Raw genomic sequence first — 57,671 nt, 5'->3', positions numbered from 1 at the left:
CTCTTCAACAAGCGTTCCGGCATGATGGGTATGACTGGCCACGGCGATTTGCGCGATATTCACAAGCTCATTGCAGAAGGCGACGAAAACGCTAAGCTTGCTCTCGGCGTATACGTACACCGTATTGTTGGCTACATTGGTAACTACACCGCTCAAATGGGTGGCGTTGACGTCATTACATTCACAGCAGGCGTTGGTGAAAACGACGAAATCGTGCGTGCTCGCGTATGCGAAAAGCTTGAGCCATTCGGCGTTAAGCTCGACAAGGAAAAGAACTTGGTTCGCTCTAAGGAGCCACGCGTTATTTCCACTCCAGACAGCTCTGTGATTATTGCTGTAATTCCAACGAACGAAGAGTTGGCTATTGCACGCAAGGCTGCAGCTATTGCTGAAGCTGGTGAAGATACCTACGGCAACAAGTTTAAGAACTAAATATTTTATTTGTGCTGCTAAAATATGCAGCCATAAATAAGAATTCCCGAGCAGATTATCTGTTCGGGAATTTTTATAATTATTGAAAAATTATTGGGAAATCATACTATTCCACATTCCTGGGAAATCTGGGATTGTTTTTCTAGTTGTGGCAATATTTTTGACCCTTACATTTTCTATGCGCAGTCCAAGCATTGCAGCAAACGTTGCCATACGATGATCTGCATAAGTTTCCATAACTTCCCCATGCACATAATCACTTGGCTCAATACTGATGCCATCTTCAAGCTCTTTAGCACCAATACCGACTCTATTTAATTCTTTAACTAAAGCTTCTAAACGATTAGTTTCATGGCCACGTAAATGAGCAATACCGTGCAACTGACTTACTCCATCCGCAAAAGCAAGAATAGCTGCAATGCTTGGAGCAATCTCCCCCGCTTTACTTAAATCTAAAGAAGGAATTGCATGAATACGGCCATTTCCTTTTACACAAAGAACTCCAGACCCAGTGTTTGTATCGTTCTCTTCAAAATTAACAACAGCACCCATACGTTCAAGTATGGCCGGCAACAATCCGCCAGGTTGAGTCGTGCGCTTAGGCCAGTTTGGAACTCTAACTATGCCCCCTGAGATTAAAGCAGCCCCTAAAAATGGCGCAGCATTAGACAAATCTGGTTCAATAACTACAGTATTTGGTAAAACTAATTTTGATTCCAAAACAGCCCAACTAATAGGCTCTATCATTTGGACTGTGCCACCAGCCTTTTTCACATCATCTATTGTCATTAAAATATGCGGCATGCTCGGCAAATTTTTACCAATATGTTCAATATACAAACCGTTAGGTATGCGAGAACCAATTAGCAATAATGCTGAAATGAATTGTGACGATGCAGAGGAATCAATGCAAACAATATTTTCCACATTGCGAGTTTTAAGTTCTAATGATTTAGGAGGAGTAATCGTGTACGGCAAAAAACCAGTTTCGCCGTGATACTCCACGTGAGCACCAAGCTGTTCTAAAGCGTCAAGAACTGGCTTCATAGGGCGAGCATAGGCTTGCTTATCTCCATCAAAGCGCACAGGTTTATTCGCAAACAATGCTAGAGCAGACACAAAACGCATTACAGTTCCAGCTAGTCCGCAATATACTTCAGCATTATCTTCAACTCTAAAAATTCCGTCTTCTGGAGGAATTACGCGCAGTTTCGTGCCCTCTTCATTTAGAGATTCACATTTAACTCCGAATGTAGATAACGCGTTAATCATGAGCTCAGTGTCTCTAGAGCGCAACAATCCTTGTAAAACTACAGGTTTTGTACCTATTGCTGCCAATATTAAATAACGATTTGACAGGGACTTACTACCAGGAACCTCAACACAAGCTTTTAATTGATGATTAGAATACGGTGCTTCCCAACAAGTAGCACAATCCACAGTATCGTTAATATCACTCATAATATGAATACTATCTATTAATATGTACGGATACGTGCACAGATAATTGTTGCAAGCTGAATAAAATATTTCACTAGATATAAAAAAGTCGGGGTGACAGGATTCGAACCTGCGACATCCTGCTCCCAAAGCAGGCGCGCTACCAAACTGCGCTACACCCCGAGGCTTTTGAACTGTTAACCAGCTCCAAGCACAATCAAATACAATAGCGCACTTTGTCGACAAATGCAAATTTTCGACACACGTGGCGTGTATAAAATTTTATGCGTGCTTGACTTTAGTGCAAACTGTACAATGTAATTAGTTAACAAGATAAAGGGGCTAAAGTATGGGACGTTTCCAGCGAACTGAAGCAATGGGATTAATAGCGTTTCTTGTATGCGCATCATTCGCAATGGTTACTATGTCTATGTACATGTTGGTTATGCCAGCATTTTGGCAAATTAGCCAAAGACTTTTCCTTACAGCCTCAGGAATTGTGGCTTTGTGCAGCATTGGCGCTTTTATTATTGGCTATTTGCGTACTAATAAAAAATTTACCGGACACCATCTGATTCGCATAGTAAAACATACTTTTGAAATTACAGCGCTTTCTACAATTTATGGCGCAACAATGTTTCTTATGTCTTTTGCTTTGCTTTCCATCATAAACAGTATTATTGGCAAATCTGCAATGAACAATTACTTGCCGGTATTATGTTCAGCATTATCTGGAATTGTTGGTTACGCAACACTTATTCAAGCTGAGCTTCTTGAAGCTAAAACTGTAGCTTCCCTGCTTCCGCTATTCGTTATTTCGGGCGCTGCAACTGCAGGTCTTACCACGGATGACCCTTACTGGTATAACAATAATTTTTCTCAGCTTGGCGACAGAACCACTTTTGCAGCCAGCATGTTTAACGCAACGCTTGTACTATCTGGAATTTGTATTATCATAACAAGCTACTTTGCTATTACAGAATTTGTTGCAACCCAACGCGAAATATTGCAGCACAATAATGAAGATCGCACGCGTCATTTTAGAACTCGCACAACCATTATGGCTACTTTGCTTATTTTAGGCGGTATTGCTTTTATTGGCATAGGAACTTTCCGTTATACACCTCATCCTTTTCTTCATGACTTGTGCGCTAGAGGCGTAACTGGATTAATTTGCACAATGCTTGTATGCTTGCCTTGGTTAGCTCCTCGCCTTTCTCGCACATTTTATGTAGCTTCTGATTTAGCTGTTGTTCTTACAGCTTGGGCTGGAAATCAGTGGATGCACGGTCACAATACTCTTACTAATGTTGAAGCATTATCTTGCCTGCTATTTCTAGGATGGATTATTGTTTTTTCAAGGCAGGTTGCAGCTATGCAAACTGACCGTCTTCAATCAAAAATTAATCAGGCTATTATAGCAAATAGCAGCGCAGGAAACTAAATTCCCTACGCTGCTTCAATCTTATGAAATTATAAAATTATTTGCGATTAAATTATTTTTATTCGAATCTTATTTAATGTTCTGGCTTATGCTCGCTCATAAGTAGCAAGAAGCTGCGAGATTGAGCCACAATATTAAATCCTGCCTCATATAAAAGCTCAGGGCCTTTTGGATTGTAAGTGTCTACAATAAGCTTCCACTTTTCACCATAACGCTTGTCTGGCAATGTAAAAGTAATAGGTTCATAATGAGCATTAAATATAAGAATAAAGTCGTTATCGACCATTCTTGTTCCATACCAGTCTGTTTCTGGAATGTCGGATCCATTCAAATAAATCATCACGGAAAGCGCGTGAGTATTTGACCAATCTTCCATGTCCATAACAGTTCCGTTATGATCAAGCCATTCAACCTGTGGAATATCGCAAACGTCATCATCGCTTGAACGCCCAGTAAAGAAGCGACGACGATGCAAAACAGGGTGATGAAGACGCAAATGAATAAGCTTGGAAACGAAATCAAACATATCACGTTGAGTTTCGTTATAATCCCAGCTCATCCAAGAAATAGCGTTATCTTGACAGTAAGCATTATTATTGCCGTGCTGTGTACGCATCACTTCGTCGCCTGCGCAAATCATAGGAATACCCTGACTCATAAGCAATGTTGAGAACAGGTTACGTATTTGTCTCTCGCGCAGCTCATTAACATCGTGAATACTAGTAGGACCTTCTACACCGCAATTCCAAGAACGATTGTCGTTTGCGCCGTCGTTATTCCCTTCTTTATTCGCCTCATTATGCTTTTCGTTATAGCTTACTAAATCGTTCATAGTAAAGCCGTCATGAGCTGTAATGAAGTTCACAGAAGCAACAGGCTTACGTCCATTTTGCTCATACAAATCAGAACTTCCCATAAGCCTACTTGCAAACTCAGGCAAAGTAGAAGGCTGCGAGCGCCAAAAATCTCGCACACAATCACGGTAGCGACCATTCCATTCGGACCAGCTTGGAGGGAATCCACCAACCTGGTAGCCACCAACACCAATATCCCAAGGCTCTGCAATAAGCTTTACGCTAGAGATAATAGGGTCTTGCTCAATAATGTCAAAGAATGCAGAAAGTTTATCTACTTCTTGGAACTGGCGAGCAAGCGTTGCAGCTAAGTCGAAGCGGAAGCCATCAACGTGCATTTCAGTCACCCAATAACGCAAGCTGTCCGTAATCAAGCGCAATGCTTTCGGCGATCGCATAAGCAAAGAATTACCAGTACCAGTAGTATCAAAATAATGACGCTGATCGTTGTCTACAAGACGATAGTATGCACGATTATCAATTCCACGGAAGCTTAAAGTTGGGCCTCTATCGTTTCCTTCAGCAGTGTGGTTATAAACTACGTCAAGAATAACTTCCATGCCAGCAGCATGATAAGCCTTAACCATTGACTTAAACTCATTAACCTGCTCACCGCGCTGACCAGAACTTGAGTAAGAATTTTGCGGAGCGAAGAAACCAATGGTATTGTAACCCCAATAGTTGCTCAATCCCTTATTTTGTAAGAATGAATCATTTACAAACTGATGAATTGGCATAAGCTCAATCGCCGTAACACCAAGCTTCTTCAAATAAGAAATAACGCTTGGATGCGCAAGACCTGCATAAGTTCCGCGAATATCTGCAGGAACACGGCTATCAAGATTAGTCATACCACGAACATGAGCTTCATAAATAACAGAATCATGGTATGGAATCATAGGATGCTGATCATTACCCCAATCAAAATATGGGTTAATAACAGCAGCTTTCATTGTGTGAGATGCAGAATCCAAAGTATTCATTGCAGAAATATCATCCGGATTATCAAACCAGTAAGAAAACAGGCTCTCATCACCGTCAATATTGCCTTCAATTGCTTTTGCATATGGGTCTAAAAGAAGCTTATGCGGATTGCACCACAATCCGTGCGAAGGATCGTAAGGACCATGAACACGATACCCATAACGTTGGCCAGGCTGAATACCTGATACATAGTTATGCCAAACGTATGAGTTCTGTTCGGTCATATCAATACGTGTTTCATTATCATTCTCGTCAAACAAGCATAATTCAACGCGCTTTGCGACTTCGGAAAACAGCGCAAAATTAACGCCGGCGCCATCATAATTGGCACCAAGCGGATACATGGAACCTGGTCTTATATGCATAATATAAGTATCTCATATATTTGCGCACTTTTCACGCTATGTTGCTTTTATTTGAAAAAAGATGAAAATTTATACAAATTTATTCAAATGTATGCAAAATTTAATGAGCTGCTAATTGCCAATCAACACCAACGCCAGTTGATACGTTAAGCGGAACATCTAAATTAACTGCATGTTCCATAGCTTCTCGCACAATATTTTCTACGCTATCTTTTTCTCCGTGCGCAATTTCCAAAATTAATTCATCGTGAATTTGTAAAATTACGCGACTTGCCAATTTAGAATTTCGCAAACCTTTATCAACACGTATCATTGCAAGCTTCATAATATCGGCTGCAGTTCCTTGAATTGGAGCATTTAAAGCCCCACGCTCGGCAGCTTCGCGAGCTGCACGATTATTTGATGACAACTGTGGGAAATACCTACGCCTACCAAACATTGTTTCTGTATACCCAAGTTCTTTAGCTTTTAAAACCAAAGACTCCAAGTAATCATGAACTTTTCCAAAAGTATCAAAATACTTATTTTTCAATACTTCGGCAGCAGACGGCGTAATAGAAAGTTGTTTTGCCAAACCATAAGTGCTCAATCCGTACGCCAAACCGTAGCTCATAGCTTTTACGTGAGAACGCTGATCACCACTAACTTGATCTACAGGTATTTGATAAACCAGGCTTGCTACATATTTATGAAAATCCGCACCAGAGCAGAACGCTTTAATAAGAGTTTCATCATGAGAAGCATGAGCCATAATACGCAACTCAACTTGAGAATAATCACAGCTCATTAAATATTCAAAATCTTCACCTGGAACAAACGCTGCACGGATTTCACGACCAGCAGCATTACGATTAGGAATATTTTGCAAATTCGGATCTGCAGAACTTAATCTTCCTGTTGCAGCAATAGTCTGCTCAAATCTTGTATGAATACGTTTATCGTCATAATGAGCAGCATCAATTAAGCTTTGCACTATTTGCTTTAACTTATTTTTCTCACGATGACTAAGCAGAGCCCCCAAAAATTGGCTTGCAGGTTCTTCAGGATCAAGTTTCGCATACATTGCTTGCAAAGCTTCAGCATTAGTAGTGTAAGAACCGTTTTTTGTGCGCCTAGTTGGTTTAAGAGCAAAATGATCAAACAGTATTTGCTGCAATTGCTTAGGACTTTGCAAATTCACACGATTTCCCGCAGCCTGCCAAGCCATATTCTGAGCAAATTCAGCATCGGAAGAAAATTGCTGGAACATGCTACTTAAACGCTGCATATCTACAGCAGCACCAACATCTTCTAATCCTCGCAAAACTCTTGAAATAGGCATTTCCAAGTTCGACATCAAACCTGTTTGTTTTCTAGAATCCAATTTTGGCGCAAATTGAATAGCTAAAAGACGCGTAAGAACAGCAGTTCTTAAAATTTTACCTTCAAATTTTTGCGTTTCTTCTTCGCTTGTTTTAGCTTCATCTAAAGCTGACGAATCATCAAGTAAAAGATCAAGCTCACCCTGCTTAGCTTCCTGATTATCCAAATCTTCATCATCGCTTGAAATATCTAAATAATGTTCTGCCATATTTTCAAGCGTTTCAGCGCGAAAATCAGGCTCAAGCAAATATGAAGCCAATCTTGTGTCAAGAAGAGGCGTAATACTAGGATCTTCGCAATCGACTAATTTCAAAGATGACAACAATCCTAAATGCTTTTTATAATCGTGCAAAACTATTGAAGAAGCATATTTTTGCAAAAATTCTCTTAAAGCTTCGAGTAAGGAATTTGTCTCTACATGCAAGTCTGAAGCATAAATTAGCGCTGCACTACCCTTAACAAGCAGCAATAAACAGTCTGCTTTTAAACCAAAACGATGCTTTGACTGGGTGCTACTTTCATGAGCATATACGACTAATTCGCGATTATTTAATATTAAATCTGCACATTTTTGCTCATTATCAATAAGTTTTTCTGCATCTAAAGAAGAATCATCTCGCGAAGAATCTTTCGTATTGTCTTCTTCTAGGAAGGTAGATACGCTAGTTTCCCACTCGCGTAAATCTTCTAAAGATTTAATATGACTTACTTTAGTATTTTCTAGTACATCTTGAAGATCTTCAGAATCAGAAGTTGATTGCTCGCCGCTGTTTAAATGCTCTATTTCGACATTTCCTTCATATGTTGAAGAAAGCATAATTCGCATATTGTTATCAAGCAATTGCTGATTTGTGCGGCTAAAAGCTTTAAGAATCTTACGCTTTTTTAATTCACCAAACTCAAGTTGAGATAACAACTCTCCCAATTTCTTAGCATTAATATCTTCACCAAAACGCAAATTATCAACACTAATACCAAGATCTAAGTCACGAACCAAAGCATTAACTCGACGGTTCAAACGAACCTGATCAATATTTTCTCGTAAAGCTTCACCCTTTTTACCTGTAATCTCACCTGCATGAGAAATAATATCTTCCAAGCTGCCGAACTGGTTAATCCATTTGGCGGCATAGCCATCTCCAACACCAGGAACACCAGGAATATTATCTGCAGTTTCGCCTCTTAAAGCAGCTAAATCAGGATATTGCTTAGGAGTAACATTATATTTTTCTAAAACGGCAGCAGAATCCATTTGTTTCAAATCTTTGAAATGCTGCCCCGGATAAAGAACTGTAATATTGTCGTCAATAAGCTGGAAGGCGTCTCGATCTCCAGAAAGAACTAAAGTTCTATACCCTGAATCAGCGCCCATTGTTGCAAGTGTTCCAATAACGTCATCACCTTCATAACCGGGTTTTTCAATATAAGTAATATCTAGAAAACGGAGCATCTGCTGAATAAGAGGCAACTGAGAAAGAAGCTCTTGAGGAGCAGCTTCACGCGTACCCTTATACTGAGGAAGCATCTTATTTCTAAAAGTGCCACCTTTAACGTCAAAAGCAATAGCTAAACGGTCAGGATTTTCTTTTCTTACCACTTGCGAAAGCATAGTGATAAAGCCCCAAACAGAATTGGTTGCCTGACCATAGCGAGTAGAAAAATTATCCGCAGAAACTGCAAAAAAAGCACGGAACGCAAGAGAATGGCCATCAACGACCAACAACGTTCCTTTCTCATTCTTAAAATCAGAAGAATGTTCTTCGACGATGCTGGTATCCACTGTTGACTACTCACCCACGTTCCGTAATTATTACAAATTATGCTAATAGTATTCAGCACAACAAGCGTTATGATTTAATAAATTTAAGATTTTTAAGATTAATACTATTAATCCTCAGAATCTGAGTCTATTTTATCATCGCTATACTTTGAAATAATAGCCAAAGCAAGACGCTTCTTAGGAATACGCTGATCCATAGAAGTTTTTTGAATCCAACGGAATGCACCCTGCTCTGAGAATCCGGCCTTATCCATAAGAAGACCCTTAGCTCGATCTACCAGCTTGCGTTCTTCTAATGTATCTTCAGCTTTCTTAAGCTTTTCTTCCGCCTTTTTTAGCTGATCTTCCGTATCGTGCAATCTATTTTCTGTGCGCTCAACGCTATCTAATAAATCGTTGATCTCGCTAAAACGACCCATAGCAACTTCCAAAGCTGGAAGAAGCTTAGATTCTTCATACGGCTTAGTTACGTATGCCATTGCACCGGCGCCTGTTGCTTGTTTTACTAAATCTGCCTGCGAAAAAGCAGTGAGCATAACAACTGGCGCAATGTTTTCATCACAAATAGTTGCTGCAGCAGTAATACCATCCATAACAGGCATCTTAACGTCCATGCACACAACATCCGGATGATGCTCGCGAGTCAACTCAATAGCTTCCTGACCATTAGCTGCCTGACCTACAACCTGATAACCGTTATCTTCAAGCATAGCTACTAAATCCATGCGATTAACAGATTCATCTTCTGCAACAACAACAGTGCGAATATTGTTAGATTTCTTATCTTCAGACTCGTTCTTCACAGCTTCTGCATCAGCAGCCTTACGAAGCTCATCATCAGTAAGTATTTCAGGCATTGTTTGCTCTGTCCCTTCATTCCTTTTCGTAACTGGCATATTCACAACCTCATTTCATTGCCGCATAAACAGGGCAACACCGCCATGCATCTTTAACATGGCGACTACGCAACAGCACGTTCACAAACACCAGTAGAATCACGCATCATAACGCAATTTGCATGTCACTAAAACCGCACGCACCCAATGTTTGTGTCAATCAATGATACCATAAGATTCACGAGACTCGCGAAAGAATGCACAAATTCGCGCTATTTTGCTTATTTATATAATCGCAGACAACAGTACTACTGCAGCTGCAAAAATGGCTTGCGCAACGCAAAGCGCAAAAGAATTCTTATAGTCACCTTTAAGTATACATTTGGCAAATTTATACGCTTTTATTACAAGAGCTACCAATATAAACCACTGAAAAATAGCAAAAAATAGGTGCCATGAAATATTGCGTATAAACTCACTAAAACTGAAGAAAACCTCAGAACTATAAAAGCTCCATATTGAAGGAACTTCAAAAGGAAAAACAATAATTGAAACCGAATACGCTAACAACAAAAGAGCCGCAACAATACTCGCTGCAGCACATAAACGTCTACCGCTTTGCTCTCCAAGCCTTATCATCGCAGTTATTTTTCCATGCTCTTTATCACTTGCAATATCTCGAAGATTGTTCACCATCATTAAGCATGCAGAATAAGCTCCAGGAATAAATGACATTAAAACACAAGCCAAAATCATTAATGGACTATTAATAAAAATATTGTTGGCTTGAACACCTATGCCATGCGTTATTGCACATAAAGATCCAATAAAAGGAACAGGGCCAAAAAACACAAAAGCGCTTACTTCTCCAAAACCTTTATAACCATAAGGATGCTTTCCTCCTGCATAAAACCATGCTGCAGCAATGCAGGCAATTCCAAGTGGAATAAACCACAATATTCCCGTGCTAAAAACAATAAGCAAGCCCGCAATGCAAGAAATCAAAGCAGAAACTATTACCGCTTTAAGCACAGATTCTGACTTAATACCAGCATCCGCAAGACGCCACGATACATCACATAATGGCTTAGAATTTTTACTTTTACTCACAGGGCGAAACTTACGATTCTCGTCTAAGCCATTCAAGCCGTCACAATAATCGTTCGCATAATTAACAGCAATCTGCATAAATACTGCAACCGCACAGCATAGAAAAAATTGTATAAAACATTGCACAAAACTAATAATTGGTTTCTCAAAATGCGAAAAACGCATCATTCTAAGAGAAATCGCGAATGCCATAACAACAGGAACTAAGCCTATTGGCAGAGTGTAAATTCTTGCACCTTTAATCCAAACTTTTACACTTTTCATTATTAGCCTCTTAAACTATTTGCTAATTACATAAATGCTTCATACAAGATTAGGCAAAAAGATTGAAGTAACTATTGGCAAAGCAATAATAAGTGCGGAAATAACTATAAAAACAAATCCTCTCCACCCAAAAGGATAACTATAGTAAGAAGATTTGCGGGTGCGTAAATAAAAACCACGTTCTTCAGCAGCGAGCGCACAACTGTCCGCCTTACGAACTGAAGTTACTAGAAGTGGCACAATAAGTGGCATCATCAACTGTAATTTCTTAAAAGGATTTTTAGTATCGTACTCAACACCACGCGCCATTTGCGCTTCTGTAATTTGTGTCATTTCGTAAGAAAAAATAGGCACAAAACGGACTGCAGTAGTAATAGTAAAAGCGTAGCAGTATGGCACATGCAAATATTGAACTACTGCGTTTGCAAGATCGTTTAATTTAGTAACCATTAGCACGCTTACTAGCGGAAGAGCAAAACAGAAGAGTCGCAAAGCTGCTTTTGCACCAATATCCATACCGTTTTGAGTAAACCACAGGAAAATATAATGACCTTTTTGAGCAATAACTGTTTGCATAACAAACATAACACAAGCAATTATTATCATTGCTTTAATAAGGTTTAATAAAGCTTTTACAACATGAGCACAAGCCATTGCAATAAGAATAAGTACAGCAAGAGCAATAAGCACAGTGTACTGTTTTGCAATAAAAACGCTTATTACAACACTGGCAGCAAGAATAAGCTTTGCAATAGGATTAGCTTTATGAAATATGGTATTGCCATGTTGATAAGTTAAAAGTTTTGTTTGCATGCCAACCTACCTTTACCTTTGTTTCTGCTCATTTTGCGTACTATTTTTACCACTCAACGCTTGCACTAATAGAGATCTAATGTACAATCCCCTACAATTTTCAAAACCATTCGCAACTAAGCCTTGAGAAACAGAACACAATAATGGCGGATACAATGCAGCGGCATCGCAAACTTCTGGTTTTTCAAACACATCTTTTGCCAATCCGTCAATAATAAGCTTTCCGTCATTAATAACTATCAATCGTGTTGCATAGTCAAGAACAACTTCCATATCGTGACAAACCATAATCACGCAGCAACCGTGATCTCTCAAATCTTCAACTACTTGCATAATTTTCATGCACTCATTGTAGTCAAGTCCGCATGTAGGCTCATCAAGAACAAGAATTTTAGGACGCGTTACAACAGTTGCAGCCAAAGCAACCATTTGACGCTGACCTCTAGAAAGCATAAATGGAATATCTTTCGGGTTAAGATTAAGCTTTTCAATAATCTGCATTGCATGCTCTTGAGCTTGGCTAGAATCTTCACCGATTAATTCACAGCTAAAAGCTACTTCTTCAAGAACAGTTCTTTTACAAAGTTGACGATCAGGATTTTGGAATAAGGTAGATACATATTTTGCTATTTGACTAATGCGAAGCGACTTAGTATCGATACCATCTATTTCCACACTACCTTCTGTAGGTCTTAATAAGCCATTAATAATCTTTGTAATTGTTGTTTTTCCAGCACCGTTTCTTCCAATTAAAGCAATTAATTCACCGCTATTTGCATTAAATGAAACATCTTTTAGAGCTTTAACGCCATTCGCATAAGCAAAACTCACATTATTTATTGAAAGGCATGGCTTGTTAGAATTATCTAAATTATTAGCTTTTATAAAAGTTTCTTTACTGGACTCTAAAGAAGATTCTGCATTATTCGAGTTATTTGAATTAGAAAGTTTAGAATAATCCGTACGTAATGTTTTAACAATAGTATTTACAGTTTCTTCCACGCCAACAGTAAGTTCAGAAGGATTACAAATTTGCTCATCTTGCAACTGCTTAATTAAGTGAGTAGTACGAGGATAGTTAATACCAACTTTACGAAGTAAATCAATGTCTTTAAGAGCTAAAGAAACAGGAGCATCAAGAACGAGCTCACCTTTAGAAAGCACTATAAGACGTTTACAATATTCGCTTAATAAAGCAACTTTTTGCTCAATAACAACAATAGTAATACCAAATTTTTTATTAAGATTTTGAAGAATAGAAAAAATCATGCGGGAAGATACAGGATCCAACGCACATGTTGGTTCATCCAGCACTAAAACTTTAGGTTTCAGCGCCAAAATTGCAGCAATAGCAACTTTCTGCTTCTGACCGCCAGACAGTGTATCTAGATCTCGATTGCGCAAATCGCTAATGCCAACAGTTTCTAAAGAGCTAACTATACGATTAGGGATTTCATCGTGAGGAACACCAAAATTTTCCAATCCAAAAAGCAGCTCATCTTCCACGTTCGCAGCAACCATTTGAGCATCAATATCTTGAATAACTGAACCTATTAAGCAAGCAATATTAGTTAGTTCAAGAGTTGTAGTGTCATGACCAGCAATACTTACAGTTCCACAAAAGTTTCCCGAATAATGGTGAGGAATAGCACCAGAAAAAAGCGAAGCAAGAGTTGTTTTACCAGAGCCAGAAGGTCCAATAATTCCAACAAATTCACCAGGGTAAATTTTAAGATTTACTCGATTAAGCGCATACGTATTATCTTCAACGCTTGAAGTATTTTCACTACGATTTGTACCGTATTGAAAAGACACATTCTTCAATTCAAGTAGCGGCTCTTCTAAGTGGGAATCATTAGGTTTTTTCATAAGGCTCTTTATGTTTCGTTGTTGGGCTTGTTCAACTAATTTTCTGCCAGCAATAAGTTCGTTTTGCTGATGCGTACCATCCATAACTGTAACACACCAATCAAACTCAAACTATTTACCAACATGCAAGTTGATGCCAATCGCAATACGACTGGCATCAACTTACTTTTATACCTTTATTTTTCTATACACTGCAATCATTCATGCATACTAAGTGCAATAAAAACACATTTTATGCAAAATAATTTGTATAAAAATTGATTTACTTATGCAATACAATCTTCAACGGAGTGTAAAGTACTTCAACAACAATCGCATTAAATACTGCTGTACCCAAAATAATTGGAAGCATCACCATTACCATATTTGGAGAGTGAAGAATGAAGAAAGCAGCAATAAGAGCAAAAATGCAACCAGAAATTACAGTCGTAATAAAAGTAGAGATGAATGGGAATACGCTTACTTTACGAGCTGCATCCTTTGGGAACACGCGAATATAACCAATTAATATTGCAGTCATAATGATTGCAGCTGGAATATCGCAAGCATACTCAAGGAATGGAATTGAAGTATTAAATTGAATTAATGTTGCTGCAAGAGCACCAATAATAGCTCCCTGGTAAATCTTCGGCCTAACGAGCAAAATTGACAAGCAGAACGAAGCAATAACAAACTCAGGCTGAATATTTCCAATAGAAAGAGATTTTGCAACAGTAAAGTCAAGAATACATCCTGCTGCAAAAAGTACTGCAACTAAAACTAACGAAGTAATATCTAATGCGTGATTCTTAACTTTTACATTTTGCATCATTACAGCTGCAGCATCTGTAGTTGCGTTTGCACCATTGTTATAAGCTTCCTTAACGGTTTCGTTAATTTCTTGAGCCATGATTTCTCTCCTTATTTGGGCTTTATATTATTCATATAAAGCTATCGAATATTTTGTTGTGGTTTGTGATTTGTGACTTGGTTATTTTTTAAATTTAAGCTTGTATACAAAAAGACCCCCGGGCTTACCCCGGAGGTCTTCTACAAGCTTTTATATGCAGCTTCTAAAACTTCAGAGTAAACTCACGCCAAAGAGAAGACTGCCACCACCACATACGAGCAGCGTTAAGAGTATTCATAGATTCAGCATTCATGTTCATGTTACGCATGATGACTGCCTCCTAAACTCATTAACTAGCTGTGGTTAACGCACAAACCTCAACCGAAATATTCGATATTCGTTTGTGTTGAAATGATGCTAACACCATGAAAGTACAAATGCAAACACAACACGCGCACAAACGGAAAATATTATTAGAATTCTTAGTTATTCTTAGTAATTATCGGTAATTATCAGTAATTCGTTTGCTATTTAGAAAGTTTTTGATATTTAGCAATCTGCAATTTTACAGCAATAATTCGTTTTACAGAATCATCAATTCTAGACTCAGGGATTTCTCCTCTACGAACAGCATTAACAACAGAATAGTAAGCCTGACGCAAATTTGCAGGAGAAAGTAACATATCAAGACCTGCTTTAATCCCAGTAATTGCAGCGCTTGAAGGAGCATAACGTAAAGATATTGCTCCCATTCCTAAAGAATCAGAAATCAGAATACCGTTATAGCCAAGCTTTTTACGAGCTAAACCTGTAACAATCATTTCCGACATACTAGCTGGAGTATCATCTCCCGTAATCTTCGGATACGACACATGACTAACCATAATAAACTTAACGCCAGTATCTACAGCATCTTTGAATGGAACTAAATCTACTTTTCTTAAAGAAAATGGAGTTTGATTCGAAACTGTAGTACCTTTGTGAGAATCTTCAAAAGTTGAGCCATGACCAGGAAAATGCTTATACGTAGCAAAAACATGATTTTCTTGCAAACCATCCGTAAACGCGTCAGTCATACTAGCCACAAGCTTTGGGCTAGAACCAAATGAGCGCTTTTTCATAAGATTATTATCTGGATTAGTTAGCACATCTGCAACAGGGGCAAAATCAACATTAAAGCCAAAATCATGGAGATATTTACCAATATATGCTCCAGCTTTATAAGCTTTACGCATTTTCTTAGTAACGCCAATATCTCTCATATTAGGAGAAGTATTCACTCCCATTTGAGGATTAGAACTAACTCTTGCAACAGTTCCACCCTCTTCATCAACGCTGACAATTGCAGGCAATGATACACGAGCATTACTCATTTCTTGCAATTTAGAAATCATACTTTTAGTCTGTTCAGGACTTTGAATATTTTCTCTCGTATACATTATTCCGCCAACAGGCAAGGAGTTAAAAGTCTGCTGCATTTGTGCTCCAGAAGAAGTTACAGTCCAGTTTATGCCAACTAATTCCTCAGGTTTTACAACAAACATTTGCGCAACTTTATCTTCAAGAGACATTTTTGAAAGCACGCTTCTAACTTCTGCGCTATTGGAATCAACTCCCCTACGAGCCAGCTTTTTATGAGCTTTAATTAAAGCCTCGCGCTTTTCTGCTTCTATTGCTAACTCTTTAGGACTCTTAATAGCAGTTCTATTAGAATGGCTAAAGAATTGCGAGCGCATAACATGTACTGCAGCACACATAGACACTGCTATTAAAGCAACCGCAATAATAATCGCAAAAATAGAAGCGAAATGATTCCTCGACGCAACTTTTTCTACTCGCTGATTATGCAATGCACCCCTATACTGTACTGTGCGACCAGTTACAGTATGCGGCACGCTTTGCAATTTACGCGGCTGTTGCTTACGCATAAGCTTTCCCCTAATTCACTAATAATAAAAATACTATTGAAATTATTTATTAGTATTTATTCACTTCGCACACGTAGCCTGTCTTACCGCTAAATGTTTTGCGCAGTGTAGGATTTGTAAATAGGTTGTCGCGCTGATCGTTCCAAGACCATTCGTCATTTAATCTCCAAAGCATAAGATAAAACTCAGGTTCACCATCTTTATCATTTCGACTTGGCTCACCCGGCAACCAATTTTGATACTTTACTTTTTCACCAGTAACCCAGTGTGCATACACGTCACCATTTTCGCGCTGAGAGGTGTAACCGCCAATCCACACATACTTGACACCTTCCTTCTTAGCCATATTTATAACCTTAGTTTCCTTACTCTTGTCTGTAAGAGTTACTAAGTATCCGCCATCTTGCATGCATGCACTATTAGCTTCGGTCCAAGTTACATCTCCCTTATGAAGAACAAAACGAGAACCACTCTTCTTATAAGTCTTCCTCTTCACTGGCTTAAACGCTAAATCGTCACCAATTCCACCAGACTTATGATTCTTCGAATCTGCAAGCAAAGCAGAAACTACACGATCAACATAAGGATTTGTTGAGGAATCAGAATCGTATTCAAGGCAATAAACATTATCTTGATTAACTCTAATTCTATTCATTACATCTTTCATATCTGAAATAGAATTAATATCCCAGAAGTAGCCGTTTGTTTCGTTTGCAATATTTTGCAATACGCTAGAATCAGCATCAGTTGTACCAATCAAATAAACTGGTATTCCCTTTTCTTTTGCGAGCGCAATAACCTCATCCGCAGTATGAGTGCTTTCATTATCCAAACCGTCTGTAAAAGCAATAACACAGTTAAAGCCTGGATGGTTTGAAGCATTAGTAACACCAGTGTATAGAGCATCATACAAGGCAGTCATTCCGTAAGGTGTCATATTATCGATACCTGTAAGAAGTCGATTTTTATCGTTTGTGTATGTTGCCATATACATGAGGTAGCTATCGAAAGATATAAGCTCTCCTTTATCTCCAACCTTATAGTTGAGATTGCGCACAAAATCACTCATTGTTTTCTTCATAGTGTCGATTGAAGAATCCATTGAGCCAGATTTATCAAGAAGAATCTCGTAATTAACACCTTGATTGTCTTTAATTCGCTCAACCTTATGAATAAGGCGTTCTACTTCTTTGCCGCCACCAATTTTTTCGCGAATTGCAGCAGTTGGAGAGTCAATTTCAAGCGCTTTTCCACTGCTATCCGTAAGAGAAAAGTACAATTTAACGTGCGGATATTGAGAAACGTCGGAATTAACAATTTTTAGCGTATAATCTTCATACTTGTGCGATTGAGTAAGCTCACTGCGAAGCTTTGAATAAGGAATTTGACCCGGATGAATAAAATCCCAAATTAAGCAGCCAAAAATACAAGAAAGAATAAAAGATATAACTATTGTAATAGAAAGAACTATATTTCTTTTATCCTTTAATTCCTCATTTGAAAAAACATCAAATCCAGAAAATAGGCCGCCACCGCGAGAAGACGAAGGAATAGCTGATGCCGTATAAGTGGCTGATGCTGCAGCATTAGCATTATACGGCTCAGCTTTGTAAGCTTGAGGCATGTTGTTACGCATACTTTGCTGATTCTGAGAACTCTGCTGATTCTGAGAACTCTGCTGATTCTGCGTATTGTTCTGCTGATCATTTTCTGCAGAAGCATTAACAGCTGCTCCACAACGAGAACAGAACCGTGTATTATCCTTAATTAAAGCTCCACAGTTGATGCAAAACATACGTTCTTCTTTCTCACAGCATTATGCAAGTACTTGCATAATTAGCTCAAGCTTAATATACTTTTTGATTCTATACCTTCTTTTATATATTCTTATTTCGCTTTACTTTAATAAAGGACGCACTAGCCACGACCAACAATATTGCACAAATAAATACAATCTGAATTATGCTGCTACCTGTAGCGCTTAATTCTTGCGATTTTTTAACAATATCGTTATTTAGAACGGTTATGTACGTCCATGCAACTTGATTACCATGATCATCAATCAACACAACTGTATGCTTTCCGGAATATCCTGCTGGGAAGATTGCGTCAAACTGAGGAACACCATTTACCATTCGAACAGTTACATACTTAGAACCATTTGCGCTCTTAAGTAAGCGAGGAGAGGAGTAAATGTATGCGTATGCATAAACTACACCGTCTTTCTTCAATCGTTCGGTAAATTCACTGTTTACAACATGAATACTCACATTGTTCACAACACCGGCTGTTGCAACATCATTGCTACCTACAGTAAGCGTGCCCTTTAATTCTGGCTTAAGCTGCTTAACAGTTACAGGAGCTTCAGGAGCTGGAGCAGATGGATCTGGTGCTGAAGTGGAAGTCTCAGCCTTTTGAGCATGATTCTCAACCTGAGCAGGCTTCTCAGTTTTTCCAGTCTTTCCAGTGTTTTCGGATTTAGCAGTATCTTCAGAATTAACATGCTCTGGAGTCTTATTAGCAGGAGCAGACTCATGCTTATTTTTAACTGAAGGCTGCGTATTTCCTTGCTGAGTATTCTCCGTCTGAGGATTACCTTGCTGAGTATTATGAGTTTCTACAGAAGGTTGCTGCGATCCATGTTGAGTTCCAGAACCAGACTGAGGATTCACCGGAGCAGGCTGAGGATTTACAGGAGCTGGCTGAGGCGCCGGCTGAGGATTTACAGGACCAGGAGCTGGCTGAGGCTGAGGCTGTGGGCCTGGAGCAGGCGGTTGAGGTGTAGGAGTTACAGGAGTCACAGGCTCACTCTTCTTTTCAGCATTAAGCAACACAGCAGTCGAAAGAGCAGCAACCTTATATGTTCCGTCAGCAGAAACATTAGCCTCTTGAGCACCATCATTAACTTTGCCATTAGCAACAAGAGCAGAATACTTTCCTGCTGGAATCTTTACTTGAGTTTCAGCATTATTAGCATTGAACACTACAACGTACTGCTTATCTGCATCTTTAAGCGTGTAAGCAATTACACCATCAGGAGTGCCATCAATCATCTTCATGTTCTTGTTAATTGTTGCATAATCAAAATCACGAAGAGATTTAATGCTCTTGCGTAGCTTCAACAATCCCTTGAAATAGTTCACGGAATCAGATTTGTCAGCAGCACGATTCCAATCAAGAGCATTGTCTTTATCGCCAGCATTGTAGCTATTAGAATTACCGTTCTTGCTTCTTAAGAATTCCTGACCAAGCTGAATAAACGGCATGCCACGAGAAAGCAAAATCATTGAATTTGCAAGCTTTACTCGCCTCAATCGTACGTCTTCAGTGTCTTTAGGCGCAGAAACCTTTAGCTTATCGTACAACGACAAGTTATCGTGAGCTTCAACATACTGAACTACTTGTCCTGCATCAGCAAAGTGCGTTTCAGCATTACTATTCGAGCACTTAACAGTACTCGTGCCAAATTGGCAACCAAGCAAATTATGCTCAAGCAAAGCCTTAACACCTTTATCTGTATTGCCATTTACAAAACCAGTAGACGCATCACCAAACACAGAACCTTTTACAGAATCACGGAAGGAATCGTTAAAGAACGCTACTCCTGGAATCTTATAGCCATTTGGCTGAATAGTAGAATCACTCTTAGGAAGCAGTTCATTCATATCCCAGCCTTCACCGAGCACAATAATTGAAGGATCAATCTTATTAAGCTCAGCACGCACTTCCTGCATAGTCTTCAGGTCAATTAAGCCCATCAAATCAAATCGGAAGCCGTCAAGGTTGTAATGCGTAGCCCAATACTTTACAGAATCTAAAATATACTTGCGCATCATTTGACGCTCAGAAGCAGTATCGTTACCGCATCCAGAATTACCATTCAGAGCGCCATCCTTATAACGGAAGTAGTATCCAGGAACCGTCTTGTTAAACGAATGATTTTGTGCGCTATAAACATGGTTGTAAACAACATCCATAATCACACGCAAACCAGCTTTATGAAGACCAGCAATCATTTGCTTAGCTTCCTTAACTCGCGCTGTTGGATTAGCAGGATTCGTAGAGTAAGACCCTTCAGGAACATTGTAGTTTTGCGGATCATACCCCCAGTTTTGAGCACCTTGCTTTCCATAGCTCAAGTCACCAGTTTCATTCACAGAACCAAAATCATACATTGGCATGATTTGCACGTGAGTGACACCAAGAGACTTCAAATAATCCAACCCAGAAACATTATGCTTATCTGTAGTTTTCGTACCTGCTTCTATTACGCCAAGATACTTACCACGATGAGCATCGCTAATACCAGAGTTTGGATTGATTGAGAAGTCACGAACATCCATTTCTGCAATTGTTGCGTCACTTGGATTCGTAAAGCTTGGCATACGATTTCCAGCGCTACCAGCGTCTTTATCTGCTAATACAACAGAACGTTCACCGTTTACTACTGAAGCTTTCGCATAAGGATCAGCAGAAACATTCACTGTGCCATCAGCAAAATGAACTTCATATGCGTAAGCTGTATTAGCTTTATCACCATCGAGCTTTACAGACCATACACCATGATCTTCTGCTTTCATAGCTGTTTCTTTGTCTTTTTCAGCTTTTTCAGCAGTCGACTTATAAGTAATCAGCTTTACTTCAGTTGCTGTTGGAGCCCAAAGCTTGAAAGTAGTTGAAGAAGCAGAATACACAGCACCTAAATCATCGCCAGTATAAGCATATTTCTTATCGAATTCATCGGTACGAATTACACTAGCACCAGTTTTTGAGGAAGCAGAAAGCTTAATATCTTTAGCTAATCCCTTAATACTCAACTCATACTTATGTTTAATATTAAGTTCATTCTTGGTTTCAATAGTAATCTCTGAACCATTAGCTTTAACAGAATTAAGCTCAACAGTCTTGGCAGGATTTTCACTAGCATCCAAAAGCGTTACGTCAGAGTCTTTTACAGAAGACACGTCACCAGATACTTTTACAGCTAACTTCTTTAAGCCAGCAATATCAGCAGACATTACGTGAGCTGTAAGTTGTGGCATAGTAGCGTTTAAGTATACTGTCATGTCATCTTGCATTAACCAGACTTCAACGCTACCCTTGTTTGGATCATTTGGATCTAGCTTAATCGCGTTGTTTGGAATACTGCGATCGCTAGGATCTTGTTTATCCCAAGCATTATTTGGCGTAGACTTTCTAACTTTGAAACCAACACTGTCAATACCAGCATCATTCTTAGCAGTGAAGGTTGCAACTTTGCCATAATCGTCATGCGAAGTGAAGTAACGAGCAGTACCACCGGTTCCGTCATTCCAAGTCCACATGTTCCAGCCTTCATAATCGCCAGCATTCCTGCGATAATGAACTGTTACCTTTAGCTCTTTTGGCTTCTTCTTAAGATTGTCTGGAGCAGCAAACTGCGTAGTACCCGTTCCGCCTGTTACCCAAGCTTCAGCAAGACCACTTGCGCAGTTTTCAATAGCACGATCGCCACCGTCTTTATTCCAATCTTTTGTAGTAGTAATAAAGGAAAGTGACTTGTTTTCAAAAGAACCATCAACCGTAGTTTCAAAAACTTTGCCGAATTTATCACTGCCATTGAACTCATGCCAAGCTCCAGGTAAATCTTTACCATCCTTGTCTTTGCCCCACAAATAAACGCCAATATTGCGAGTATCACTCACTTTTTGTGCGTAGTGGATGCGAACAGTGGTCTTTGGATTATATGCTACTGGGCAAGGATTTACTCCAACGCTACCCTTGTGATCTTGAGCTACATACGAATCAGTGTGAGCTGGAATCTTAAAGTTATTATTATCTCCTTCGTGATACCAGTAACCATTGCCATCGTTAAACACTGCTTCATAAGCTTTGCCATTGGTTCTAATTGTCTTCTTATACCAACCATCGCAAGCCTTCTTCATCTCATCGCCAGGAGCTTGAGTCCAGCTTGAGCCTATGCCGTAATGAACATATACTTTTTTATCTTTAAACTTTTCATCTGGCTTAAAGTAAATAGTTGTTGTAGGATCTTCTGGCATACCTGCATCAGGCTTTTCTTCACCATATTTAGGATCAGATGGATCAGTGGCAGAGCCTTTTGGATGATTAGCTTTTGTTGCATCAACGTGCAATACTACTGCTTCGCGAGCGCCAATCTTGGTTTTAACTTCACCTTTTTCAACTTTAACAGTCTTAGAGCAGTCACCTGCAGCATACACATTGCAGTACTCACCATCAGGCAAATCAGTCTTATAAGAAACTTCTTTTTCGTCAAGCGAATTGTTGATTGCTAAGAAGCCCTTCTTTTCGCGGCTAAAAGCAATGTTGTTATCGCCATCATCCTGCCAATTTGTGACTTTCGCACCTTGAACAGCATTGTAGAATCCAATCATTCCGCGAATAGAAGTCCAACGCTGAGTGCACTGCCACTTTGAATTAGCACCACAAGTTACTTCCGGAATAGACGTTTCAGTTGCACCAGGAGCACCATCATCATTCTTATCGAACTTGTATCCGGAATACACGTTTGGAGTGCCGTATGGCCACGCGAGCATGAAAGCGTTTGCTAAAGTGTAACGACGACCGTCCTTATACGTAAGCACGCTGTTACCGCGCTCTGTATCCCAGTTCGTAACGAAAATAGCAGCTTTATCGCTCTTAACCATTCCGTCTTGAATTTTGTTCAGAGGCTTGCTTGCCTTCATCAGCGAGCCTTTGAAACTTTGCATAAGCTGGTAAGAGTAGCCAAACTCGTTAACTTCGCCTTCATTCAAATGCGCAGCTGGCTGAATTTGTTGAGCTTCTGAAGGATTGCCAATAGTTTCCTGCATCCACCAGATGTCATTAATCTTTTTGCTATCTTCAACACTTTCGTTGTATTGCTTTATAGCAGAAGCTTTAATGCCCCTCATATCTTCTGTAGAAATATGTTTTACAGCATCCACACGAAAACCAGCAACACCAAGCTTCAACAAATCTGCAAAATACTTACCTAAAACTTGCTGAACATGCGGCTTAGAAGTATCCAAATCAAGTAAGCCTACAAGCCTGCGATTCCACACTTCCTCCGCATTGTTATAATGCTCAATATTCCTATTATCTTGATGGAAATCATCCTTTTTATATCCAGCATCTTCAAAAGTCTGAGTAGACACATCATACTTACTTCCACCAACACCGACTTTATCTTTATTATCAGCGCCAGCCATGTGATTAATTACAGCATCTGCAATAATCCCCACGCCCTTTGCCTTGCAAGTTTTAATCATATCTTTAAACTCAGCTTCAGTGCCAAGTTTAGAATCAAGCTTATAGCTCACAGGCTGATACGAAGTCCACCAAGCTTTACCTTTAATATGATCCTGAGAAGGCGAAATTTGCACATACTTCACACCTTCAGGACCATACGTTTGTTCGCATTCTTGAGCAATACTCTTCCAATTCTGCTGGAATGCAGTAACAATAACACCTTTACCTTTAAGAGTTACATTCGAAGAAGTTTCTTTGCTATTGCTAGACTCCCCGCTAGTCGCAGCGTTTGCGCTAATTGTAACAGCAAAACCAGTTACAAGCATTGCAACAGACGCAACAACAGCAACCATCTTCGATGCAAAGTGTCGACGATGACTCATCAGTTTCCTTTCCTCCGTTGGCATTAGCGCGTTTCTTCTTTGGACGCACTAATAGCTTAAATACGCAAACGGTGGCTAGTACGGCTATGTTGCTAGCCACGCATAAATGCGCATATAAGCGGAGGCAATTATATCACCGACATATTGACAATATTGCAATAAACAATTAAAAACTGCAGTTGTGTTGGTACTACTTAGCTGCACTTTCAACATCAGCTTTGTCTTTTTTAAATCGCAAAACCAAAGTAACAACCAAAGCTACAAAAATAGCAACAAATACCAGAAGTATTTTATTAATTGCAGAATTGCTACCAAAGTGCTTCACAGCCTTAATATGCAAAGCTACAGCAGAATGAGAAGGAATAGTTGTTTCAACCTTTCCTCCACTAACAGTTACAGTTTTTTCGCAATTCTTTGATGCATAAACATTGCAATACTCGCCATCTGGCAAATCAGTATTGTAACTAACATTATTTTGCTTATCGTCATTATTAATAGCGAAGAAACCCTTATTTCCGCGGCTAAAAGCAATATTATTGCTTTCATCATCCTGCCACTTAGTTACTTTCGTGCCTTTAACAGCATTATAGAAACCAATCATGCCTCGAATTGAAGTCCAGCGTTGAGTGCACTGCCACTTTGAATCCTTGCCACAGCTTGCATCTGGAACAGACGTTTCAGTTGCAAAAGGCGCACCTTCGTCACGCTCACTAAACTTGTATCCGGAATAAATATTTGGCGTACCATACGGATAGCTAAGCATAAAAGCGTTCGCAAGCTCATATAATTTGCCATCTTTGTAAGTAAGAACGCTTGTGGCATTATCTCGCTCAGTATCCCAATTTGTAACAAAAATAGCAGCACTCTTATTAGGAATAAGACCATCTGTAATATGCTTCAAATTGTCGATTGAACCAGAGAAATAATTTCGCAAACGGTACGAGTACTCAAACTCGTCTACTTCACCAGTTCCAACATACTTATCTGGCTGATTTTCTTTCGCACCATTGCTATCCCCAATTGTTTCCTGCATCCACCAAATGTTTTCAGGCTTAACACCACTAGCCTCAGATGCAGCCTTCTTAATAGCTTTCATCTCGTTTGGAGCAATATGCTTTACAGCGTCCACACGGAAGCCAGATACACCCATTTTTAGCAATTTTGCAAAATAATTACCAAGAGTTTGCTGCACATGAGGCTTAGAAGTATCCAAATCAAGCAAACCAACTAAACGATAATTCCAAACTACTTGCGCATCCTTATATGTGTAAATATCTTTATCTATTTGGTGAAAATCATCTTTCGTGTAACCAGCATCTGGATAACTCTGATTCGCCGCATCATACTTACTGCCGCCAACTCCCACAGTATCTTTATTGTCAGCACCAGTCATGTGGTTAATAACAGCGTCAACAATAATTCCAACCTTCGCAGCTTTACACGTAGTAATCATATTCTTAAACTCAGCTTCAGTACCAAGCTTAGAATTTAGATTGTAACTAACAGGCTGGTAAGAAGTCCACCACGCTTTGCCTTTAATATGATCCTCCGGAGGAGACACTTGAACGTACTTAACACCTTCAGGACCGTACGTTTCTTTGCACTCCTTGGCAATACTCCTCCAGTTTTGCTGAAAAGCGGTAACAATAACGCCTTTTTGTGGAAGGCCGTTTGTTGATTTAGTTGAAGCAAATGCCGAAGAGTTTGGAACAATGGTAAACACACACATTAATATTGTTGCTACAGCAGCGAATGACGCAAATACAAACATTAAATTGCGCTTGCAATTATTGATTAATTCGCCAGAATAATTACTTTTTTTACGCTTGCCTAGTTGCAATTTTGCACTGCGGATCATCTTTGTTCCTTTCACATCACGTACAGCACATTCATTGTTTTATTGTGCGAAAATGCTTTTATTATTATACGCTTTATTACTTATGTCTAAATATTAAAACGAAATAAAAAACGTCACTCAGCAAGCTAAGTGACGTTGTGCACGTGCCCCCGGTGAGACTCGAACTCACACTGCACAGATTTTGAGGCTGTTTCCTCTACCAATTGGGATACAGGGGCATCTTCAATTTTTCGCAATTTTTTGCGACTTGTTGACTATAGCACACTTTAAGCTGCATGCAAATAGTTAAGGCGTTTTGCGCGTGTCGCAATATTGAATAATTGCGATTAAATACAAGCAATGCGCGCAACCTACAGATAGGAAGCGCGCATTACAAGTCACAACTTATACGTTACACGTTATATGTCTTACACATACGCAAGTAAATAATTAAAAATTAAATCATACTAAACGCATGTGTAAAACCGCATAATATTAGTCGCAAGCACCAACTGTGTGAACGTAGATGGAGTCAGTACGGCCAGCCTGACGCTCACCCTGAGCAGTGCTCAAGATAACAATCTGGTCACCATCTGAAACCTTACCAGCCTCACGAAGAACCTTGTCGGTGAAAATCATCAAATCGCGACGATTCATATCGTGATAATCTTCACTAATCAAGAATCCTTCAGTACCCCAGCTCAAAGCCAACCAGTGATAAGTGTGCTCATTGTTGGTCAAGCCGTAGATTGGAGCGGTTGGGCGTTCGCGGGAAATACGATGAACCGTGCGACCAGTCTGAGTGTAGGCAACAATAGCCTTAGCGTTAAGCTTATCTGCCAAATCAACAGCTGCAGAAGAAACTGCGCCGGTGCTAGACATATCAAGCTCAACAGCAGGAATACGATCATAGCCATTCTCGGTAGCATACTGAGAAATGCGAGACATAGTCTTTACGGTAACATCTGGATACTTGCCGACAGCAGTTTCGTTAGAAGTCATTGTTGCGTCAGCACCATCGAGAACAGCGTTAGCGCAATCAGAAGCTTCTGCACGAGTTGGTACTGGAGAGTTAACCATTGTGCCAAGAACTTCAGTAGCAACGATAACTGGCTTTGCGTAACGGCGAGAAAGCTCAATGCAGCGCTTGGTAACGAGTGGAACCTCTTCAAGAGGCATTTCCACAGCCATATCGCCACGAGCTACCATAATGCCGTCGAAGGTCTTAACAATCTCTTCCAAGTTTTCAACAGCCTGTGGCTTTTCAATCTTAGCAACGATTGGAATACGACGACCTTCTTCGTCCATGATTTCGTGAGCGCGATCAATATCGGTAGCAAAACGCACGAAGGACATAGCAATAATGTCAGCGCCAGTGCGAATAGCCCAACGAAGATCAGACTCATCTTTTTCAGTCAAAGCTGGAAGAGAAACTGCAACGCCTGGAAGATTAATGCCCTTGTGGCTGGAAACTGGGCCAGCAACAATAACCTTAGTGTGAACGTCGTTACCTTCTACCTTAGTTACCTCAAGGCGAACCTTACCATCATCAATAAGGATTGGATCGCCTGCATGGCAATCTCCTGGCAAACCCTTGAAGGTTGTAGAAGTGCGATGCTCGTCACCTTCAACATCATCAGTAGTAATGATGAACTCTTGGCCTTCTTCCAAATAAACCTTATCTTCACCATCAGCGTTCTTCTTAAACCAACCACAGCGAATCTTTGGACCCTGCAAATCAACAAGAGCAGCAACATTGCGGCCAGTGGACTTGGAAGCTGCACGAACATTGTTGTAAACGCGCAAATGATCTTCAGGAGTGCCGTGAGAACGGTTCAAACGAGCAACATCCATACCAGCTTCAACAAGCTTGGTAATACCTTCCAACGATTCTGTAGCTGGACCAATGGTATCAACAATTTTGGCTTTACGCATAATGCCTACCTATTTCCTTTGTTTATTTTTAAATGGGAAAATACCCACTTTCCGAGTAATAGTGTACCAGCAAATTGTGACCTATAGGCAAAACTCGCGCCTATTTATTCATTACAATTAACCACGACTAGCTGCGCTCACTCATTACCCTTACTTATTAGCCTCATCCATTTGCCGCAACTCTTTCTTTAAATCGCGTATTTCGTCGCGCAAACGAGCAGCCAACTCGAATTGCAACTGCTGCGCAGCAACATGCATTTGCTCGCTCAAATTTTTAATCAGCGACATAATATCGTCTTGTGGCAACGCAGAAACATTTGCCATACGCTTTTCTTTGCTTTGCTGCCCAAGATTCGTCTCTTTTGGCACACCATAATGCGAATTCCCAGCCTTATTAGCATTCCTATAACCGCCTGCTAGCAAAGTCTGCGTATCAACATCTTCTTTAGCAAGCATGTCGTTAACGTCACTAATCTTCTTTCGCAAAGGCTTAGGATCAATTCCATGAGCCTTGTTATACGCGATTTGCTTTTCGCGGCGGCGCTCCGTCTCGCTAATCGCCTTGCTCATAGCATCCGTAACGGTATCTGCATACATAAGCACAGTTCCAGAAACGTTACGAGCAGCGCGGCCAATCGTCTGAATAAGCGAGCGGTAAGATCTTAAGAAGCCTTCCTTATCTGCATCCAAAATTGCAACCAGCGAAACTTCTGGCAAATCCAAACCCTCACGAAGCAAATTAATGCCAACAATCACATCAATTTTGCCTTCGCGAAGCTCGCGCAAAAGCTCCACTCTGCGCAAAGTATCAACATCTGAATGCAAGTACTCAACTTTAATTCCAAGCTCCAAAAAGTACTCGGTTAAGTCTTCCGCCATTTTCTTCGTAAGCGTAGTAACAAGCACGCGCTCATCTTTTGCCACTCGCTCCTTGATTTCCGCAAGCAAATCGTCAACCTGACCTTCCACAGGTCGAACCTCAATCTTAGGGTCAAGCAAACCAGTTGGGCGAATAATCTGCTCAACTACGCCGTCAGAAAGCCCCAACTCGTAATCTCCAGGCGTTGCAGAAAGATACACAGTTTGACCAACATGCTCCAAAAATTCTTTCCATTTTAACGGGCGATTATCCATTGCAGAAGGCAGCCTAAATCCATGCTCCACAAGCGTTCTTTTGCGCGAAGCATCACCCTCATACATGGCTCCAATTTGCGGCACAGTTACATGCGACTCGTCTAAAACTAGCAAAAAGTCGTCTGGGAAAAAATCAAGCAGCGTATGCGGAGGCGTGCCTGCATCACGTCCGTCAAAATGCCTCGAATAATTCTCCACTCCTGGGCACACACCAACCTGACGCAGCATCTCCAAATCATACGTAGTTCGCATTTCTAAACGCTGAGCTTCCAGCAATTTGTTCTGCTTTTTAAGCTGCGCAACGCGTTCGTCACGCTCTTTTTCAATAGCCTCTAGCGCGCGTTCCATGCGCTCTGGCCCTGCAATGTAGTGAGACGCTGGGAAAATATGAACGCTACTCTCCTGGCGAATCACTTCTCCTGTAAGAGGATGCAACATTGTAATTCTGTCGATTTCGTCACCAAAGAACTCAATTCGCACAGCTAATTCTTCGTACACTGGAATAATCTCAACAGTGTCTCCGCGCACTCTAAAAGTTCCGCGCGTAAAAGCAATATCGTTGCGCTTATATTGCATGCTCACAAACTGGCGAAGAAGCGTATCTCGCTCAAGCTGCTGGCCAACGTTTAACATAAGCATTCGCTCTGCATACTCCTCCGGAGTACCAAGGCCGTAAATGCAAGAAACAGTTGCCACAACAACGCAATCGCGTCTAGTAAGCAAATTCGCTGTAGCAGCATGACGAAGCCGCTCAACATCGTCGTTAATATTGGAATCTTTTTCAATATACGTGTCTGTTTGCGGAATGTACGCTTCTGGCTGATAGTAATCGTAGTAAGACACAAAATAGCTCACGGCATTATCTGGCATAAGCTCACGAAACTCCGCGCAAAGCTGAGCCGCTAAAGTTTTATTCGGCTCAATAATAAGAGTAGGACGCTGCAAACGCTCAATAAGCCAAGCAGTTGTAGCAGTTTTACCAGTTCCCGTAGCACCCATTAAAACAACGTCGTTTTCGCCGTTTTCAATGCGATTCGCCAACGCTTCTATTGCTTGCGGCTGATCACCCGAAGGCTTGTACGGAGCTTTTACAACAAACGGCTTGTTTGTGCGCTGAATTTTATTCGACATAATCTTTTACTTCCCCAATTTTACCATTTCAGCGCTTTGATTGTTTATTGTTTATTTCTTGCAGCCATGTTTTCAGCATATCGTCAACACTTTTAAGCATAGATTCCATCGGTTTCGTTGAATCTACCACAAAATCTGCCATATCTTTTCGAGCTTTACTTGGAAGCTGACTATTTATGCGCGCCAAAGCCTGGCTCTCCGTCATATTTCGCTCTCTTATCATTCGCTTAACGCGAATTTCTTTAGGCGCTTCAACAGTAATAATATGGTCAAAACTGAATGGAATGCTATCAATTACTTGCGCAAGAAGTGGAATATCGTGCACAATAACCGAGCTTATACTGCTTATTTCATTGCAACTTTCTTTAGAAATTTTACTAGAATATTCGATTTTATATTCGCTTTCTAAAATCTTCGCACAATCATAAATAGCAGGATGAATTACATCCTCAAGCTTACTTAACGCTTGCTTACGTTCATCGTCATCTCCAAAAATATGCTCTGCAATAAACGCACGATTTAAAGAACCGTCTTCCAAAACGGCATTTTCCCCAAAAATTCCTACGATTCGCTGCAATACTGCGCTTCCTGGTTCCACCACTCTACGCGCTAAAACGTCGTAATCTATAACAAAAGCGCCAAGCGAATGCAAATGGTTTACTACTGTAGATTTTCCAGCCGCAATTCCGCCCGTTATCGCAATACGCATTATTGTCATATATAAATTATAAGTAATGCCCCAGTAAATAATTACCGGGGCATTATATGCTAAATAGTAATTGTAAAATTAGTCTTGAAGTTCAGCACCATCGGCATCCTTATGCCACTTAGAACCAGGCTGAGAGCAAAGAATGCAAATTCCTTCAATAAATGCCCAAATTCCAGAAACAAAAGCCAGCAAGCCGAAAGAAAGAATAGAAATAAGAAGCTGGGCAATAGCCTTGCCTTTAAACCCAAGATAGAAATTGTGCACACCCAAAGCGCCCAAGAAAATCGCTAACAGGCCTGCAGCAATCTTGTTACGAGAGCTTCTGTATGTGTTTGATGAATAATTATTAGACCCATAGTTAGAGTAGGAAGACGCTTGATTGTACTGAGGAGCAGACTGAGAGTACTGACCATATTGTGGCTGAGAATACGAATTCTGGCCATACTGAGGCTGACCATACTGTGGCTGAGCATTGTACTGAGGCTGAGCACCATACTGGGATTGGTCGTTATATTGTGGCTGAGCCTGGTTGTACTGCTGAGACTGATCATTGTACTGTGGCTGTCCGTACTGTGGCTGTCCGTCAGAGCCGGCGTAATCTCCAGTTTGATTATCTAAATCACTCACAATAATTACACTTTCTCTCGTAAGAAATTTATTTTCTTAAAAACTATATAATAAAAAATTAATAAATAAAAGCGTTATTACTAAAGATATTAAAAGATGCCCCGATGATTACTCACCAGGGCATCTTGTTTATTAACAATAATTATAAAACACTAATCCTTTAACTCAGCACCATCAGCATCTTGATGCCACTTAGTTCCAGGCTTTGAGCAAAGAATCAAAATACCCTCAACCAATGCCCATATTGCTGTAATGATCAACAGGAAACCAAAGGAAAGAACAGAAATAAGCAGCTGTGCAATCGCCCTTCCTTTAAAACCAAGATAAAAATTGTGAATACCTAATGTGCCTAAGAAAATCGCTAGCAAACCTGCAACAATTTTATTGCGAGAGCTTACTAAAGTTGCTTTAGCGCTCTCCTCACTATTCCCATCATACGAAGGGGACTGAGCATTTTTCTGATTGTTGTCAAACGTGCTCATAATCTTCACCAATCCTTTTAATAATTATGATTAATGCTTAAAAGCATCATATAATCATGATTCTTAAAAGAAAATTAATTGTACCTATATTTAATTACAAAACTTGAGTCACAAAAATACTCGCAAAACATACTCAAAATAGTAGTAAAACATAAACAAAATTGCCCCGATGATCACTCACCAGGGCAATTGTTAATAAGCTTCTAGTAGAAAGTAGAAAACTACTTCTTTTCGCTCAAAAGCTGTTCGCGCAAAGCTGCGAGCTGGTCGGAATCAGCTAAAGCACCTTCGTTAGAAGCCTCAGAAGAATAGTTGGAAGCAACTTCTTCCTTCTTCTCTTCCTTAGCTGGCTTCTTTTCAGCTTCTTCGCTCTGGCCGTCAGCGGCAGCAGATTCAGCTGCAGCTGCGAGTTCCTTAGCAGCGAATGCCTTGTGTTCTTCCCAAAGCTCGTGAGCTGCAGCATACTGAGCTTCCCACTCTTCGCGCTGCTGCTCGTAGCCAGCCATCCACTCATTAGTGTTTGGATCGAAGCCTTCTGGGTACTTGTAGTTACCCTCAGCATCGTACTCAGCTGGCATGCCGTAGAGAGCTGGATCGAAATCTTCAGAATTTGGATCGACAGCTTCAGTAGCTTGCTTCAAGGAGAGGGAGATACGACGACGATCAAGATCAACGTCGATAACCTTCACGAATACTTCTTCGTTAGCCTTAACAACAGTTTCTGGGTTCTCTACGTGACGGTTTGCAAGCTCAGAAATGTGAACCAAGCCCTCAATACCATCTTCAACGGAGATGAACACACCGAACTGAACGATCTTGGTGACCTTGCCCTTAACAACCTGTCCAGGAACATGGGTGCGAGCGAAGCGCTGCCATGGATCTTCCTGAGTTGCCTTAAGGGAAAGGGAAATACGTTCGCGATCGAGATCAACGTCGAGAACTTCAACGGTAACCTTATCGCCAACCTTAACAACCTCAGATGGGTGATCGATGTGCTTCCAAGAAAGCTCAGACACGTGAATGAGGCCGTCAACGCCGCCGAGGTCAACAAATGCGCCGAAGTTTACGATAGAAGACACAACGCCTTCGCGAATCTGACCCTTCTTAAGCTGCGAGAGGAAGGTCTCGCGAACTTCGGACTGGGTTTCCTCAAGGAACTGACGACGAGAAAGCACAACGTTGTTGCGGTTCTTATCGAGCTCGAGAATCTTAGCCTTAATCTTCTGGCCAATGTATGGGGAAAGATCGCGAACGCGACGCATTTCAACGAGGGAAGCTGGCAAGAAGCCACGCAAACCGATGTCTACAATCAAGCCGCCCTTAACAGCTTCAATAACGGTACCTTCAACGATGCCGTCTGCATCCTTAATCTTCTCGATGTCACCCCAAGCACGCTCATACTGTGCACGCTTCTTGGAGAGAATAAGACGTCCTTCCTTGTCTTCCTTAGTAACAACAAGGGCTTCAATGGTGTCGCCAACTTCAACGACATCATCTGGATCAACGTCTTTCTTGATGGAAAGTTCACGGGAAGGAATTACACCTTCAGTCTTGTAGCCGATATCCAACAATACTTCGTCGTGATCAATCTTTACGACGGTACCTTCAACTAAATCACCATCATCAAAATTCTTGATGGTTGAATCGACTGCCTTGATGAAGTCTTCTTCGGTGCCAATATCATTAATCGCAACCTTGGCGACTTCGTTATTATTCTCTGCCATTATTTATTAGTGGTTTCTTCTTGGGGTGGATATTACTCGATATTTAGTTATAGTTATGCGCGATACTACGCACACAAAGAGCTAGTTTATAGGCAGGCCTAGCCAAAATTGCCGTTTTAGTCCGGGAGTGTCGAAATATTAATTTTGAAGCTTTCTTTCAGCCATATCAACAACATTCGCAAGAAGCATAGCGCGTGTCATAGGGCCTACTCCACCAGGATTTGGAGAATATGCTCCAGCAATCTCACGGCAAGCAGCATCCACATCGCCTTTTATACGATATCTTCCCGCTTCCTCATCAAATATGCGAGATACGCCAACGTCAACTAGAACTGCACCAGGTTTAATATCTTCCGGCTTAACAAAACCAGCACAGCCCATTGCAGCAATAATAACGTCAGATTCACGCATAATTTCCTGCAAATTTTTAGTATGAGTGTGGCATAGCGTAACAGTTGCATCTACTCCCCTGCGTGTAAGAAGCAGACCAATCGTTCGACCAACTGTGATTCCTCGACCGAGAACACAAACGTTTTTACCAGAAAGATTAATTCCATACTCGTCTAACAAAGCTAAAATTCCACGAGGAGTACACGGCAAAGGCGTTGTAATATCTCCAAAAATATGCATCACAAGTTCGCCTAGATTATAAGGATGCATTCCATCACAATCTTTTTTAGGATTGATTGCGGAAATAATTTTTTTAGAATCAACGCCCTTAGGAAGAGGCAATTGCACAATAAAACCTGTACAAAGCGGATCATTGTTCAATTGCTCAACTGCTTTAAGAATGTCATCTTCACTAGCATCTTCTGGCAAATCACATCTGATTGAACGAATCCCAACTTCTTCGCAATCTTTGTGTTTTCCAGCAACATACTTTAATGATCCAGGATCATTCCCAACAAGTAGAGTACCCAATCCCGGTTCAATACCATTTTTACGCAATAGCGCAACGCGTGCAGACAAATCTTCCTTAATTTTGCCAGCAAGTGCTTTACCATCAAGAACAATAACCATAAATATGCCTCCCAACTCGCACAATTCGTAAGGATAGGCTATCGTGAGGTATAGAAGTGTATTAGTCGACAAGCAAAACTAATGTGCGCCGACGCACTATTATCAAAGAAGGAGCCACAGTGATGCGTACCATTATTTGCGCGGCAAAAAAATTTGGCAAAACCGTTTCAACATGTCTTATTGCATCTGCAGTACTTCTTGGATTTTCGGCTTGCGGTCAGCAGGTAGAAAAGCCAAAAGAAAAACCTAAAGCAGCAACACAAATAACTGTTGTATCTACTGTAGATACTTGGGGCAGCTTGGCTAAAGAAATCGGCGGTAAAGACGTTAAAGTCGAATCGATAATGGCTGGTGCAAATACTGATATTTCATCTTTTAAGCCTAAACCAAAAGACTTGGAAAATATGCAGGATGCACAAGTATTAATTACAAACGGCGCAGGATACGACGATTGGGCTTCTAAAGTGCATCCAAAAAAGGCTGAAACTATTAGTGCAGCCGCAACAGTTGGTGCATTAAATGGAGATAATCCGTACTTGTGGTTCTCTCACGATGCAAGAGAAGCTATGGCTTCATCAATGGCTGATACTTTCTCAAAGGTTCTTCCGGCTAAGAAGCATGATTTTGCTCAGCGACTATCTGAATGGCAAAATAGCGAAAAGAAATTAGCAAGTTCTATTAGTGATTTTGCTAAAAATCATAGTGATGCAAAATATGCTTCAACCTCTCCAATTCTGTTCTGGCTTATGGCAGACATGAACGTAAAGGATGCAGCTCCTAAGGAATATTCTGACGCTATAAGCAATAACACTGAACCACAACGTTCAAGTGTAGAAGAATTCCAAAAGCTCATTGAAGATCGTAAGATTGATGTTCTTATTAGTGATAGTCAGCAAGGCAATGATGTTCTTAATCTTCTAAATGGTATTGCTGGTAGAAGCTACACGTCGACAGTACGCGTAAGTGAGCTTATGCCTAAGTATGCAAATCAGCTAGATCAATGGATTTTGAAAATTTGCGATGATCTTCAAAACGCTATTAACGCAACAAAAGATATGCGTAAGAATATTGATGATCAAGATTCGCCAAAGAAACCTATTACTAAGAAGCCAACTATAGCCAAGAATACTGATCCTAAGAATTCAAATCAGGGTCAGCAAGATCCAGGCAAGTAAATAGTACAAAGCTTCGATAGCTATAATAAAAATCTCTTGCATCAGACGGTGCAAGAGATTTTTTATTGCTGAAATCTAATAATTAATTTAATTTGTAAAATAGTTACATTATTAAATTAACTAAATTAACTAAATTAACTAATTAAAAATTTAGACTTACTTCTTTTTTGCTTTTTTATTACGCTCTTCTAAAAGAAATAAAGTCTGAGATGCAGGCTCATCAGGCGCGCAAGTATGATGCTTATCATCACCTTCCTGAGGGTCTTTGTAGCCAAGATTTACATCAAGAAGACGCTCAGCTTCAAATTCATCAATCTTTTCAGACAAAGCAATTTCAGAAATTAGAATACTGCGAGCGCGTGAAAGCATACGCTTTTCGCCAGCAGAAAGACCATGCTCGTCTACATAGCGTTGAGATAAATCACGCACAACTTCAGCAATATTGTTCACATCGCCGGTGGCAATCTTCTCAACATTAAGCTTGTACCGCCTAGACCAATTCATTTCTTTTTCAATAATTGGAGTGCGCAAAATTTCAAAAACTTTTGCTACTTCTTGAGCCCCAACAATGTCACGTACGCCTACTTTTTTAACATTGTCTACTGGTACATTAATTTCCAAACCATCTGACGACAACACTACTAAGCGCAGATATTGACGAGTTACACCTTTTACAGTGCGCTCACTTATTTCTTCAACACGAGCTGCACCGTGACGAGGATAGACGACCATATCGCCGACTTGATATTCCAACAGAACCCTCCGTACGCACAGAAAAACTCATAACAGTTTCCCATAAGGGCAAGACTTGAAAAAACTTTCATAAATTTTTCACAATACTGCGAAACACACGCGACTTATAGCAATAAACCATGTATGATAGTCAACATGAGTACAGTTACTAACATCAATGAAGATGCAGTCGCAGTCCCAGTCCGTCAGGACGTATTAGCTGCGGTGAGCAATGCAGAGTATTACAATCCACATGAGGTTCTCGGCGGCCACCTTGGAACTGACAAGGGTGCTGACACTGTAACCGTCCGCGTTTTACGCCCAATGGCAAAGAAAGTAGTAATTCTCACCAAGAGCGGAGAATACGAAGCTAAGCATGAATATAATGGCATTTTTACCGCTGTCATTCCTGCAGTAAAGCATACGAAAAGTAAAACTTGGTCTGTGCCAAGCTACCGCATTCATACTGTAGAAATTGACGGCTCTGAATCAACAGACGATGACCCGTATCGCTATTTGCCTCAAGTTGGCGATCTTGATATGTACCTGTTCGGCGAAGGTCGTCATGAACGTCTTTGGGAAGCCTTAGGCGCGCATGTTAAGACTATTACCGACTCTTGGGGTCTAGTTTCTCCTGAGACAGGCAAGATGGTAAAGAAAGTAACCGGCACCGCTTTTTCCGTGTGGGCTCCAAATGCTCGCGCAGTTCGAGTTGTTGGAAACTTTAATTACTGGAATGGTCGACGTCACGCAATGCGCTCGCTCGGATCTTCCGGAATTTGGGAACTTTTCATTCCAGGTGTCACTGCTGGCGAAGTATACAAGTATGAGATTCTTACGCAGTCTGGCAACTGGATCATGAAAGCCGATCCAATGGAACGTTCTCACGAAGTTCCACCAAATACTGGATCCGTTGTTGTCGATTCTGAATTTAAGTGGCATGATACCGATTGGATGGATAAGCGCGCAAAAACTGACGCACACAATGGTCCAATAAGTATTTACGAAGTACAAGCTAACAGCTGGAATCGTGATTTAGGCAATTATCGCGAGCTTGCTGACCACTTGGTTGACTACGTGCAAAAAGAAGGCTTTACTCACGTTGAGTTTATGCCTCTTACACAGTACCCATTCTCTGGATCTTGGGGCTATCAGGTTACAGGCTACTATGCTGTAGATTCTCGACTCGGCTCCCCTGATGACTTTAAGTACCTTGTAGATAAGCTCCACAAAGCAGGAATTGGTGTCATTATGGATTGGGTTCCTGCCCACTTCCCTAAGGATGACTTCGCTCTTGGACGCTTCGATGGCACAGCACTTTACGAAGATCCTGATCCTATGCGCGGCGAACATCCTGATTGGGGTACTTATATCTTCAACTTTGGTCGCCACGAGGTTCGTAACTTCCTTGTTGCCAATGCTTGCTTCTGGTTGGATGAGTACCACGTTGACGCACTGCGCGTCGATGCAGTGTCTTCCATGCTTTACTTGGATTACAGCCGCGAAAATGGTCAGTGGAGACCAAATATTTACGGCGGACGAGAAAACCTTGAAGCTATTGATTTCATTAAGGAAGCAAACGCTACTGCTTACAAGAATAATCCTGGCATCATGATGATTGCTGAGGAATCTACCGCTTATCAGGGCGTAACAGCACCAACCGATATGGGCGGCTTAGGCTTCGGCTTGAAGTGGAACATGGGCTGGATGCATGACACTTTGCAATACCTTAAGGAAGAGCCAATTAACCGTCGTTGGCATCACAATGAGATTACATTCTCTATGGTTTACGCGTATTCTGAGCATTACGTGTTGCCATTAAGCCACGATGAAGTCGTATATGGCAAAGGTTCGTTGCTTGGAAAGATGCCAGGCGATGAATGGCAACAGTTCGCAGGCTTGCGTGCTTTGCTTGCATACCAGTGGTCTCACCCAGGCAAGAACTTGCTGTTTATGGGCGGAGAAATTGGACAGTCCAGCGAATGGAACTTCAATACTTCTCTTAACTGGAATGAATTGCAGTGGCCATTCCATCAAGGAGTGCAAAAGCTTGTTGCAGATTTGAACGCCTTGTACAAGAGCTCTAGAGCTTTCTGGAGTCAAGACTTTACGCCTGATGGTTTCCAGTGGCTTACAAGTGATGATTCAGACCACAACACATTAAGCTACATGCGTATTGGCGATGACGGCGAAGAAATTGTTGTAGTAGTAAACTTCTCAGGTCAAGCTTGGCAAGACTACCAGGTTGCGTTGCCAAAGGGTGGCCAGTGGGAAGAGATACTCACAACCGATGACGCAAAGTATTGCGGTTCTGATATTCACAATGGCACATTTACTGCAGCTGCTGAAGAGTATCATTCTCGCCCGTACTCAGCAAGAATTACCGTTCCAGCGTTAGGTGCGGTATTCTTAAAGCCAGTACAACACTGAAAGGTTTATTAAAAAATATGCTAAATGCTCCATCGGTTAGCAACACGCTTCGTACCATTCTTGTGGTTGAAGATGAGCCAGATCTTGCTACAGCAATTGCACAACGCATTACTGCTCAAGGCTGGAGAGCTAGAGTTGCTGCTGATGGAGCATCTGCTGTTAGAGCGGCAGAACAGCTTAAACCTGATCTTATAATCATGGATATTATGCTTCCAATAATGGATGGCATTGAGGCTACGCGTAGGATTATTGCAAAAAGACCCGTCCCTATTCTTATGCTTACTGCTAGAGATGCGGAAGCAGATAAAATAGTCGGATTAAGCGCTGGCGCTGATGATTATATGACTAAGCCTTTTTCTCCTCGCGAATTAATTGCTCGTTGCGCAGCATTGCTTCGCCGAGTAGAAAGAGCTGCTCAAATAGCAAAAACCATGGAGAATGAGCGAACTCTTAATTTTGGAGCGCTTGTTATTAAACCTCGTCAACGCCAAGTAATGCTAAACGATGAGGAAGTGCATTTTACTCCTACTGAATTCGATTTACTTGCGACTTTTGCAAGACATCCACATAATGTTTTTAAGCGCGAAGAGCTACTAGAACAAGTATGGGATTGGCCAGACGCTTCCGGCACAAGAACTGTTGATTCTCACATTAAGTCACTTCGCCATAAGATTGGTTCAGAGTGGATTCGCACAGTTCACGGTATAGGTTACGCTTTTGAACCACCTATGAATGATTATGAGCAGGTACTTCAATCACAAGCTTCATAAAAATTACCCTAATTTAACACCACTTTTTACATAATTATTATGTAATTTTATATATAAATCATTAGTGCAAATCTAAAACTAATTAACTATTATGAAAAAACTTTTATTTAAGAAAAATACTTCTAACAAAGAAAAATCTAACAATATATCGAATCAAAATAAGCAAGAACACCGTTACCCAAATCGCCCAGTTGGATTTTTTTCATCTCTAAAAATTGAACTTTCTGCGATTATTGTGTTCGCAACTGCTATTGCATTCGTAATGGCATGGTTTTTGCTAAAAACAGGATTAAACGGCTGGATTGCTATGCCATTAACATTGGTTGTTGCATTAGGAATCACTTACGTTTTTTCAAGAGGACTTACTGCCCCTCTCCGCCAAATGAAAGACGCTTCAGAAGCAATGGCAGACGGTGATTATTCCGTAAGAGTTGCTGTAGAAAATCGACGCGACGAAGTTGGTAAACTTACGCTTGCTTTTAACGAAATGGCAGAGGAACTTGAGCATGCTGATCAAATGAGACGCGAACTTATAGCAAACGTAAGCCATGAGTTGCGCACTCCAGTATCTGCTTTGCAAGCGATGCTTGAAAATCTTGCAGATGGGGTTGTTGAGCCTACTGAGTCTAATATGGAAGCTATTTTGAACCAAACACACAGATTAGCGGATCTTATTGCTTTTCTTCTTGACCTATCTAGGGTTGAAGCAGGGGCTGAAAGCCTTAATATTACGTCATTTAATTTTGCGGATTTTATTGATGAAATTATTGAGCCTCTTGAAATAGCTGACGCTGGTCATAATCATGAAATTAGCGTTCAGATCGAAAATGGTATTGAATTAACAGGAGACCAAGACCGTCTTTCACAATTGTTTACTAACGTTATTTCCAACGCGCTTAAACATTCAAACGACGGAACTCGTGTGTTAATCAGCGCTCATATTAATCATCTGCAGAATACTGTTGTAAGCAACGTAGTTAATTTTGGTAATCAAATTCCTGTAGAAGATCGAGCTGATATTTTCCGTAGATTTGTTAAGGGAAATAAAAGAATTGGTACTGAGTCTGGCGGAACTGGATTAGGTTTGTCAATTGCTCGTTGGGCAGCAGGACTACATAATGGCACTGTTAAGGTAGTAGACGACAAGCGCGGTCCTAATTTCGAAATAACACTTCCTCTAAACTACAATAAAGCGCAATAATTCAAAGAAATCAGCTATTTATAGTCTTCTGTGCCATCACCAGAGCTACTAACGCACGCTAAGGAAAATCCAGATATAACGCTTACTTTAGCTTTCTGCAATGCATAAACGCAGCTGCTCATTGTAGAACCCGTTGTAACAATATCGTCTATAATAATCGCCTCATGCTTTAAATTGCGATTATTTGATTGTTTTTTTAGCTTGCGATAATTAACACAAAAGGCATGCGAAGCTCTTTTAGACCTACCTCTAGATCCACTAGTTTGAACTGATTTTGAACTAATACTTGAATCCATGCGAACAATATTCGCAACCTCAGCTTCAATACCTTCGTTACACAATTTTTCAGCAACAATATTAGCAATTGGAATAATGTGACGACGTCCGCGACGCCTTGTAGACGAAGATGAAGACGGCATAGGAACTACCAATATTGGCCCATTACTATTAAAACTATTTTTTGAAGAGTTGTCTTTAATATTATTTCTAAAAACTTTTAATACAAGATTTGCAATAAGTAAGCCAAATATTTTGTCACATGCTGTATCTGCATGATCTTTCCACTGCAATATTGCGTGTCTAACAACACCCGAATAATCTCCGCAAGAATAACGATAACCAAAAGTCATGGAATTAAATTGAGCACGCTTGTTATGTTGAAAAGCGTCAACGCAATTTTCGCACAATACTAAATCAGGAGTATTACAACCAGCACAGCCTCTTGGAAGTATCATATTATACAAAATAATTATTAAATTTAGCCAGCCGATTGAAGAATACCCTTTTTCGTCAGCATTATTATTGCAAGATGTGCTATTGCAATATTTGCACAAAGATGCAGATGCGTGACATGCAACTCCCCTATTGCATGCCACGCTTTTAGCCTGCATCTTATTGTGGCTTATTTCATTGCGTCTCCCAGCCATAATGTAAGCATAAAATAGAATTATTTAACTATAAAAATAAAAAATGCCATTGTGGTTAAAAGCTATTTATTAAATATTTAAAGCTAAGCATTTAAGTAATTAAGAACTTTAGTGCAAAGAGTTAAAGTATCTTCAGGATTTTTAACGCGCACGGCTAAAGCTCCAGTAAAAGCGGTTGGATAATCGTTACCGCCTGGTTCCATATGATCTCCAATAAAAGTAATTTTTTTAATAGAAAAATCACAATATTTAGCTAATGTTAGTAACGCTTGAGCTTTATCATCGCCTCGCCTATACACGTCTACGCTAGTATCTCCTCCTTGACGAACCGCAAAATTTGGAAGCGATTGAGAAATTCTTTTAGCAAGCTGAGCTTTTAGTTTTCCTTCTGGATCCCACGCTTTCTTATATTCGACTGGAGCAAGCTGACCCAATGCAGAAAAAGTTATTTGACTACCACGATTTTCAATTTGCTCTCCCCAAAGCATTGAATCTCCAGAAGCCTTCAACAACCCCATGCTTTCAGCACACTCCCGTATTACAGAAATAACATGTTCCGCTTGATTTGGATCAATTTTATGCTCATAAACACATTTCAAAGACTGTTTATTGTCGATTCTGTAATAGCTAGTGCCATTAGTAGGCATAATATGAAGATTTTCGAGATTAGTTCCTTCAGTAAGCATGTCTAGTATTTGACTTTTAACTAAAGATAATCTTCCGCCTGTAATAATAGCAACAGGAATTAAATCAACAATTTTGCTAAAAGTTTCTGCCATTGGAGCAAGCATAGGTTTCTTAGAACAAGCCAATGTGTTATCTAAATCAAAACCAATAAGCGAAGATTGGGCAATACTTAAGCCAAGATTTAACTCATTGCAATCATGCACTATTGGCTTAAGCATTCAGATTACTCCTAACTTTTAAGACTATATAACAGTATTCCATATTGTGCTTATATTGCACACACCGTAAAAATCAAATTAATAATTAAGATTGCCCTAGCCTTCACCTACAGTGTAAGTATGACAGGTGTAATTTGGGAGGAACGTCGCTATAGAAACCGCCACGGGCGAGGCTTACGCGCACCAATATTTGGCACTAGGCTTCCACAATACCGTACTGCTAGCGCAATGTTTGATTCCATGGTAGCTGCACAAATTCGACGCCTTAATGGAGCTTGGAAGGCTCTTACAAAAGATGTTCAATTTGCTGTAGAAGATGTTCCACCATCTCAACCAATACTGTGGGAACATAATAGGCGCATTATGTCTCAAGCATTCCCTGCAAGTAGAGGAATGCAAGCTCGAATTGTATTGTATCGTCTTCCCCTATGCACTCATGTAACAAGCAGACTAGAGCTTCAATACGCTATTAGAGATGAGCTTGTGCAACGTTTAGCTGAATTATATGGGCGCAGGCCAGAAGAAATTGACCCTGATTGGGGAATATAATTATAGCTTATTGCACAATGTGATTGTCGCTATTAACATGCACCTGAGCTTGTTGCGGCTCCAATGATTGAGAAGCAAGCCAAGCAATACCAGCAACATTAGCTTTGTCTAAATCATCTTTACGAATTCTTGCAGACAGAGAAATATTTTTGCTTGATTTAACAGTAAACATTACGGCATTATGAGATATGTCTGATGCTGGAACAGTAACTACAGAATGTGCAGGAACGCTAACACGTTTCATTCCAGATGCGCCAACTGCTTGTAAGAATACTGAAGAATCAGAATCACTTGTTGAAGCAATATATAAAGTCGTTTCTTCCGCGCTTACAGGAGAAACAATTGCGCTAATTCCTTGAGAACGAGATGCGCTAATAAAAGCAATATCTGATTGGCCATCTTTACCATCTCGAGAAACAGACATCATTGCAGACGTTTTAACAGAGCCGGTAATACTTAAAGCATGAACTTTTTCTGGAACTTTTCCAAGATCAATAACTTGCAAATTATGAGATTTTACAGATAAATCTTTTACTGTTTGAGCTCCAGAATCATTCATCCAGGAAATAGTCACTTTACCGTCTTTATCTGGCCACACATATGCTTTTGCTTGTTCTGACTCATTAATTCCAGACAAAACAGTTTCGTAAGACATAGCGCTTAAAGCTCGAATAATATCAACACCTTTCACTGTCAGTCCGCTCATATGAACGACTTTTACAAAAGCAGCAATAGGTGTTTGCTCACTTTCTACTTGAACGTACAATCCAGAAGATTTAGGCGCTGCAGCAGAAAGATCAAAATACGCGTGAGAGTGAGCTGGAACAGTAAAAGCACTTCCAGTAGATAAATTAATAGGATTACTTCCACGCTTAGCAGACCAAGCTCGCACACGCACTACTGTTGGTTTTGAAGCAGGATTAAAAGCCTCTAAACGAATAGAAACACCTTCACCTGACTCTGGAACCAAGAAAGTCTGTTTCATGGTAGGAATAGAGCAAGTTGTTGCGGACAATCCGCGAACATCACCTTTAGTTGCCCAAGATGCCATTGATGCCGCTATTCCTGTGCCAGAAGCAATGTTAGATAAACGCCCTTCTAAAACTTGCGCATCGTGATTTACATCTCCATCATAAGTAAGAGATGAAGTTCCATCATTATTTAATTTTTTACTTAACAAAGTCGATTCGTCATTAGTATCACGAATATTGTGCACACTAGCACGATACACGTCACCAAAAGTCGAGTATCTAGCAGAAGATTGCAAGTCTCCTTCTGATTCGTTGTATTGGCTATCTCCGTATTGCGCCAAATCAGGTAGAGATAATCTAATAGGACATACAGATTGCAAGCGGCTAACACCAACACTGTGAGAAACACTACTAGTTGGAGCATTAGCATTATCTACAAAATTAGGCATAGTACAACACAATGCCACAACACAAGCAACTACTAGAAGAAATATTGCGCTAAATGTTGCAAGAGCAACAACGCCAATCATTTTATTATGCTGCTTAATTTCTGATTGTGCAGGCACTTCACCATGCTTTGAACTATCATGAGGATTTTTACGCCAACTCATCTAATTCCTCCTCATGCAAATCGTCAGAGCGCTCAATCATATTATGTCGTCCAAAACGAGGAACAGCTACCAAGCAGTATACTAGCAATACGATTGCAGTGGACACTACCCAAGGTATTCTCCAAGTTAATGGCCTAGAACGATAATATGGTGATGTTTCTGAAAGCGACTTAGAATCTGGCATGCCATCAAACCTGCAATAAGTTCCTTGAGGCATAGATACTACTAATTGCGTGCTTTCAGATGCGTTTACATGCGCAATAAGACTATCCGTAGCTTCTTTATTTACCTTGCTTGGCTGAGGCTTGGAAGAAGGCTGAAGCAACTGCTGTATTGACATTTTTGATTCTGAAATTACTTTATGATTACCAGAATCTCCAACAATATAAATACCGCCAATACCTAACTGCTTTAGCGTTTCAATTGCGCTATTATCTGCATGAGATAACAGTTGAGCCGCAGCACGAGATATTGCTTTGTTGCTTTGAGAATTACCAAAAATTACTTGTCGTACACGAAGAGCTGGAGATTGATCAATAGAATCTCCCTTAGAAGTGCGCATAACAGCAATAGATAGCTCATGATTATCTTGTGCACGCAAAGCAAGTATGCGATGAGTATCATCCTTACGCAAGTAATCAGTTACAACCATAGGTAGGCCATTACTACTTGCAGAGATTGATGTTGCAGGACCGCTTAATACCGTAAAAAGACCCAAAAGAACAGCCATAGCTAACATTCCACTTGCCAGAGCAGCACGAGCAATACGAATTACGTGACGTATAAAACGCTGTGCAGATCTACGCATTGCGGCGCGCCTATCCGTACGAGTCTTATATTTTTCAGTAGATTTATAATCTTTATTCTTAGAAGCACGCAAAGGCTCAAAACGTCTAACAGCTTGGCCAGCAACCATACACATGCATGCCAAAACGCCAATAGTAGATAATGCAACTCCTGGCAAAACACTTGCAGCAACAGGACCATTAATATCAGACGCAACAGCAATACGCTCAGCAACTAGAGCCAACGCCATTCCGCTAATAATCACAACCCACATCATTCTAGAAACACGCAAAGCAAACGGAAGAACCAAAGATGCCACAGCCATAAATACTGCAAGAACAGCAAAAATCAACATAATTATTGTTCTCAAGCTAAGCAATGGAGTGTTAATAGCAAAATGCGCAGAAGTCATATTGAAAGCTTGAAGAAGAACATCAACATAGCCTTGAGCGCGAGGAGCACCCTGTACGCTCCTTAACGGAACAGACATGCTAGAGAACAATTGACGCCACATGCCAGATTCTCCGTATCGAATAGCACTGCCTATTGTTGGAAGCAGTATCATAATCGACGGAATTGGCATAAGTAAAAACATAATCCTATGCGAGCGCACCATAATAAATGACGCAATGAAAATAACGACAAGAGGCAAAACAAGTTGAGGTTCTGCAGCAACAGGAATCATAAAGCTTAGTGCAGCAAATGCAGCGCATTGAACAGAAGGCACAGGGCGAACAGGATCTTCTGTTACGTACATTCCAACAGCATGGAAAGCAAACGCAAATGCTGCAGGCAAAAATACCATAGTCATTAGCATTGGCAAATCGCCGCGAGCAAATAAACCAAAGGCCATTGCAATCATAGTCCAGCAAATTCCAGCACAAACACGCACAGTGTCGGAACGCGTAAACACGCCTGCTAATGCCCAGAAGCTCAAACACATCGCTGGAGCAGCTAAGAAGAACATTAGTGTAATAGCAAGTAGCGGGTTTGCACCAACTAATACTGAAGAGAATAGCCAAATACTAAGCCACGGAGAAGGAGGAATAGCAGGACCAAAGCCATCATCAGGAACCCATGATCCAATTGCAGCATTCCATAATTGATTAAAATCAGCGCCTGTAGGAAGCCATTGCTGAGAATACCAGGATGCTCCACCTAGAATCTCACGCCAAGGAGAACCATATAAATGCAATATAACTGCAAAAAGCAAAAGCGACGCAAGAATGACGGCACTCCAACGTCTTAATACACGATCATGCAAATGACGTCTTGCTAAAGGACTTAATAACACACAATGCTGCTGCGCTTTGAACGCTGCACTACGATCTTTCCATCGTGCAACTTGACGCCGGTCTGCGATTAGTTGTGTAAGTTTTTTAAGAGGAACACGAGTGTTTCGAGCTACTCTCCTACGAGCAAACATGGCACGCGGGAACTGAATAAGAGCAAGCCATGGCAAAATAAGACGCACCCAAGCAGCATAAGGATGTTTAGCAAGCAAGGAGCGTAAAGCACCGACTAACGCCACCGGTAAGCTAAAAATCCACATAAATGGCCATAAAATCATACGGACATCAGTGTATTTGTAACGCTGCTTGGCAATAAGAGAAGGAGCTACACCATGTCTAAGTCCGGATTTTTCTTCCGTCCTAGCCTCGCCGCCGCGAGTACGCAAACCCTCTAAACGAGCTCGTCTGTGAGCAATACGAGCAGAAGGAACTACAACTACTCGCCCACCAGATAAAGATACTCGACGGCAAAAATCTCTAGATTCACCAAAAGTTGTCATCCATGGTTGCGTGCCACGCAAAGTCTGCCACGCTGCCAATGTAACTAAAGCTCCAGCTAAAGATACTGCGTATACATCTCCACGACCGTCATACTGTTCTTGATCCGGCTCACCGTCAACGGTAAGAGTGTGAACGCTGTGATGCCAAGCATACATTCCAACATTGTGAAGAATATTTCCTTGCCAATCAATCTGTTTTGCACCTAATACAGAAGCAGTAGGATTATTTCTCCAAGTTTCTCTTAACACTTCCAAACAGTGCGAATCAGCCGGGCGAGAATCGTCATGAAGAAGCCACAATGCAGAAATTCCTTTGCATGGCATAAGCTTACGCAATGATTTCTCAATAGCATCACCAAAAGAGTGGGCAGAGGAAACAGGAATAATAACTACTCGAACTGTTTTTAATTCTAAATCGTTATTATGTTGAATATTTGCCCTATATTTAGCGTCTCTATTATTGGCTTTGAATTTACTATTAGGATCAAGTAAATATCTATTAGATTTATTAGAACTTGGAAGCACATTTCCTGAAAGCACGTTTGAGTCAATTTGTACTTCCATTGTTGTTTGCATAACCTGCTTAACTCTACTAGCGCAATCAACAATAACAAGAGTTCCTGGAAGAACTGACTGATTTAATACAGCTTTTAAAGTATCTTCATAAAATCTTGTGTCACGCTCAACACACATCATCGCCATTATTGAAGAATCCACATCAGTAGTACGCGATGATTTTGCTGCAGAAAGAACTCGCAAAACTTCATCTTCAAATGTACATGTATGAGCGGTTAGTAAATCCATAGTTACCAGTTTACGCAAGGGGTAGGTATCCAGCAAAACACGCCATAAATATATAGACACAATATGCAGGTTAAATCTCAATGCTTTGTACTATAGTTAGACTCTATATGTGTTCTTTCATGTACAACTTTATTTCTGAGTGAACACAGCTAAAAATTACGTAATATAAAAGGCTTTATTATTGTGAAAGAAGGTACCATGGTGACTTCACGATACACTGAAGGCATGCGGTACCAGCGCAACTATGATTGGAATTGCGCAGTTCCACATCATAGTCTTGGCTACAAAGTTGTAAACCACGCTCGCACAATACTGTGCATGATTATTGTTTTTATACTTACTTTCTTCTCAACTATTCTTGCAGCTACATGGTTAGATTTTTCTTCAACTGTTAGCAATCGAGTTATAAACATCATTAGCGAAGATAGTCAAGCACACCAAGTTATTGACGCAAATGCTGGAAAGCCTGTAACATTCCTAGTTCTTGGCCAAGATTCACGAGATGGAAATAATCAAAGTTTTACGCACGATGGTGAAACAGGCGATCATCAATCTGACACAACAATGGTAGTTCAGATTAGTGCAGATAGATCCTATATGAATATTGTTTCCATTCCGCGCGATTCTATGGTAAACGCTCCTGCTTGCGATACTACTAATGGAAAAATTCCTGCACGCAAGCACGTAATGTTCAACTCTATTTTTGCTATTGGATACGCGCAGGGTGGAGATTTAGCTTCAGCAGCATCCTGCTCACTAAAAGCAGTAAATTCTTTAACTGGCCTAAATATTCATCACTTTATTGTTGCTGACTTTAGCGGATTAAGTAATATGATTGACGCTATTGGCGGTGTTTCATTGTGCATTCCAAGCGACACTCGTGACGCTTATACGGGAGTGAACTTTAAGCAGGGTATGCAGCATTTAAACGGCAGACTTGCTACACAATATGCTCGAATGAGGCACGATACTGCAAGCGACGGTTCGGATATTATGCGTACAACAAGGCAGCAGTATTTAATCAAGCAGCTTATGCATCAAGCTTTATCTAAGAATCTATTAACTCAAAGTGGCGAATTGTATCAGCTAGCTAAATCCGCTTTAGGTGCATTAAATATTAGCGAAGGATTAGCTAATCCAAGCACGCTTGTTGGGCTTGCTTTAAGTATGCGTAAATTAGATACTTCTCATATTTATGCTCGAACTACTCCTGTTGTTCCTGATCCTTACGACCCGAATAGAGTTGTGTGGTCTGACGAAGCAGATGATATTTGGGAAAAGATGCGAGAAAATAAGCCTTTGACACTAAAACAGCAGTATACAAAAAATGATAAAAAGCATACTAAGAATTCGTCAAAGGATTCTAATAGCAACGAAGATATAAGCGAAAACGATAAGTTAAATAACTCTCCTGAACATAAGAAGCCTTATGGAAAAATTAATCCAAAAACTGGATTAGTAAAGAACGAGCAAGGACAGCTTATAGATCCAAATACTGGAGGAATAGTAAATCCTGAAAATGGTACTATTCACGATGCTCAAACCGGACAGTATGTTGGCATTGCAGACAAGTATGTTAATAACGTTCTATGCGCTGTTCCTCGTGGAAATAAGTGATTTTTCAGAAAATAAATATTTCTGAAAGCACATGTTGGCTTCACAATATAGTTTTAATAAAATAGATTAAAGCATTTGGAGGATGCATGGATTCGCAACTGCACAGGGATTATCCGGAAAGCGGAGATAATCCGCCTAGCTTCACCCCTTCGCACAATAACGACTCATCGCATGCGAATATTCCACCAAGTTTTACGCCAAAACGAGGAAGAAAAGCAAAACAATCTCCAGATGCAACAATAGCTAGATCTAAGTCATCTGCACAATCTTTTGCACCATCGTTTAAACCAGAATCTGCCCCATCATTTGCACCATCTTTTACACCAGCAGGTTCTAGGAAGCGCGTAGCACAAGCTTCAACTAGGCGAGCAAACAGAACAACAGCATATGCACAATCTAAAAACGAAATTCGTCCGCAGAAAATAAGCCAATATTCATATCAACGTGCAAAATTTGAGTCCGCTCAAAACGTTAACGAAAATATTTCTGCAGCATCAACAGCCATAAAACACAGGCCACACATCTTTTTGAAAGTATTTATTTCACTTATTGCGATTATTGCAATATCTTGTGTCGGCTTAGGAGCATACTCATGGAATTGGGTTGATTCTCACATAAATCGCACTACTTGGCTTACCAACACTCCAAGCACTCAAGGAACTTCATGGCTTATACTTGGCTCGGATCAGCGAGAAGGCGAAGAAGCTAAAGAAATAACCGGTTTTAGAACCGACACTATTCTTGTATTAACTAAACCATCTAATGGAAACAGCTCACTAATTTCTATTCCTAGAGATTCATTAGTGTCTGTTAATGGAGAAAAAGTTAAGATAAATAGCGTTGCACAGTTTGCTGGAAATAAAGCGCTTACTTCGATTGTTGAAAAGATTACAGGACACCGTATTGACCATGTTGCAGAAGTACGTTTTGGAGGCTTAACTAATGTTGTTGACGCCATTGACGGCATTGACTTATGCTACAACAGAACTGTAAACGATAGATTTAGCGGATTAAATTGGACTGCTGGATGCCATCATGCTGATGGAAAAACAGCTCTTGCTTTTTCGCGTATGCGATACGCTGACCCTGAGTCTGATTTTGGTCGCGCCGCCCGCCAGCGCATGGTTATTGCCGCTATCATGAAAAAAGCTTTAGACAAAAAGACCATCACTAATTTTGGTAAGGTAAAAAAGCTCGCAGAAACTGGTCTTTCATCCGTTCTTTTTGACGAAAAATCAAACCCTGGTAGCCTATGGCAGATGGCTCAAGCTTTTAAAGAAGCCACAAGTGCAAAAGGCGTAACCGGCACAGTTTATTGGACTAATCCTGATTATCAAGTTCCAGGAGTCGGATCTTGCGTTCTGCTAGATGATGCTAAAAATCTTGAATTATTTAATCAGCTTGCAGAAGGCACGCATAAACCGGGAGCTGTTGGACCTCTTGCAGAATTACAGCAGTAAAATTTGCATAATTTAGTTACAAAGCTTTTAACCACAATCTTAAACAAGTCTTGAAGTCTGTTACTAAACGCTGACATCATACTTTTATGATTAGCGAAACTAACACAACAATGACTACAAGCAAAGTTCTGCTGTATGTGCAAATGGCAGCAAGCATAGTACCAATATTCGCTCATATTGCATTACTAATAATGGCTTGGATTCAGAATAATTGGATGATGCTAGCGATGATTATACCTAGCATAATGATGTATATTGCAAGCCTAGTTCCGCAAATATTGCAATACATAAATCAGAAACAATACGAGCAGAAAATTCAGAATGTTCAACAATCTAATAGCGAATCACAACTTTCTAACATTCCTGACAGTAATGTTCTTTACGGGCAAAAATATGTAGAAAACTTGCCAGATACGCTTACGCCAGTTAGCTTGGAAACGCTTCTTATGACGAGATCAGATAGCTCAAGCACGCAACTGCCATGGAAAACCGTTTTGCACGAATGGTTAAAACATTCAAATACTGATTTATTACATACTGATTTATTAAATTTTGATTATAAATCAAACTCTTCGGTGCCAAAACTTACACAAGCTAAATCAGCAAAAAACCAGCTTATTGCTCCATTAGGAGTTGGCTACAACGGCTACTGCTACATAGATTTAATAAGCAACGGCCCGCACGCTTTAGTAGCAGGAACTACGGGATCCGGAAAATCCGTATTGCTAACAACATGGTGCTTAGCTTTAGCGTTTCAGTATTCTCCACAACAATTACGTTTCGTTTTCCTGGATTTCAAAGGAGGAGCAACTTTCGACATACTATCTAAACTTCCTCACGCTATGGGAAATGTTGGTGACTTAAATTTGCGCCACGCAACAAGAGCTTTACGAGGTCTTGAGTTGGAATTAGACCGTCGAGAACGTCTTGTGTCCATGCAAGGATGCCATAATATTTCGCAAGTTACTCCCTCTGAACCTTCACTACTTATTGTTATCGACGAATTTCACGCATTAAAAGATCAGCTTCCAGACTACATGCCACGACTTATTCGCATAGCATCAGTAGGCAGGTCTCTTGGAATGCATATTATTGCCGGAACTCAAAATCCTCTTGGACAAGTAAGCGCAGATATGAAAGCTAATATTTCTATTAATATTTGTTTAAGAGTTAGAGACGCTATTCAATCTCAAGAATTATTAGGAACTTCTCATGCTGCAAAAATTAGCCCAAATACTCCTGGAAGCGCATATTACAATATTGGAGAAGGAGTAGAAGCTTTACGATGCGCACAAAGTCGTAACGCAAAACGTTTAGTTAAAGCAATACAATTTGCCGGTAAATTCTGCTATTTAGAACACTCTAAAACATTATTTAGCGCTCCTCTACCGTCGATACTTTCTTCAAAACAACTGGAAAACTACAAGTATGAAAATTACGAAAATAAATATTTTGCTAAAAAAATTAATCAAGAAAGCGTAGATTCTTCAGCAAGCGAAGAATCAGTTGTTATTGGATTGCAGGATGACAGTATTAACCTATTTGAAGCAAAAATACCTTTGAACCTTGGAAATATTGCTATTATTGGCGGCAGACAGCAGGGCAAAAGCACAATATTGCGCATAATATCGCAAAAATTACAAACGCAAGTATATTCAGCAAACGAAATAACAGCTCAAGAAGCTGATTATATTCGAGACACTACTAAGCCTGTGCTAATAGATGATGCAGATGAACTACTTGATCCGCTTAATACTAAAGTAGCGGCTATTTCATTGCAAAACAGATTGCACAGCTTAGGTGCGCCTGTAATTCTAAGCGCTCAAAGCGCACGCTATTTGCGATTGCCAGAACAGGCTCCAGTTAGAATAATTTTCCCAACTGGAGATATTGGTACGGATGCATTGCTTGGCATACCTTCTGCATTGTCTAAAACCTTTAGCATTGAAGATTATCAGCTTCCCGGAAGATGCGTTCTTGTTACTCCAGGAACCGCAAATTTGACCCAAATAGCACTCCCCAACTAAAAGAAAAAATAAAAATTTTTAATAAAGATGCAAAATACCTTGAAAAAACTTCTTATTCATGATTTCCTTACATTCAGGGGTACTTCTAAGACTCACCGCTTTGGTTAAGAAATGAGGATTAGTCATGAGCAATGTGTTTGATTGGCGTTTGGCAGCTGCATGCCGTGATAAAGATCCTGAACTGTTCTTCCCTCTTGGCAATGCTGGCATGGCATTACAGCAGCTCGAAGAAGCAAAAGCTGTATGCCGTTCGTGCAATGTTGCAACAGAATGCTTAAAATGCGCGTTGGAAACGAACCAAGATTACGGCGTTTGGGGCGGCTTAAGCGAAGACGAGCGCAGAACGCTAAAACGTCGCGCTTTGAGAGCACGCAGGCATCAAGACTCAGAGTTGTAGTTTTTCTACTCAATACCAGATACGCGCAATTTAATATCCAACACTACGCGAGTGCCGCCTTCTCTTCTAGCAGACCAGCGCACAGTACCGCCAAAATCATTGGTAACAAAAGTATTTATAAGCTGAGTTCCCAATCCAGATCCTGAAGGTTTCGCCATTCCGTGAGATGCTTCACTGTCAATACCGTCACCATCATCTTCAACAACAATATTAAGATTGTCTCCTCCGCGGCCAACAGCAATACGAATATGACCATTTTCGCGGCCTTCAAAACCGTGTTCAACAGCATTCGTCACAAGCTCAGTAAGCACAAGAGATAATGGAGTTGCATCCTGTGCTGCAAGACGCCCAAACTTACCAACAAAATCAATATCAATATTTTGATTCTGCGATGCAAGTTCAATAGACATCTTTAGCAAGCTTGAAATAACTTTATCAAAGTCAACAATTTCGTCAGCAGTCTGACTTAAGCCTTCATGCACTAAAGCTATAGTCTGAACTCGTCTTTGAGCTTCCTCAAGCTCTTTTCTTACTTCAGCAGATTTTGTTTTACGAGCTTGCAAACGAAGCAAAGCAGAAACAGCCTGCAAATTATTTTTCACACGATGATGAATTTCCGAAATAGTAGCGTTTTTAGTACGCAACTCTTGTTCACGGCGCAAAACTTCCGTAACATCGCGGCACAAAACAACCGCACCCACGCGATTATTCGGCCCAAATAAAGGCAAAGAGCGCATAGAAACTATAGAACGGTTAGCTTCAAGCTCACAATCAACATCTGCTTTACCACTTAAAACAAGAGGCAAGCTTTCAGGAACATTATCGTTTGTATGCAGCAGACGCGTGCCAAATTCGCTCAAAAACTCACCTTGCATTGTATCCAAGCCACCAAGCCTACGGAAGCAGCTAATAGCATTAGGAGAAGCGTAACGGACCACACCATCGGCCTCTAAAACAATAAAGCCGTCAGAAACACGAGCATTATGACGTTGATTTAGAACAGATTCATGATATGGGAATTGTTCGCGTGCAATCATATCGAATAAAGTTTTACCAGCATTAATACTTTCCATTTCGTAGCGACCATTAGATTCTCTAGTTGCTAAATTAGTTTCGCGCATAACTAATCCAAGAGTTTTTCCACGGTGACGAACAGGAGCATAAACGTAGCATACTGTTGCTCGACCAATCGAACGCAATGTTGACGAATGGAAGCTTGTTTCTGATTTCATTGCTTCATCAAGTTCCGGAACAAGCGAATCGTCCATTTTTTTGCCAAGTAAATCATCCGTTCGCAATGTAATAGCTGTTGAAGGTCGGCATTGCTCAGCAACAACATATTCTCCGTCTCCATTTTGAATAATAAGCAGTAAATCAGCAAAACTTAAGTCAGCTATAACTTGCCAATCAGCAACTAAATGATGTAACCATTCGCGATCACTGTCGTTAAAATCAGGACGAGTAGCGAGAATATGAGAAAAATCAGCCATGAGATAATCATATATCGTACTCACAGAAAATATTGCTCGGTATGTTGATAGAAGCAATACAAAAACCGCTTCTTCACAGTTTAAGCAAAGAAGCGGTTTATTTATTAGATATTAGTTTTAAGATTCTAAAAACTAGAAGCCAAACTTAGCAGCTGTTTCGCGCAAGGTCTCTGCAGAACGCTTCAAGGCAGCCAACTCACGATCAGAAACTGGAGTGTTTAGACGAGAGTTTACACCATTGCGATTAAGCAAGGTTGGCACAGACATGCACACGTCGGAAATGCCGTGGAAGTCATCAAGCAAAGAAGATACTGGCAAAATGCGGTTGGTGTCACGAAGAACAGCCTCAACAATATCTACGCCAGACATTGCAATAGCGTAGTTTGTAGCACCCTTACCGTTGATAATCTTGTAAGCAGCGTTAACAACTTCCTGGTGAATCTCCTCGCGCTTAGCAGCATCCAATGGCTCGTGGCCTGGAAGAGCGTTCCAATCGCACATTGGAACACCACCGATGGTTGCAGAAGCCCACAGTGGAACTTCAGAATCACCGTGCTCGCCAGCAATATAAGCGTGAACATTCTTAACGTTTACGCCAGTGTGCTGAGCAATAAGGAAGCGAAGACGAGCAGAATCAAGGTTGGTTCCAGAACCGAACATTTGGTTTGCTGGAAGACCAGAAAGCTTCATAGAAACGTGGGTTACAACATCAACAGGGTTGGTGATTAACATGTAGATTGCGTTAGGAGCAACCTTGACCACGTTTGGAATGATTGACTTCATGATGTTGATAGTTGCGCCTGCAAGCTCCAAACGAGTTTGACCTGGCTTCTGGCGAGCGCCAGCGGTAATAACAACCATGTCAGCGTCACGGCAAATCTCAACATCATCAGAACCGGCGATAGAAACTGCAGGATAGAAGCTAGAACCATGCTGCATATCCAAAACTTCAGCTTCAACACGTTCCTTAGCAATATCTTCAAGCACAATCTCACGAGCAACACCGCGCTGCGCAGCAGCGAAAGCGAGAGTAGAACCGACTGCACCAGCACCAATAATTGCAAGCTTCGTTGGCTTAACCTGCGAACTCACCATGAGCAAAAACCTCTTTTCGGCAACCTATTAAACCCTACTCGCATAAAAATACTTAATTTATGCATTATTAAGGGCTGCTCTCACATTAAGAGCTTATTGGTATGAACACCTTTACTCTAATCGCACCACCGGAATTTTTTATTGCAATGCGACTTGCTTTAGTTTTGCAGCTAAAGAAGGACCAACTAAAGCTGTAATACTAATACCGGTATCTAAGTAATCAACCTTTTCAACTATGCCATTTTCGCGAATTTTTGAAAGAAGCGAACCTTCACTATACGGAATAATCGCATCTATATGAACGCGTGGAGATGGCAACAATTCTTCTATAGAATCGCGAAGTATTTGCACATTTTCGCCACTTGCTGCCGAAACAATAATTGCATTCGAGTAAATAGCGTTAAAATGTTCTCGCGTAGCATCGCTCATCATATCTGACTTATTAAATGCAATAATTTGTGGAATATCTTCTACGCCATCAATTTTTGAAAGAACCTCGTTTACTGCATCAATTTGCGAAATAGGATCCGGGTGCGAACCGTCAACTACGTGCAAAATAACATCAGCTTGGCTAACTTCTTCCAAAGTAGATTTAAAAGCTTCCACAAGTTGAGTTGGTAGCCTGCGCACAAAACCAACAGTGTCAACTAAAGTATAGTTTCTGCCGTCTTGAGTTTGCGCTCGACGAACTGCTGTATCAAGAGTTGCAAATAACGCATTTTCTACTAATTCTTGCGAACCAGTTAAGCAATTAATAATGGAAGATTTACCAGCGTTCGTATAGCCAACTACTGCAACTGTTGGAATATCTTTACGTCTGCGAGATTCACGTTTTACGTCACGTGCAGGTGCCATATGTGCAATATCGTGGCGAAGTTTAGAAATACGATTGCGAATAGCTCGACGATCCATTTCTATTTTTGTTTCGCCAGGCCCTCTAGAACCAATACCAGCTTCTCCTGCAGCTCGTCCGCCAGCCTGCCTAGAAAGAGCCGCACCCCAGCCTCTAAGTCTAGGAAGCATGTATTGCAATTGTGCAAGCTCCACTTGAGCTTTACCTTCGCGGCTCGTAGCATGCTGAGCGAAAATGTCTAGAATCACAGCAGTTCTATCAACAACCTTAACTTTAGTTACATCTTCTAAAGCGCGTCTTTGGCTTGGAGGTAAATCGTCGTCAACAATAATCGTGTCTGCATCATGTTGCGCAACAACTGCTGCAATCTCACGAGCTTTTCCAGAACCAACATAAGTTGCAGCATCTGGTCTATAACGCTGTTGCAATATTCCGTCGCACACAACAGCGCCAGCTGTTTGAGCTAATGCTGCAAGCTCTCGCAAAGATTCTTCCGCTTGTGTAAGAGTTCCTTTTGCACTCGACCATACGCCTACT

Annotated in this window: 38 protein-coding genes and 2 tRNA genes (2 of these 40 cut by a window edge); 11 read left to right on the top strand and 29 right to left on the bottom strand. The window is 40.6% G+C overall.

The annotated features are described in order from the left end of the window. Nucleotides 1-432 carry the 3' end of an acetate/propionate family kinase gene (locus ACLD5M_RS04880; protein ID WP_246904962.1) on the top strand. The gene continues 798 nt to the left of window position 1, outside the view, so only the last 432 of its 1,230 coding nucleotides appear in the window; its start codon lies off the left edge, out of view; the stop codon is at nucleotides 430-432. A 90-nt stretch (nucleotides 433-522) separates the two neighbouring features. Here ACLD5M_RS04880 and aroA read toward each other — a convergent pair whose 3' ends face one another. Further along, entirely contained in the window at nucleotides 523-1,893 is a 1,371-nt protein-coding gene (gene aroA / locus ACLD5M_RS04875; protein WP_410313322.1) for a 3-phosphoshikimate 1-carboxyvinyltransferase, read from the bottom strand. 88 nt (nucleotides 1,894-1,981) lie between these two features. Next, a tRNA-Pro gene (locus ACLD5M_RS04870) sits at nucleotides 1,982-2,055 on the bottom strand. 166 nt (nucleotides 2,056-2,221) lie between these two features. Here ACLD5M_RS04870 and ACLD5M_RS04865 point away from each other — a divergent pair. Next, nucleotides 2,222-3,316 carry an ABC transporter permease gene (locus tag ACLD5M_RS04865; protein ID WP_246904958.1) on the top strand — a complete coding sequence of 365 codons (1,095 nt, stop codon included), beginning with the start codon at nucleotides 2,222-2,224 and terminating at the stop codon, nucleotides 3,314-3,316. 73 nt (nucleotides 3,317-3,389) lie between these two features. Here ACLD5M_RS04865 and glgX read toward each other — a convergent pair whose 3' ends face one another. The 19 genes from glgX to ACLD5M_RS04770 form a co-directional block, all read right to left on the bottom strand. Further along, nucleotides 3,390-5,519 carry a glycogen debranching protein GlgX gene (gene glgX, locus ACLD5M_RS04860; protein WP_102694822.1) on the bottom strand — a complete coding sequence of 710 codons (2,130 nt, stop codon included), beginning with the start codon at nucleotides 5,517-5,519 and terminating at the stop codon, nucleotides 3,390-3,392. A 100-nt stretch (nucleotides 5,520-5,619) separates the two neighbouring features. Next, nucleotides 5,620-8,661 carry a DNA polymerase I gene (gene polA, locus ACLD5M_RS04855; RefSeq protein WP_410313321.1) on the bottom strand — a complete coding sequence of 1,014 codons (3,042 nt, stop codon included), beginning with the start codon at nucleotides 8,659-8,661 and terminating at the stop codon, nucleotides 5,620-5,622. A gap of 107 nt (nucleotides 8,662-8,768) precedes the next feature. Continuing rightward, nucleotides 8,769-9,557 carry an ANTAR domain-containing response regulator gene (locus tag ACLD5M_RS04850; protein ID WP_410296020.1) on the bottom strand — a complete coding sequence of 263 codons (789 nt, stop codon included), beginning with the start codon at nucleotides 9,555-9,557 and terminating at the stop codon, nucleotides 8,769-8,771. Between the two features lie 225 nt (nucleotides 9,558-9,782). Further along, on the bottom strand, nucleotides 9,783-10,871 hold the full coding sequence (gene menA / locus ACLD5M_RS04845; RefSeq protein ID WP_410314705.1) for a 1,4-dihydroxy-2-naphthoate octaprenyltransferase: 1,089 nt from the start codon (nucleotides 10,869-10,871) through the stop codon (nucleotides 9,783-9,785). A 39-nt stretch (nucleotides 10,872-10,910) separates the two neighbouring features. Next, complete coding sequence (locus tag ACLD5M_RS04840) at nucleotides 10,911-11,684, bottom strand: energy-coupling factor transporter transmembrane component T family protein (RefSeq protein WP_246904934.1); 774 nt, start codon at nucleotides 11,682-11,684, stop codon at nucleotides 10,911-10,913. 12 nt (nucleotides 11,685-11,696) lie between these two features. Next, nucleotides 11,697-13,553 (bottom strand): ABC transporter ATP-binding protein, encoded by a 1,857-nt coding sequence (locus ACLD5M_RS04835; protein ID WP_410313319.1) that lies wholly within the window; start codon nucleotides 13,551-13,553, stop codon nucleotides 11,697-11,699. 262 nt (nucleotides 13,554-13,815) lie between these two features. After that, on the bottom strand, nucleotides 13,816-14,442 hold the full coding sequence (locus ACLD5M_RS04830; RefSeq protein WP_004134831.1) for a hypothetical protein: 627 nt from the start codon (nucleotides 14,440-14,442) through the stop codon (nucleotides 13,816-13,818). A gap of 467 nt (nucleotides 14,443-14,909) precedes the next feature. After that, nucleotides 14,910-16,310 (bottom strand): glycoside hydrolase family 3 protein, encoded by a 1,401-nt coding sequence (locus ACLD5M_RS04825; protein WP_004134829.1) that lies wholly within the window; start codon nucleotides 16,308-16,310, stop codon nucleotides 14,910-14,912. Between the two features lie 49 nt (nucleotides 16,311-16,359). After that, the gene (locus tag ACLD5M_RS04820) at nucleotides 16,360-18,105 is read right to left on the bottom strand and encodes a VWA domain-containing protein (RefSeq protein ID WP_004134827.1); all 1,746 of its coding nucleotides are present in this window, start codon (nucleotides 18,103-18,105) and stop codon (nucleotides 16,360-16,362) included. 82 nt (nucleotides 18,106-18,187) lie between these two features. Further along, nucleotides 18,188-23,944: a type I pullulanase gene (pulA, locus tag ACLD5M_RS04815; protein WP_410314704.1), complete on the bottom strand. Its 5,757-nt coding sequence runs from the start codon at nucleotides 23,942-23,944 to the stop codon at nucleotides 18,188-18,190. A gap of 190 nt (nucleotides 23,945-24,134) precedes the next feature. After that, the gene (locus ACLD5M_RS04810; protein WP_004134822.1) at nucleotides 24,135-25,802 is read right to left on the bottom strand and encodes an alpha-amylase; all 1,668 of its coding nucleotides are present in this window, start codon (nucleotides 25,800-25,802) and stop codon (nucleotides 24,135-24,137) included. 144 nt (nucleotides 25,803-25,946) lie between these two features. After that, a tRNA-Leu gene (locus ACLD5M_RS04805) sits at nucleotides 25,947-26,020 on the bottom strand. Nucleotides 26,021-26,276: 256 nt separating this feature from the next. Continuing rightward, nucleotides 26,277-27,716, bottom strand: coding sequence for a pyruvate kinase (gene pyk, locus ACLD5M_RS04800; RefSeq protein ID WP_004134820.1), 1,440 nt, complete (start codon nucleotides 27,714-27,716; stop codon nucleotides 26,277-26,279). A gap of 150 nt (nucleotides 27,717-27,866) precedes the next feature. After that, complete coding sequence (gene uvrB, locus ACLD5M_RS04795; RefSeq protein ID WP_410314703.1) at nucleotides 27,867-29,981, bottom strand: excinuclease ABC subunit UvrB; 2,115 nt, start codon at nucleotides 29,979-29,981, stop codon at nucleotides 27,867-27,869. A 28-nt stretch (nucleotides 29,982-30,009) separates the two neighbouring features. Next, the gene (gene coaE / locus ACLD5M_RS04790; protein ID WP_410314702.1) at nucleotides 30,010-30,699 is read right to left on the bottom strand and encodes a dephospho-CoA kinase; all 690 of its coding nucleotides are present in this window, start codon (nucleotides 30,697-30,699) and stop codon (nucleotides 30,010-30,012) included. A gap of 69 nt (nucleotides 30,700-30,768) precedes the next feature. Next, nucleotides 30,769-31,317, bottom strand: coding sequence for an NINE protein (locus tag ACLD5M_RS04785; protein ID WP_410314701.1), 549 nt, complete (start codon nucleotides 31,315-31,317; stop codon nucleotides 30,769-30,771). Nucleotides 31,318-31,469: 152 nt separating this feature from the next. After that, nucleotides 31,470-31,799, bottom strand: a complete 330-nt coding sequence (locus tag ACLD5M_RS04780) for a TM2 domain-containing protein (protein ID WP_410314700.1) — start codon at nucleotides 31,797-31,799, stop codon at nucleotides 31,470-31,472. A 221-nt stretch (nucleotides 31,800-32,020) separates the two neighbouring features. After that, nucleotides 32,021-33,523: a 30S ribosomal protein S1 gene (gene rpsA, locus ACLD5M_RS04775; RefSeq protein ID WP_004135961.1), complete on the bottom strand. Its 1,503-nt coding sequence runs from the start codon at nucleotides 33,521-33,523 to the stop codon at nucleotides 32,021-32,023. 138 nt (nucleotides 33,524-33,661) lie between these two features. Then, entirely contained in the window at nucleotides 33,662-34,543 is an 882-nt protein-coding gene (locus ACLD5M_RS04770; protein WP_410314699.1) for a bifunctional methylenetetrahydrofolate dehydrogenase/methenyltetrahydrofolate cyclohydrolase, read from the bottom strand. Nucleotides 34,544-34,665: 122 nt separating this feature from the next. Between ACLD5M_RS04770 and ACLD5M_RS04765 the strand changes: the two genes are divergently transcribed. After that, nucleotides 34,666-35,718, top strand: coding sequence for a metal ABC transporter solute-binding protein, Zn/Mn family (locus ACLD5M_RS04765; protein ID WP_004135956.1), 1,053 nt, complete (start codon nucleotides 34,666-34,668; stop codon nucleotides 35,716-35,718). Nucleotides 35,719-35,874: 156 nt separating this feature from the next. Here ACLD5M_RS04765 and ACLD5M_RS04760 read toward each other — a convergent pair whose 3' ends face one another. Continuing rightward, nucleotides 35,875-36,471, bottom strand: coding sequence for a CarD family transcriptional regulator (locus ACLD5M_RS04760; protein WP_410314698.1), 597 nt, complete (start codon nucleotides 36,469-36,471; stop codon nucleotides 35,875-35,877). Nucleotides 36,472-36,606: 135 nt separating this feature from the next. Between ACLD5M_RS04760 and glgB the strand changes: the two genes are divergently transcribed. The 3 genes from glgB to ACLD5M_RS04745 all read left to right on the top strand — a co-directional run bounded on the left by glgB (nucleotide 36,607) and on the right by ACLD5M_RS04745 (nucleotide 40,851). Beyond that, a complete protein-coding gene (gene glgB, locus ACLD5M_RS04755; protein WP_004135952.1) occupies nucleotides 36,607-38,880 on the top strand; it encodes a 1,4-alpha-glucan branching protein GlgB in 2,274 nt (757 codons plus the stop codon). A gap of 17 nt (nucleotides 38,881-38,897) precedes the next feature. Then, nucleotides 38,898-39,650, top strand: a complete 753-nt coding sequence (locus ACLD5M_RS04750) for a response regulator transcription factor (RefSeq protein ID WP_004127943.1) — start codon at nucleotides 38,898-38,900, stop codon at nucleotides 39,648-39,650. Between the two features lie 91 nt (nucleotides 39,651-39,741). Next, nucleotides 39,742-40,851: a sensor histidine kinase gene (locus tag ACLD5M_RS04745; protein WP_004135950.1), complete on the top strand. Its 1,110-nt coding sequence runs from the start codon at nucleotides 39,742-39,744 to the stop codon at nucleotides 40,849-40,851. A 14-nt stretch (nucleotides 40,852-40,865) separates the two neighbouring features. On the opposite strand, the gene ACLD5M_RS04740 is transcribed toward ACLD5M_RS04745, so the two are convergent. Beyond that, nucleotides 40,866-41,741, bottom strand: a complete 876-nt coding sequence (locus tag ACLD5M_RS04740; protein WP_410314708.1) for a ComF family protein — start codon at nucleotides 41,739-41,741, stop codon at nucleotides 40,866-40,868. A 119-nt stretch (nucleotides 41,742-41,860) separates the two neighbouring features. Next, nucleotides 41,861-42,682: an HAD-IIB family hydrolase gene (locus ACLD5M_RS04735; protein WP_116793935.1), complete on the bottom strand. Its 822-nt coding sequence runs from the start codon at nucleotides 42,680-42,682 to the stop codon at nucleotides 41,861-41,863. Between the two features lie 120 nt (nucleotides 42,683-42,802). Here ACLD5M_RS04735 and ACLD5M_RS04730 point away from each other — a divergent pair, with 120 nt between their 5' ends. Then, complete coding sequence (locus ACLD5M_RS04730) at nucleotides 42,803-43,231, top strand: metallopeptidase family protein (RefSeq protein ID WP_004128242.1); 429 nt, start codon at nucleotides 42,803-42,805, stop codon at nucleotides 43,229-43,231. Between the two features lie 7 nt (nucleotides 43,232-43,238). Here the strand turns inward: ACLD5M_RS04730 and ACLD5M_RS04725 are convergent, their stop codons facing one another. Beyond that, a complete protein-coding gene (locus ACLD5M_RS04725; RefSeq protein WP_410314697.1) occupies nucleotides 43,239-44,813 on the bottom strand; it encodes a DUF5719 family protein in 1,575 nt (524 codons plus the stop codon). Further along, nucleotides 44,800-48,195 (bottom strand): glycosyltransferase family 2 protein, encoded by a 3,396-nt coding sequence (locus tag ACLD5M_RS04720; protein WP_410314696.1) that lies wholly within the window; start codon nucleotides 48,193-48,195, stop codon nucleotides 44,800-44,802. Before ACLD5M_RS04720 ends, ACLD5M_RS04725 begins: the two co-directional genes overlap by 14 nt. Before the next feature lie 198 nt (nucleotides 48,196-48,393). On the opposite strand from ACLD5M_RS04720, the gene ACLD5M_RS04715 reads away from it, so the two are divergent. From ACLD5M_RS04715 to ACLD5M_RS04700, 4 genes are all read left to right on the top strand, one after another. Beyond that, on the top strand, nucleotides 48,394-49,812 hold the full coding sequence (locus tag ACLD5M_RS04715; RefSeq protein ID WP_004134662.1) for an LCP family protein: 1,419 nt from the start codon (nucleotides 48,394-48,396) through the stop codon (nucleotides 49,810-49,812). Between the two features lie 86 nt (nucleotides 49,813-49,898). Further along, nucleotides 49,899-51,272 carry an LCP family protein gene (locus tag ACLD5M_RS04710; RefSeq protein ID WP_410314695.1) on the top strand — a complete coding sequence of 458 codons (1,374 nt, stop codon included), beginning with the start codon at nucleotides 49,899-49,901 and terminating at the stop codon, nucleotides 51,270-51,272. 86 nt (nucleotides 51,273-51,358) lie between these two features. Beyond that, entirely contained in the window at nucleotides 51,359-53,299 is a 1,941-nt protein-coding gene (locus tag ACLD5M_RS04705; protein ID WP_032834808.1) for an FtsK/SpoIIIE domain-containing protein, read from the top strand. 124 nt (nucleotides 53,300-53,423) lie between these two features. Continuing rightward, on the top strand, nucleotides 53,424-53,696 hold the full coding sequence (locus ACLD5M_RS04700) for a WhiB family transcriptional regulator (RefSeq protein WP_004128264.1): 273 nt from the start codon (nucleotides 53,424-53,426) through the stop codon (nucleotides 53,694-53,696). Between the two features lie 5 nt (nucleotides 53,697-53,701). Here ACLD5M_RS04700 and ACLD5M_RS04695 read toward each other — a convergent pair whose 3' ends face one another. From ACLD5M_RS04695 to hflX, 3 genes are all read right to left on the bottom strand, one after another. Then, nucleotides 53,702-55,186 carry a sensor histidine kinase gene (locus ACLD5M_RS04695; RefSeq protein WP_004128266.1) on the bottom strand — a complete coding sequence of 495 codons (1,485 nt, stop codon included), beginning with the start codon at nucleotides 55,184-55,186 and terminating at the stop codon, nucleotides 53,702-53,704. 132 nt (nucleotides 55,187-55,318) lie between these two features. Beyond that, on the bottom strand, nucleotides 55,319-56,281 hold the full coding sequence (locus ACLD5M_RS04690; protein WP_004107125.1) for an L-lactate dehydrogenase: 963 nt from the start codon (nucleotides 56,279-56,281) through the stop codon (nucleotides 55,319-55,321). A 138-nt stretch (nucleotides 56,282-56,419) separates the two neighbouring features. Next, nucleotides 56,420-57,671, bottom strand: partial view of a GTPase HflX gene (gene hflX, locus ACLD5M_RS04685; protein WP_004134676.1) — the 3' portion only. The gene runs 209 nt beyond the window's last position; only the last 1,252 of its 1,461 coding nucleotides appear in the window; the start codon falls outside the window, past its right edge; the stop codon is at nucleotides 56,420-56,422.

Source organism: Gardnerella sp. Marseille-Q9185, assembly GCF_046508745.1.
GTDB lineage: Bacteria > Actinomycetota > Actinomycetes > Actinomycetales > Bifidobacteriaceae > Bifidobacterium > Bifidobacterium greenwoodii.
The sequence above is the reverse complement of the archived record's forward strand: the minus strand, read 5'-3'. Positions and strand labels throughout refer to the sequence as shown.

Coding starts and splice junctions, on each gene's coding strand:
- aroA (WP_410313322.1), bottom strand. CDS start 1,893: ATGAGTGATATTAACGATACTGTGGATTGTGCTACTTGTTGGGAAGCA.
- ACLD5M_RS04865 (WP_246904958.1), top strand. CDS start 2,222: ATGGGACGTTTCCAGCGAACTGAAGCAATGGGATTAATAGCGTTTCTT.
- glgX (WP_102694822.1), bottom strand. CDS start 5,519: ATGCATATAAGACCAGGTTCCATGTATCCGCTTGGTGCCAATTATGAT.
- ACLD5M_RS04850 (WP_410296020.1), bottom strand. CDS start 9,557: ATGCCAGTTACGAAAAGGAATGAAGGGACAGAGCAAACAATGCCTGAA.
- menA (WP_410314705.1), bottom strand. CDS start 10,871: ATGAAAAGTGTAAAAGTTTGGATTAAAGGTGCAAGAATTTACACTCTG.
- ACLD5M_RS04840 (WP_246904934.1), bottom strand. CDS start 11,684: ATGCAAACAAAACTTTTAACTTATCAACATGGCAATACCATATTTCAT.
- ACLD5M_RS04835 (WP_410313319.1), bottom strand. CDS start 13,553: ATGAAAAAACCTAATGATTCCCACTTAGAAGAGCCGCTACTTGAATTG.
- ACLD5M_RS04830 (WP_004134831.1), bottom strand. CDS start 14,442: ATGGCTCAAGAAATTAACGAAACCGTTAAGGAAGCTTATAACAATGGT.
- ACLD5M_RS04825 (WP_004134829.1), bottom strand. CDS start 16,310: ATGCGTAAGCAACAGCCGCGTAAATTGCAAAGCGTGCCGCATACTGTA.
- ACLD5M_RS04820 (WP_004134827.1), bottom strand. CDS start 18,105: ATGTTTTGCATCAACTGTGGAGCTTTAATTAAGGATAATACACGGTTC.
- pulA (WP_410314704.1), bottom strand. CDS start 23,944: ATGAGTCATCGTCGACACTTTGCATCGAAGATGGTTGCTGTTGTTGCG.
- ACLD5M_RS04810 (WP_004134822.1), bottom strand. CDS start 25,802: ATGATCCGCAGTGCAAAATTGCAACTAGGCAAGCGTAAAAAAAGTAAT.
- pyk (WP_004134820.1), bottom strand. CDS start 27,716: ATGCGTAAAGCCAAAATTGTTGATACCATTGGTCCAGCTACAGAATCG.
- uvrB (WP_410314703.1), bottom strand. CDS start 29,981: ATGTCGAATAAAATTCAGCGCACAAACAAGCCGTTTGTTGTAAAAGCT.
- coaE (WP_410314702.1), bottom strand. CDS start 30,699: ATGACAATAATGCGTATTGCGATAACGGGCGGAATTGCGGCTGGAAAA.
- ACLD5M_RS04780 (WP_410314700.1), bottom strand. CDS start 31,799: ATGAGCACGTTTGACAACAATCAGAAAAATGCTCAGTCCCCTTCGTAT.
- rpsA (WP_004135961.1), bottom strand. CDS start 33,523: ATGGCAGAGAATAATAACGAAGTCGCCAAGGTTGCGATTAATGATATT.
- ACLD5M_RS04770 (WP_410314699.1), bottom strand. CDS start 34,543: ATGGTTATTGTTCTTGATGGTAAAGCACTTGCTGGCAAAATTAAGGAA.
- ACLD5M_RS04765 (WP_004135956.1), top strand. CDS start 34,666: ATGCGTACCATTATTTGCGCGGCAAAAAAATTTGGCAAAACCGTTTCA.
- glgB (WP_004135952.1), top strand. CDS start 36,607: ATGAGTACAGTTACTAACATCAATGAAGATGCAGTCGCAGTCCCAGTC.
- ACLD5M_RS04750 (WP_004127943.1), top strand. CDS start 38,898: ATGCTAAATGCTCCATCGGTTAGCAACACGCTTCGTACCATTCTTGTG.
- ACLD5M_RS04745 (WP_004135950.1), top strand. CDS start 39,742: ATGAAAAAACTTTTATTTAAGAAAAATACTTCTAACAAAGAAAAATCT.
- ACLD5M_RS04740 (WP_410314708.1), bottom strand. CDS start 41,741: ATGCAGGCTAAAAGCGTGGCATGCAATAGGGGAGTTGCATGTCACGCA.
- ACLD5M_RS04735 (WP_116793935.1), bottom strand. CDS start 42,682: ATGCTTAAGCCAATAGTGCATGATTGCAATGAGTTAAATCTTGGCTTA.
- ACLD5M_RS04730 (WP_004128242.1), top strand. CDS start 42,803: ATGACAGGTGTAATTTGGGAGGAACGTCGCTATAGAAACCGCCACGGG.
- ACLD5M_RS04725 (WP_410314697.1), bottom strand. CDS start 44,813: ATGAGTTGGCGTAAAAATCCTCATGATAGTTCAAAGCATGGTGAAGTG.
- ACLD5M_RS04720 (WP_410314696.1), bottom strand. CDS start 48,195: ATGGATTTACTAACCGCTCATACATGTACATTTGAAGATGAAGTTTTG.
- ACLD5M_RS04715 (WP_004134662.1), top strand. CDS start 48,394: ATGGTGACTTCACGATACACTGAAGGCATGCGGTACCAGCGCAACTAT.
- ACLD5M_RS04710 (WP_410314695.1), top strand. CDS start 49,899: ATGGATTCGCAACTGCACAGGGATTATCCGGAAAGCGGAGATAATCCG.
- ACLD5M_RS04705 (WP_032834808.1), top strand. CDS start 51,359: ATGATTAGCGAAACTAACACAACAATGACTACAAGCAAAGTTCTGCTG.
- ACLD5M_RS04700 (WP_004128264.1), top strand. CDS start 53,424: ATGAGCAATGTGTTTGATTGGCGTTTGGCAGCTGCATGCCGTGATAAA.
- ACLD5M_RS04695 (WP_004128266.1), bottom strand. CDS start 55,186: ATGGCTGATTTTTCTCATATTCTCGCTACTCGTCCTGATTTTAACGAC.
- ACLD5M_RS04690 (WP_004107125.1), bottom strand. CDS start 56,281: ATGGTGAGTTCGCAGGTTAAGCCAACGAAGCTTGCAATTATTGGTGCT.